Genomic DNA, 52,249 nt, shown 5'->3' on the forward strand with positions numbered 1-52,249 from the left:
CCGCCCCGCCCTCGAGGTCTTCGAGAAGCTGGGCGTTGGCGGCCGCGGGATCGGAATGGTCGATGCGGGCGATGATCCGCCACGGCACACCCGGCGCGCGGGCGAGGATCGGCGGCTCGCCGCGCGGGGCGGGCAGGGCGTCGAAGGCGAGGCCGTCCAGCGTCGTCGTCACCATGCGCGCGTCGTAGGGCGCACCTTTCAGCACCCCCTCGACCAGAGCGAGCCAATCCGCGCGGCTGGCCGGCGGGAAGGATGTGGCGGGGGCGTCCATCACGCGAACTCGAGGATCACGGCATCGACGGCGAGGCTGTCGCCGGGGCGGGCGAGCACCTTCTTCACCACGCCGTCGCGCTCGGCGCGCAGTACGTTCTCCATCTTCATCGCCTCGACCACCGCGAGCGGCTCGCCGGCCTTCACCTCCTGACCCTCGCCCACCGCCACAGAGACGACGAGGCCGGGCATGGGGCAGAGCAACTGCTTGCCGGAGGACGCGGTGACCTTTTCGGGCATCAGCGCGGCCAGTTCCGCCTCGCGTTCGGTGTAGACGATCGCCTCCACCGTGACGCCGGCATGGGAGAGCAGGAAGCCGTTGAGCTTCGGGCGCACCTGCACCGCGATCGCCTCATTGTCGAAGCGGCCCTGCCAGACCGGCTGGCCGGGCTTCCACGCGGTGTGGATTTCATGCGTACCCGCCGGGCGGCCGGCCTCGTCGAGACAGGTGACGATGAAGCCGCCGGCCGAGCGGTCGACCTCGCAGGGGAGGTTCCGTCCGCCGAGCGTCACCACGCGCCGGTGCTGGAAGGTGACGGTACGTCCCGGAAGTTGCCCGGAAATGCCGCGCTTGCGGGCATTGCCGATATTGTCGATCACCGCCGCCACCGCAGCGATCCGCCGTGCGAGGCCGGGGGTGAGCGGGGCGCCCTCGAAGCCGCCGCGATATTCCTCGGCGATGAAGCCGGTGGAGAGGCGGCCCGCCTTCCACCGCTCATGGCGCATCAGCGCGGCGAGGAAGGGGATGTTGTGCTGGATACCGTCGAGCGCGAAGGCGTCGAGCGCGTCCGCCTGCGCGGCGATGGCCTGTTCGCGGGTGGGGCCGTGGGTCACCAGCTTGGCGATCATCGGGTCGTAGAACAGGGAAATCTCCCCGCCCTCATAGACGCCGGTGTCGTTGCGTACCGTCACCCCGTCCGTGGTGCCCTCGGCGGGCGGACGGTAGCGGGTCAGGCGGCCGATGGAGGGCAGGAAATTGCGGTAGGGATCCTCGGCATAGATGCGGCTTTCCACCGCCCAGCCATCAAGGCGCACGTCCTCCTGACGGATCGCGAGCGTCTCGCCCGCCGCGACGCGGATCATCTGCTCCACGAGGTCGATGCCGGTGACCAGCTCGGTCACCGGATGCTCCACCTGCAGGCGGGTATTCATTTCGAGGAAATAGAAGGAGCGGTCCTGCCCGGCGACGAACTCCACCGTGCCGGCCGAATCGTAATTCACCGCCTTCGCCAGTGCGACCGCCTGCTCGCCCATCTTCTTCCGGGTGGCCGCGTCCAGCAGCGGCGAGGGCGCTTCCTCGATCACCTTCTGGTTGCGGCGCTGGATGGAGCATTCGCGCTCGCCGAGATAGACGACGTTGCCGTGCTTGTCGCCCAGCACCTGAATCTCGATGTGGCGCGGGTCGGTGATGAACTTCTCGACGAAGACGCGATCATCGCCGAAGGAGGACTTCGCCTCCGAGGTGGCGCGCTCGAAGCCGTCTTTCACCTCCTCGCGCGAATGGGCGATGCGCATGCCCTTGCCGCCGCCACCGGCGCTGGCCTTGATCATGACCGGATAGCCGATCTCGTCGGCGATGCGGGCGGCGTGCGTGGCATCCTCGATCACGCCGAGATAGCCGGGCACGGTGGAGACCTTCGCCGCGGCGGCGGCCTTCTTCGATTCGATCTTGTCGCCCATCGCCTCGATGGCGTGCGGGTTCGGCCCGATGAAGACGATGCCCGCCGCCTCCAGCGCCTGCGCGAAGGCGGCGCGCTCGGACAGGAAGCCGTAGCCGGGATGCACCGCCTGCGCCCCGGTCTGCCGGCAGGCCTCGATGATGCGCTCGATCACCAGATAGGACTGCGCGGCGGGGGAGGGGCCGATAGGTACCGCCTCGTCCGCCATCGCCACATGCAGCGCGTCGCGGTCGGCGTCGGAATAGACCGCGACGGTGCTGATGCCCATGCGCCGGGCGGTCTTGATGACCCGGCAGGCGATCTCGCCACGATTGGCGATGAGGATCTTGGAGAACATGGGTTCCCGGCCTTTACTGCACCTCTCCCCGGCGGGAGAGGCCGGCGCCTCAGGCGCCGGATGAGGGGTAGGGTGTCGGGGTTCGGGAAGAAGCGCAGGCTCCCTCACCCCACCCCTCTCCCTGTCAGGGAGAGGGAGCAGGTCGCGTCACAATGGCAGATTGTCGTGCTTCTTCGCGGGCGTCTCGACATGCTTGCTCCGCAGCATGGCGAGCGCGCGGGCGATGCGCTTGCGCGTGCTGCGCGGGGCGATGACCTCGTCGATATAGCCGCGCTCGGCGGCCACGAAGGGCGAGAGGAAGCGCTCCTCGTATTCGCGGGTGCGGGCGGCGATCTTTTCCGGGTCGTCGATATCGGCGCGGAAGATGATCTCGACCGCACCCTTGGCGCCCATCACCGCGATCTGCGCCGAGGGCCAGGCATAGTTGACGTCGCCGCCCACATGCTTGGAGGCCATCACGTCATAGGCGCCGCCGAAGGCCTTGCGGGTGATGACGGTGACGAGCGGCACGGTGGCCTCGCTATAGGCGAAGAGCAGCTTGGCGCCGTGCTTGATGAGCCCGCCATATTCCTGGCTCGTGCCGGGCAGGAAGCCGGGCACGTCGACGAAGGTCACGATCGGGATCTCGAAGGCATCGCAGAACCGCACGAAGCGGGCCGCCTTGCGCGAGGCGTCGGCGTCCAGCACGCCGGCCAGCACCATGGGCTGGTTCGCCACCACCCCGACCGTGCGCCCCTCGATCCGCCCGAAGCCGGTGACGATGTTGCGGGCGAAGCTCTCCTGAATCTCGAAGAAGTCGCCCTCGTCCACCACCTTCGCCACCAGTTCCTTGATGTCGTAGGGCTTGTTCGGATGGTCGGGGATCAGCGTGTCGAGCGAGGGGTCGAGCCGTTCGCCGGCATCGTGATGGGGCCATTCCGGCACGCCGGAGGCGTTGTTGGCCGGCAGGAAGTCGATCAGCCGGCGGATCTGCAGCAGGCATTCGACATCATTGTCGAAGGCGCCGTCGGCGACCGAGGACTTCGTGGTGTGCACCTTGGCCCCGCCCAGCTCCTCGGCGGTCACCGTCTCGTTAGTGACGGTCTTCACCACGTCCGGCCCGGTGACGAACATGTAGCTGGTGTCGCGCACCATGAAGATGAAATCGGTCATGGCCGGCGAATAGACGTCGCCGCCCGCGCAGGGGCCCATGATGACCGAGATCTGCGGGATCACGCCGGAGGCGACGACGTTGCGCTTGAACACTTCGCCATAGCCGCCGAGCGCCGCCACCCCTTCCTGGATGCGCGCGCCGCCGGCGTCGAACAGGCCGATGATCGGCGAGCGCGTCTTCAGCGCCATGTCCTGGATCTTGGTGATCTTGGCCGCATGGGTTTCCGACAGCGAACCCCCGAAGACGGTGAAGTCCTTGGCGAAGACGAAGACCTGCCGTCCGTTCACCGTGCCCCAGCCGGTGACGACGCCGTCGCCGGGGATCCGCGCCTTCTCCATGCCGAAATCGGTGCAGCGATGCTCGACGAAGCTGTCGAACTCCTCGAACGAGCCGTCGTCGAGCAGCAGTTCGATGCGCTCGCGGGCGGTGAGCTTGCCGCGCGTGTGCTGGGCCGCAATCCGCCTTTCCCCGCCGCCGAGCCGGGCTTCCGCCCGCCGCTGGTCGAGCTGTTCGACGATGTGCTTCATGTGACGCTCATCCCGGCTGCGCCCGCGCCCCTGCGCCGGCTTTCAAAGGTTCTAGGCGCTTGCCGCTCAAAACATAAGATGTGAAAATGCGGCAGGTGAAGTTGTGAAAATTTCACAACGTGACGGCTGGCGATCCCTTCGGGCCGGGCCTGAGCGTGTCACGAGCAGGGTTTCATGAGCAAGAAGGTGTTTGCTGGCCATGCCGTGCGCCATGTGCGCGAGCGGCTCGGCCTCACCCAGGTCGATTTCGCCCGGCGGCTGGCGCTTTCCACGAGCTACATCAACCAGATCGAGAGCAACCAGCGCCCGGTGACGGCGGCCGTGCTGCTCGCCATCAGCCGCACCTTCGACATCGACATCGCCCGCTTTTCGGCCGACGACCTCGACCGCATCGTCGCCGATCTGCGCGAGGCGCTGGCGGATCCGGTTTTTCGCGGGCTGGAGCCGAGCCTGCAGGACCTGAAGAACGCCACCACCCACGCCCCGGCCTTCGCCCACGCTTTCCTGCGCCTGCACGGGGCGATGCGGCGCATGGAGGAACGCCGCGCCGCCCTCGACGACGCGGTGGCGAGCGGGAAGGGCGAGGGTGCGCGCCACCTCGCGCCCTATGAGGAGGTGCGCGACCATTTCCACTACATCGACAATTATGTCGACGGGCTGGACCGTACCGCCGAGGAACTGAGCGCGCATCTCGATCTGTTTGCCCGCGAGGATGCCGGCGCGCTGATCGCGCGCCATCTGATGGACCGGCACGGCATCGGGGTCGAAGTCGCCGCGGTGGATGCGATCGAAGCGCCGCTGCTGCATTTCGACCGGCACCGGCGCGTGGCCACGCTGTCGCGCACGCTGGACCCGGCAAGCCGCGCCTTCCGCCTCGCCGCGCTGCTGGCGCGTTTCGAACAGGGCGAGCGCATCGACCAGCACATCTTCGAGGCCGGATTCCGCAGCGCCACCGCGCGTGAGGTCTGCCGGCTGTCGCTGCAGAACTATTATGCCGGCGCCCTGATCCTGCCCTATCGCCGTTTCGCCCGCTTGGCCCGCGAGCGGCGCCATGACCTCGACCGGCTCAGCATGATGACGGGGGCGAGCCTCGAGCAGGTCTGCCACCGGCTCTCGACGCTGCAGCGGCCGGGAGAGAAGGGCGTGCCGTTCTATTTCCTGAAGGTCGATCGCGCCGGCAACGTCATCAAGCGGCACAGCGCGACGCGCTTCCATTTCGCCCGCTATGGCGGTGCCTGTCCGGTGTGGAACGTGCACGAAGCCTTCGAGCAGCCGGCGCGCACGCTGGTCCAGCTCGGCGAGATGCCGGACGGCGTGCGCTATCTGTGCCTCGCCCGCGGTTCGGTGAAGCCTCCGGCGCGGCATGGCCTGCGCGAGCGACGCTTCGCGCTGGGCATAGGTTGCGAGCTCTCCCATGCGGGCGAGCTGGTCTATGCCGACGGCCTCGATCTGCGCGCGGCGGCGGTCGCTCCGCTCGGCGTCAATTGCCGCATCTGCCCGCGAGGGCAGTGCCCGGAGCGCGCCTTCCCCCCGCTCGACCGCGACATCGTGCTCGATCCCGACCGCCGCGACGTGGTGCCTTTCGCGGTGCGCGACTGACGCCCGCCGCGAAGGCCGGATCGGGATCGGCCTTCGCGGCGGGGCCCCGAGAGGTCGGCGCCGATGCGCGCCTGCGTCCCGTCATGCGACGGTCCGGGGTGTGCCTCGGTCCGCATGGGTGGACGGCAGAAGGAGACAGGACGATCAGATATCCAGCGTCGTGTCCCGCTCCCACTGGGTGAGATGGCGGGAATAGGCGTTCCATTCCTCGTGCTTCAGCTTGAGGAAGCCGTCGATCACCGGCGCGCCCAGCGCCGTGCGCAGCACGCTGGACTTTTCCAGCGCGCGCAGCGCGTCGAGCAGGTTCAGCGGCAGCTTCTTGGCGCCGCGCACCTTGTGGCCCTCGGTGTACATGTTGATGTCGAGCCGCTTGCCCGGATCACGCTGGTTCTGCATGCCGTCGAGGCCGGTGGCGAGCACCGCGGCGGGCATGAGATAGGGGTTCGCCGCGCCGTCGGCGAGGCGGAACTCGAACCGGCCGGGGTCGGGGATGCGGATCATGTGTGTGCGGTTGTTGCCGGTATAGGTCACGCTGCTCGGCGACCAGGTGGCGCCGGAAACCGTGCGTGGAGCGTTGATCCGCTTGTAGGAGTTCACCGTCGGGTTGGTGATGGCGCACAGCGCGTCGGCCGAGTGGATGAGCCCACCGATGAAATGGTAGCCGAGTTCGGAAACGCCGAGCTCGCCATCGGGATCGGAGAAGACGTTCTCCTCGCCGTTCCACATCGACACATGCATGTGGCAGCCCGAGCCGGTGAGGTCGATGAAGGGCTTGGGCATGAAGGTGGCGCGCAGGCCATGGGCCTCGGCGATGGTGCGCACCATGTATTTGAAGAAGACGTGACGGTCGGCGGTGACGAGGGCGTCGTCATAGTGCCAGTTCATCTCGAACTGGCCGTTGGCATCTTCGTGGTCGTTCTGGTAGCAGCCCCAGCCGAGCGTGTTCATCGCGTCCGAAATCTCGCGGATCACGTCGAAGCGGCGCATCAGGGCCGACTGGTCGTAGCAGGGCTTGATGGCGTTATCGGCGCCGTCCGAGATGCGGCTGCCGTCGGCGGATATGAGGAAGTACTCGCATTCCACGCCGGTCTTCATCTGGTAGCCGATGGAATCGGCGCCCATCATGGTGCGCTTCAGCACATTGCGCGGCGCCTGCGCCACCAGCTCGTCATTCATGACGAGGTCGGAGGCGAGCCAGCCGATCTCCGGCTTCCACGGCAGCTGGATCAGGCTGTCCGGGTCCGGCACCGCGAACAGGTCCGGGTCGGCCGGGCTCATGTCGAGCCAGGTTGCGAAGCCGGCGAAGCCTGCGCCGGTCTTCTGCATGGCGCCGATCGCCGGGGCGGGCACCAGCTTGGCCCTCAGCGAGCCGAACAGGTCCACATAGGAGACGAGGAAATACTTGATGCCGAGCTCTTTGGCGGCATGGGAGAGGTCGTTGGCCATCGCGATCGTGGTTCCGTGCTGTTCCCCGGCCCGTTCGGGCTCGTGTCGTCGTGCAAATAGCCTGCCGGCCGGCGTCCCGAGGGACGGCCGGCCGGTGAAAGCGTTCAGAAATTCCCGTTGACGCCGGGGATCCAGCTGGTCCCGGCAAGCGGCACATTCGCCATGGCCGCGGCCTCGATCGTCAGCGCGACGAGGTCATCCGGCTCCAGATTGTGCACGTGGCTCTTGCCGCAGGCGCGCGCGATGGTCTGACATTCCAGCGTCAGCACCGCGAGATAATTGGCGAGCCGGCGGCCGGCCGCGACCGGATCGAGCCGTGCCATCAGCGCCGGGTCCTGCGTGGTGATGCCGGCCGGGTCGCGGCCTTCGTGCCAGTCGTCATAGGCGCCGGGCTTCGTCCCGAGGGCCTCGTATTCGGCGGCGTAACGCGGGTCGTTGTCGCCGAGCGCGACGAGGGCGGCGGTGCCGATGGCAACCGCATCCGCGCCGAGCGCCAGCGCCTTCGCCACGTCGGCCCCGTTGCGGATGCCGCCGGAAACGATGAGCTGCACCTTGCGATGCATGCCGAGGTCCTGCAACGCCTTCACCGCCTGCCGCACCGCGGCGAGGGTCGGAATGCCGACATGCTCGATGAATACGTCCTGCGTCGCAGCCGTGCCGCCCTGCATGCCGTCCACCACCACGACATCGGCGCCGGACTTCACGGCGAGTGCGGTGTCGTAATAGGGGCGCGCGGCGCCGACCTTCACATAGATCGGCTTCTCCCAGTCGGTGATCTCGCGCAGTTCCCCGATCTTGATCTCGAGGTCGTCCGGCCCGGTCCAGTCCGGGTGGCGGCAGGCGGAGCGCTGGTCGATGCCGGGCGGCAGGGTGCGCATCTTCGCGACGCGGTCGGTGATCTTCTGGCCGAGCAGCATGCCGCCGCCGCCGGGCTTGGCGCCCTGGCCGACCACCACCTCGATGGCGTCGGCCTTGCGCAGGTCGTCCGGGTTCATGCCGTAGCGCGAGGGCAGGTACTGGTAGACGAGGGTCTTCGAGTGGCCGCGCTCCTCCTGCGTCATGCCGCCGTCGCCGGTGGTGGTGGAGGTGCCCATGGCCGAGGCGCCGCGTCCGAGGGCTTCCTTGGCGTTGGCCGAGAGCGAGCCGAAGCTCATGCCGGCGATGGTGACCGGGATCTTCAGCTCGATCGGCTTCTTCGCGAAGCGGGTGCCGAGCACCACCGAGGTGTCGCAGCGCTCGCGATAGCCTTCGAGCGGATAGCGCGACATCGAGGCGCCGAGGAACAGCAGATCGTCGAAATGGGGCACCTTGCGCTTCGCACCGGCGCCGCGGATGTCATAGATGCCGGTGGCTGCGGCGCGGCGGATCTCCGAGAGCGTATAGTCGTCGAAGGTCGCGGAGGTGCGGGGCAGGGTGCGCGGGGTGTTGGTGATGTCGTTCATCGCGCGCCTCAGTAGCTCGACACGTTGTCGACGTGGAAATGATAGAGGGTCCGGGCCGAGCCGTAGCGGCGGAATTCGCCGAGATCGACCTCGCCCGCCAGGCCGGCGGCTTCCAGCTTCGCGGCGAGGAGGGCGCGGTGCTCGTCTCGCATCTCCTTCTCGATGCAGTCGGCGCCGAGGCTCGCCACCGAGCCGCGCACGAAGAGCTTCGCCTCATAGAGGCTGTCGCCCAGTGCCTCGCCGGCATCGCCGAGCACCACGAGGCTGCCGGCCTGCGCCATGAAGGCACTCATATGGCCGACCGAGCCCTTCACGACGATGTCGATGCCCTTCATCGAGATGCCGCAGCGCGCCGAGGCGTTGCCGTCGATCACCAGCAATCCGCCATTGCCGGTGGCGCCCGCCGCCTGGCTGGCATCGCCCGTCACATGGACGGAGCCGCTCATCATGTTCTCGGCGACGCCGACGCCGGCATTTCCGTTCACCACGATGCGGGCCTGTTTGTTCATGCCGCCGCAGTAATAGCCGACATGGCCGTCGATCTCGATCGTCACCGGCGCGTCGACGCCTGCGGCGATGGCGTGCAGGCCGCGCGGGTTGAGCACCCGCCACAGCGTCTCGTTGGTGGCATTCAAGGCGTGGAGCGCGCCGTTCAGCTCGCGCAGGGTGGAGGTCGAGAGATCGACGATGCGGGCGTCGTCGGAACCGAGGCTCTTCATGGCAAGGTTTGTCCCGGCTGACATCAGGCGGCCCGCTCCCAGAAATAGACCTTCGCCGGTTCCGGCTCCCAGACGCGGGCCTTGCCGATCTCCGGCAGGTCGACGAGGGCGCGGTATTCCGAGCCGAAGGCGACATACTGGTCGGTCTCGGCCATCACCGCCGGCTTGCAGGCGATCGGGTCGCGCAGCACGCCGAAACCGCTCTCGGTACCGACGACGAAGGTGTAGAAGCCGTCAAGGTCTTCGAGCGAATGCTCCAGCGCGCTGCCGAGGCTGTCGCCGCCCTTCATGCGGTGGGTGAGATAGGCCGCGGCGACCTCGCTGTCGTTCTGGGTGGCGAGGCGCAGGCCCTCGCGCTCCAGCTCGCGGCGCACGCCGGCATGATTGGAGAGCGAGCCATTGTGCACGAGACACTGGTCGGGGCCGGTGGAGAAGGGGTGGGCGCCGTCCGTCGTCACCGCGCTTTCGGTCGCCATGCGGGTGTGGCCGATGGCGTGGGTGCCCGCCATCCCGGCGAGGTTGAAGCGCTTCGCCACATCCGCCGGCAGCCCGACCTCCTTGTAGAGCTCCATGCGGGAGCCCGAGGAGATGACCGCGACCTCGGGGGCGAGAGTGGCGATCCGGGCCCGCACCTCGATCTCGCGCCCGGCGGGAATTGTGAGCACGGCATGGGTGTCGCGCGGGGCGACGGGCAGGCCGAGTCTGCCGCCGAGCGCGGCGAAATCCGTGCCCGCCGGCCCGCGCAGGGTGAGCTTGACCGCGCCCGGCGCGCCCGCGCCATAGACCGCGAAGCCCGCCGAATCCGGCCCACGGTCGCACATCACGTCGAGCATGGTCGAAAGCAGGCCGCCGAGCTCGGGCTCAAGCTTCGGATCCTTGATGAAGAGGCCGACAATGCCGCACATGGCAGGGGCTCCAGAAGGGAAAATGGCGCCACTGCGCCTTGCCGACCTTTGTAGAAGCGACGAAGGGCTGCGTCAATCTACGGAATAAAATTTTCTTCTAGAGAAACATTTTGCGCGTATCGATGCTGTGCGCAGGTGCCGGCGCGTGTCGCGGGTATTGCTGAGAGCCGCGACGGTCGCCAGTGGACTCGCACAGCTCGTCCACCTCGCCGGCCACGGCAGAATGGGCTCGGACGGTCCCGTTGTTCGCCGTTCAGTCCGGCTGGCGCGGATACATGATGATGGAGAGATAGGTCATCGGCCGCACCACCAGGTCGGCCGGCCCGTGGGGGGCGGCGCTGTCGAACAGCAGCGAATCTCCTGGCCGCAGATGGTAGGTGCGCTCGCCGTGCCGGTACACCACCTCGCCGGTGAGCATGTAGATGAACTCCACCCCGGCATGCTGGAAGCCGGTATAGGGCACGGCCTCCTCGCTGAGCGTGATCAGATACGGCTCGACCGCGACCTCGCCGCCGAGCGCATGGCCGAGCAATTCGTATTGATGGCCGACCTTGGTGCCGCGCCGCTCGATATGCACGCCCTGTCCGGCGGGCACATAGGAGCAGTCGCGTTTCTCCTCGAAGCGGGAAAACAGCGAGGAGAGCGGCGCATTGAGCGCCCCGGCGATGGATTGCAGCGTGCCGAGCGAAGGGGAGATCAGTCCGTTCTCGATCTTGGACAACATGCCGACCGAGATGCCGGCGGCGCTGGCGAGGTCGGAAACGGTGAGCTCCAGCCGCCGGCGGATACTGCGTACCTGCAGGCCGAGAGCCTGTTCCAGCGTGCGCTGGCCGGAATCGGGCGCACCGGATCCGGTGTGCAAATCCTCGGTGCTATCGGCGGCGGCGCTCGGCTTCCGGCTCATCGTCCCTCCCTCTGGTCACGCTGGGGCGCGGTTCGCCGCGCCCGATTTTACCGGACACTCTAGAACATTTTCCGCCAAAGATGTCCGCAGCCGATCCGGCAACTGCCCGGCGCATTCACAATGGGAGGAAGCGGCGTTCATTTGGCCGTGTGACCGGTCACCGTTGCGCAGCGCGCGACGCGGTCGGGCTGTTACCACGTGCCTGCACAAGCCGTCGGCAGGACGGAGCGCGGGTGGCGGGGGCGGCTGTCGGCAATAAAATTGCGTGGCGCTAGCCATCTACGACCATGGAATTATGCGATCGTCACGCCGGGGGGTTCATCCGGTGCCCTCTTTGGGTATATGACGGGCCCAATCTCAGCCGGCCGGCAGCCTCGTGCGCCCGCCGCGCATACGTGCCGGTGTGGCCGCCTCGTGCCGGCACGCCGTTTCCGGAGCCTGTGAACATGTCCTTTGCCGCCGCCGCGGAGCCGACTTCGCCCGCCATCGCCAATCCTCGCTCCCGCGTCATCTTCGCGAGCCTGATCGGCACCACCATCGAGTTCTATGATTTCTACGTCTACGCCACCGCCGCCGTGCTGGTGTTCCCGCATCTGTTCTTCCCGGCCGGCGACGACACCGTAGCGCTGCTGGCCTCGCTCGCCGTGTTCGGCGCGGCGATGGTGGCGCGCCCGCTCGGGGCGATCGTGTTCGGCCATCTCGGCGACAAGCGCGGGCGCAAGGTCACGCTGGTCGGCGCGCTGCTCACCATGGGCATCGCGACCTTCCTGATCGGCGCGCTGCCGACCTATGCGATGGTCGGCTGGCTGGCACCGCTGCTGCTCGTGCTGCTGCGCATCGCACAGGGCTTCGCGCTCGGCGGGGAATGGAGCGGCGCGGCCCTCGTCGCCACCGAGAATGCGCCCGCCGGCAAGCGCGCGGTTTACGGCACCTTCCCGCAGCTCGGCGCGCCGCTCGGCTTCATTATCTCGAACGGCCTGTTCATCCTCATCGCCATCCTGCTGCCCTCGGACGATCCCTCGCGCCCCTCGCAGGCCTTCCTCGACTGGGGCTGGCGGATCCCGTTCCTGTTCTCTGCGGTGATGGTGATCGTCGGGCTGTGGGTGCGGCTGAACCTCGTGGAAAGCGCCGCCTTCGAGCGCACGGTGAAGACCGGGCAGGTGAAGCGCGTGCCGCTGGCCGAGGCCTTCCGCAACCATTGGAAGGCGATGGTGCTCGGCACCTTCTACATGCTCGCCACCTATGTGCTGTTCTACCTGATGACCACCTTCTCGCTGAGCTATGGCCGCGCTGCGCCGGGCGCTGCGGTGCCGGGGCTCGGCTACGACTACCGCACCTTCGTGCTGATGATGATCGGCGGCGTGGTGTTCTTCGGTATCTTCACCTTGCTGTCCGGCCCGTGGGCCGACCGCTGGGGCCGCCGCCGGACGCTGATCGTCATCACGCTCGGCATCATCGCCTTCGGCCTCGTCTGGGTGCCGATGCTGGCGGCCGGCCCGGTGGGCGTGATGGCGTGGCTCATCCTCGGCTTCAGCCTGATGGGCATGACCTTCGGGCCGATGGGCGCGCTGCTGCCGGAGCTGTTTCCGGCCAATGTGCGCTACACCGGCTCGGGCATCGCCTACAACATGTCGTCGATCCTCGGAGCCGCGGTCGCGCCCTTCATCGCGGTGGCGCTGTGGCGCTACGGCAATGGCAGCCCGTTCTGGGTCGGCGTCTACCTGTCCTCCATGGCGACGCTGACGCTGATCGCGCTGCTGCTCGGCCGCGAGACCAGGGACGTGAACATCGAGCACTGAGTGCCGCATCCGCAATGAAGACAGGCCCGCGACGGGAAAGCGTCGCGGGCCTGTCTGTTTCCAGCGACCATGGACCGTTATGCCGCCCGCAGGGAAAGCGGAGAGACGGGATGACGACAGCAGGCGATGCCTGCCGACTTCAGCCTTCCGCCTGCCGCGTCGCCGCGGTCAGCGTGTTCTGCAGCAGGCAGGCGATCGTCATCGGCCCCACGCCGCCCGGTACCGGGGTGATGGCGCCGGCGATGCCCTGCGCCTCGGCGAAGGCGACGTCGCCGACGAGCCGGCTTTTTCCGTCCGCGCCGCTCACGCGGTTGATGCCGACGTCGATCACGCTCGCACCCGGCTTGATCCAGTCGCCGCGGATCATTTCCGGCCGGCCCACCGCCGCGATCAGGATATCGGCCTGCCGGCATTCGGCAGGCAGATCCTTCGTGCGGGAATGGGCGATGGTCACCGTGCAATCCTCGCGCAGCAGGAGCTGGGCGATGGGCTTGCCGACGATATTGGAGCGCCCCACCACCACCGCCTTCAGCCCGGCGAGCGAGCCGAGCCGGTCCTTCAGCAGCATCACGCAGCCGAGCGGGGTGCAGGGCACCAGCGCGTCGAGCCCGACCGCGAGGCGGCCGGCATTCACCACGTGGAAGCCGTCGACATCCTTGGTCGGGTCGATGGCGGCCAGCACCTTCTGGGTGTCGATATGGGCGGGGAGCGGAAGCTGTACGAGGATGCCGTTCACCGCCGGGTCGGCATTGAGATCGGCGAGCAGCGCGAGAACCTCATCCTCACGGGCGCTTTCGGGCAGCAGGTGCTCGAAAGAGGCCATGCCGACCTCCACCGTCTGCTTCGCCTTGTTGCGCACATAGACCGAGCTGGCCGGATCGCTGCCCACCAGCACCACCGCAAGGCCGGGCGGCGTGCCGTGCGCAGCGGTGTAGGCCGCGACCTCGCCCTTGAGCCGTGCGCGCAGACCTTCGGCGAAGGCCTTGCCGTCGATGATCGCGGTCTCGACCATGATGCGGATCTCCCGGTTCAGTCGCGGAACACGACGGTCTTGTGGCCGTTCGCCAGCACCCGGTCGTCGAGGTGCCAGGCGAGGGCGCGGGCGAGCACGCGGCGCTCGATGTCGCGGCCCTTGCGCACCAGATCTTCGGCGGAATCGATGTGGCTGATGCGCTCCACGTCCTGCTCGATGATCGGCCCCTCGTCGAGGTCGGAGGTGACGTAGTGCGCCGTGGCGCCGATCAGCTTCACCCCGCGCGCATGGGCCTGATGATAGGGCTTCGCGCCCTTGAAGCCGGGCAGGAAGGAGTGGTGGATATTGATGCAGCGCCCGGAAAGCTTGGCCGACAGCCCGTCGGACAGCACCTGCATGTAGCGCGCGAGCACGGCGAGTTCGGAGCCGGTGGTGCGGAACAGCTCCCAGACCTGCGCCTCCTGCTCCATCTTGGTCGCCTTGGTGATCGGCAGGTAATGGAACGGGATGTCCGCGAAATCGAGATGGGCATAGGTCTCGCGCGGATAATTGGCGACGATCGCGGTGATCTCCATCGCGATCTCGCCGATGCGCCAGCGATAGAGCAGGTCGGCGAGGCAATGGTCGAATTTCGAGACCAGCAGCATGACCCGCTTCTTCTGCGCCCGCGGGCGGATCTGCCAGCCCAGTGCGAAGCGGGTGGCGATGGCGCCGAAGCCTTCCTTCAGGCTCTCTAGCGCTGCCTCGCCGTCGAACACCACCCGCATGAAGAAGCGGCCGCTTTCGGTGTCGTCGAATTGTTGGGCCTCGAGGATGTTGCAGCCCTGTTGGAACAGGTAGGTCGCGACCCCGGCGACGATGCCCGGCTGGTCGGGGCAGGAGAGGGTGAGGACATAGGCCTCGCGGACGGCGGCAGGCGGAACGGCTTCGCTCATGGGCTTTTTAAATCCATCGCAGGGCGCGGCGGCACCTCGCGCACCGGCTTCATCGCCGGCGCTCGACGGCAAGGGGACATGCCGCGTGTGTAAAGGAAAACAGGGTGCGGAGGAAAGCGCGGCAGCCGCGACATGAAGGTCGGTCATGCGCCGGGGCGGCGCATGACCGCAGGCGCATCAGCCGCGCCCGGTACCTCGTCCTGCTTCGAGGCGAAAACCATATTCCAGAGCGCTGGCAGCCAGAGTGCGGGAGAAGGAGGCGGCAAGGCTGGTGCCGACCAGCAGACGCACCCGATCCGCATCCAGCTTCCAGAGCATGAGACCCATATGCGCGGTGCTGGTCACCGCGACGCTGCCGGCCGGGAAGACCGTGGGGTCGAGGTCTATCGCCACCAGCTTGGCCAGCAGCTCGGGCACGCACGGGCCCGAGAGGTCGAAGGCGACATAGGCGTCGTCCTGCGCGGTGACGGTGGCAGTGGAACCCAGCGTCGCGGCGAGGTCGCCGGCAAGATCGGTCGCCTCTTCCGAGCAGGCCAGCCAGCGGCCGGGGCCGGTCCCGAAACATACGAACCCCTTGCCCTGATGTCCCTTGCCCTGCGCGGCGAAGGGGCCGTCCGGCAGAGAGACGGCATGTTCGCGCGCCGCGGCAAGGGCGAGGGCGGCCTCCTGGCCACGCCGCACCGTGAGGGTCGCAAACGCCAGGTTCTCGCGCCACAGCGCGGTGACGCCGGGCGCGCCCGGCGTGCCGTGAAGGCCGGGAGCGACGGGGCGGGTCCAGACGAAGGGCTTATCGGTGACGTTCATGATGTTCGCCGCAGTCTCAGCCACGCAGCCGCTCTCCCTTGGGATCGAGGAAACAGGGGGCGCAGATCTCGACCTCGACATCCCCGCCGCGCACCGGATCATGGGCGCGCACCTTTTCGCCAATGCGCTCCTGCCCGCGGCGGATGAGGCCGAGGCCGATCCAATGGCCGAGGTTGGGCGAATAGGCCACCGAGGTCATGTAGCCTTGATCGTGGGCGGCATCCGCCGGCCCGCCCACCGGCACGAAATGGGCGCCGGCGCGCAGCCGCTCCGCCGGGTTCACCGGCCTGAAGCCGGCGAGCGAGGGACGTTCCGGGTCGGTGAGGCCGGGGCGGGCGGCCATGATCCGGCCCACATAGTCCTTCTTGGTCGAGGCCATGCGACCGAGGCCGAGATCGCCCGCCGTGGTCTGGCCCGACAGCTCGTTGCCGGAGACATGGCCCTTTTCGATGCGCATGACGCCGAGCGCCTCGACGCCATAGGGCGTGATGTCGAACGGTGCGCCCGCCGCCATCAGCGCCCGTGCAAGGTCCTCGCCCCGGCGCGCCGGCACCGCGATCTCGTAGCCGAGCTCGCCGGAGAAGGAGACGCGGAAGATGCGCGCCTTCACCCCGCCCAGGACGCGCGCCTCGGCAACGCCCATGAACGGGAGAGCCGAGTCCGACACATCGGTGCCGGGATCGACCACGCCGACCAGCACTTCCCGGGCGCGGGGCCCGGCAATGGCGATCTGCGCCCACTGCTCGGAAATCGAGGCGAGCTGCACGTCGAGCTCGGGCCACAGCACCTGCAGGCAGAATTCCAGATGCTGGAAGACCTTGGCCGCATTCGCGGTGGTGGTGGTCATGACGTAATGCTGTTCGCCGAGCCGGGCGGTGGTGCCGTCGTCCATCACCATTCCATCCTCGCGCAGCATCACGCCATAGCGCGCCTTGCTGATGGCGAGCGTCGAGAAGGTGTTGATGTAGACCCGGTCGAGGAAGACCCCGGCATCCGGTCCCTGCAGGTCAATCTTGCCGAAGGTGGAAACGTCGATCATGCCGACCCCGGAGCGCACGGCCTTCACCTCGCGATTGACGCTCTCCAGCCAGTCGCTCTCACCGGCGCGGGGAAAATACTGAGCGCGCAGCCATGCCCCGGTTTCGATGAAGACGGCGCCCTGCTCGTCCGCCCAGCCATGGGTCGGGGTGAGGCGCACCGGGCGGAACTCGGTGCCGCGGTGATGCCCTGCCAGCGCGCCGATGGCGACCGGGGTGAAGGGCGGGCGGAAGATGGTGGTGCCGGTCGCCTCGATGCCCGCGCCGGTGAGTTCCGCCATGATGGCAAGGCCGGTGACGTTGGAGGTCTTACCCTGATCGGTCGCCATGCCGAGCGTGGTGTAGCGTTTCAGGAGCTCGACCGAACGGAAGCCTTCCTTGTGGGCGATGGCGACATCCTTCGCCGTCACGTCGTTCTGCGGATCGACGAAGGCCGGCCCGCGGCTGCCCGCGACATGCCAGAAGGCGGCGAGGGCGACGCTTTCGTCCTCCGCGCGCGGCGCGTCGAGGGCGGGCGCGGCAAACCCGGTGTCGCGGGCAGCCGCCGCACCGGCCTCAAAGCCTTCACGGAAGGCGCCGGCGAGGGAGAAGGTGCCCCCCGCCGCGCCGGCGACGCTGAGCCCGGGGGGCAACGCGCCGGGCACGAAGGCGGCGATGTCCTCCCGCCACACCGGTCGCCCGCCATGGTGGCAGGTGAGATGGACGTTGGGCGACCAGCCGCCGGACACCGCAAGGCCGTCTACCGCAATGCGGTCGGTGCGGCTGCCGGAGGCGATGTCGATGCGGGCGAGAGTCTTGCCGGCGGTGCCGGCCACTACCCCGCCGGCGATTACCCGGATGCCGAGCGCTTTGGCCCTCTCCAGCAATGCGGGCGCGATCGTGGGGCGCACATCGGCGATGGCCGCCACTTCGATGCCCGCCGCACGGGCGGCGAAAGCCGAGCGCCACGCACCGTCATTGTTCGCGAACACCGCCAGCCGCTTCGCCGCCGCCACGCCGTAGCGGTTGGCATAGGTCTCGACCGCGCCGGCCGCCATCACGCCCGGCCGGTCATTGCCGCCGAACACGATAGGCCGCTCGATGGCGCCGGCCGCCAGCACCGCACGCCGCGCCACGATGCGCCACAGCCGCTGGCGCGGCTGAAAGGGCAGAGGCTCGCGCAGATGGTCCGACACCCGTTCCAGAGCGCCATAGGTGCCGCCGTCATAGACGCCGAACACCGAGGTGCGGGTCATGATGCGCACATTGGGCAGGGCGCCGAGTTCGGCGATGGTCGCTGCGGCGAAGGCGTGTCCGGGCGCGCCGTCGATCTCGTGCGTCTCGGCGTTCAGCCGTCCGCCGGGCAGGGCGTCCTCATCGGCGAGGATGACCCGCGCCCCCGCAAGCGCCGCGGTCTTCGCCGCCATGAGCCCGGCCGGGCCGGCGCCGATCACCAGCACGTCGCAGAAGGCGTTGGCCTTCTCGTAATGGTCCGGGTCGTCGCCCTCCGCAGCCCGGCCGAGGCCTGCGGCGCGGCGGATGAAGGGCTCATAGAGCTTTTCCCAGAAGCTCGAGGGCCACATGAAGGTTTTGTAGTAGAAGCCGGCGCCGAGGAACGGGGCGACGAGGCGGTTGACCGACAGAATGTCGAGATCGAGCGAGGGCCAGCGGTTCTGGCTGGTCGCTTCCAGTCCCTCATAGAGCTCGGTGACGGTGGCCCGGCTGTTCGGCTCGCGCCGTGCGCCGGAACGCAACTCGACCAGCGCGTTCGGCTCTTCCGGCCCGGCGGAGACGATGCCGCGCGGACGGTGATATTTGAACGAGCGGCCGACCAGCTTCACGTCATTGGCCAGCAGCGCCGAGGCCAGCGTGTCGCCGGCAAAGCCGGTGTAGCGGCGGCCGTCGAATGTGAAGGCGAGCGGTCGGCTGCGGTCGATCAGCCCGCCCGTGGCGAGGCGGCTCATCGCGCGACCTCCGCCTTGGGCCGGGCAAAGACGGCGCCCGAGATGAGATGTGTGCGGGTGTCGCGCAAAACCTTCAGCCACTGCCGGCAGCCGGAGGCGTGGAACCACAATTCCTCCAGCGGCCCGGCCGGGTTGTCGCGCAGATAGACGTAATCGAAGAATGCGTCCTCCGCGCCCGGCGCCGCAGGGTCGGGACGGGTGGGGGCCGCATCGCCGAGATAGCTGAACTCGCTCGAGTCGCGCGGGCCGCAATAGGGGCATGGAATGCGCATCAGTGCAGGTTCGGCTGGGCGCCGACTCCCTTTTCGTCGATGAGATGTCCAGTGCGGAAGCGGTCGAGCCGCATGGCGCTCGCGGTTTCGTGCGGCGCGTCCTTTGCCAGAAGATGGGCGAAGCACCAGCCCGAGGCCGGAGTCGCCTTGAAGCCGCCATAGCACCAGCCGGCATTGAGATAGAGCCCCGGTCGCGGCGTGCGGTCGATGATCGGCGAACCGTCCATCGACATGTCCATGATGCCGCCCCAGTGGCGCAGCAGCCGCACCCGCCCGATGCGCGGCATCAACGCCATGCCGCCCTCGGCGACATCCTCGATGACCGGGAGATTGCCGCGCTGGGCGTAGGAATTGTAGCCGTCGATGTCGCCGCCGAAGACGAGGCCGCCCTTGTCGGACTGGCTGATGTAGAAATGCCCGGCGCCGAAGGTGACGACGCCGTCGATCAGCGGCTTCAGTCCTTCCGAGACGAAGGCCTGCAGCACATGGCTCTCGATCGGCAGCCGCAGCCCGGCCTTTGCCGCGACCCGCGAGGAACTGCCGGCGACCGCGAGCCCCACCTTGCCGGCACGGATCGGTCCGCGCGTGGTCTCAACGCCGGTGATTGTGCTGCCCTCGGAGAGGAAGCCGGTGACTTCGCAGTTCTGGATGATGTCGACGCCGAGCCGGTCCGCCGCGCGGGCATAGCCCCACACCACCGCATCGTGCCGCGCCGTGCCACCGCGCCGCTGCAGCAGGCCGCCGCGGATGGGGAAGCGTGCATTGGCGAAGTCGAGGAAGGGATACATCGCGCGGACGCCCTCGGCGTCGAGCAGCTCGGAATCGACCCCGTTCAGCCGCATCGCATTGCCACGCCGGGCATAGGCATCGCGCTGGGCGTCGGAGTGATAGAGGTTCAGCACGCCGCGCTGGCTGACCATGGCGTTGTAGTTCAGCTCGCGCTCCAGCCCTTCCCACAGCTTCATCGACCATTCGTAGAACGGCTCGTTGCCGGGCAGCAGGTAGTTGGAGCGAACGATGGTGGTGTTCCGCCCGGCATTGCCGGAGCCGATAACGCCCTTCTCGATCACGGCGACATTGCGGATGCCGTGAACCTTGGCGAGGTAATAGGCCGTCGCCAGCCCATGGCCCCCGCCGCCGACGATGACGACGTCATAGGCCGGCTTCGGCGCCGCATCGCGCCACGCCGGCTTCCAGCCGCGCTGCCCGGAGAGGCCGTTGAGAAGAACGCTGAGAAAGGAATAGCGCATGCGGCGCGGTCCGGTTGATATGTCGAATTGACTATAGAATGGGAGAAGGATGGTGGTAATATAAGTTTTGTTTATAGTCTGGATGCCAATGGCTACCGTCATTCCGGGCGGCTGGCGGGCGATCCGGGATCACGCCGCAGGGCTGGTCCTCGTCACGCGGAGGCCGGTCCTGGCTCGGTGTTTCGCTTCGGCCGGGATGACGGTCTCCCACACCCCACCCGCTGCAGGAGCCCTATGTCCCCGCCAGACAGCCTGCCCTTCGACCTGCGTGCGCTCGAACTCTTTCTCGCCGTGTGCGATGCCGGCAGCATGGCGGAGGCGGCGCGCAGGCTCGGGCTGACCCAGCCCGCCATGTCGCAGGCGGTCGCGGAGATCGAGCGGCGCACCGGCGTCGCGCTGTTCGATCGCGCCACCCGTCCGCTGGCCCTCACCGCCGCCGGCGCCCTGCTGCGGCAGCGGGCCGGGGCATTGCTGGCCGAAGCCCGGCAGATCGGCCCTATGCTCCGCGACACCGAGCATGGGCGGCTGCCATTGGTCCGCGCCGGGCTGGTCGATTCCCTCTCGCGCACGCTGATGGCTCCGCTCGCCGGACGGCTGCGGCGGGCGGCGGACGAGGTGTCGCTCCTCTCCGGCCTCACATCCTCCCATGTCAGCGCGCTGCTCACGCGCCAGCTCGACCTGCTGGTCGGGGCGGGCGATCTCGACGAGATCGAGGGGCTGGAACGCTGGCCGCTGCTCGGTGAACCCTATGTGCTGCTCCTGCCGGCGGACTGGCCGGTGCCCGCGTCCCCTACGGATCTCGCCGCGCTAGCGAAGCGGGGCCCGCTGGTGCGCTACAGCGCGCGCTCGCATACCGGGCTCGAGATCGAGCGCCATCTTCGCCGCCTCAGGCTGGAGATTCCCCGGCGCATCGAGTTCGACACACCTTTCGGCGTGACGGCGGCGGTCGTCGGCGGAGAAGGCTTCGCCATCACCACGCCGCTCTGCCTGTATGAGGCCGGCTTCCCGCTTCAGGGTTTCGCCTGCCACGCTTTGCCGGGCCCGCGTCTGTCGCGCCGGCTCACCCTGATCGCCCGTCGCCACGAACTCGGCCGCCTGCCCAGCGACCTCGCGGTCTTCTGCCGGGCACGGCTGGCCGCTCAACAGAACGCCATCCGCACGCTGGCCGGCATGGCAGGAGAGGGGTTTGTGGTGGAGGAGTGAGATTCACCCCGCCCGGCGCAGCGCCAGCACTGCGTTGAGACCGCCGAAGGCGAAGGCGTTTGAGATGGCGGTTTCGATGTCGGCAGGGCGGGATGCGTTCGGCACGCAGTCGATGTCGCACTCCGGATCCGGCTCATTGAAGCCCATGGTGGGCGGCAGGAAGCCGTGGCGCAGGGCGAATACGGTCGAGACCAGGTCCAGGGCGCCCGCCGCGCTCATGCAATGGGCGTAGAGCGACTTGGTGGACGACACCGGCAGCGCGGCCAGCCGGTTGCCGAACACGATGCGCAGTGCCGCCGTCTCGGTGCGGTCGTTCAGGACCGTGGCGGTGCCATGGGCGTTGACGTAGTCGATCTCTTCAGGTGCATGGCCGCCGTCCTTCAGCGCGAGCGACACGGCGCGGGCGGCGCTGGTGGCGTCGGGGGCCGTCATGTCCTGCGCGTCGGCGCTCATGCCGAAGCCCGTCATCTCGGCGAGAATCGTGGCGCCACGCGCTTTGGCGCGGTCCCAGTCCTCCAGCACCACGGCCGCGGCGCCTTCGCCCAGCACGAGCCCGTTGCGGTCCTTCGAGAAGGGACGGCAGCCATCGGGCGAGAGCACGCGCAGCGCTTCCCAGCTCCGCATCATGCCGGGGGTGAGGGGCGTTTCCGAGCCGCCGGCTACTGCGACATCCAGCATGCCGGCGCGCACCATGTGAAAGGCGGTGCCGACCGAATGGGCGGCGGAAGCACAGGCCGAGGCGATGGAGAAGGCCGGCCCGCGAAGGCCGAGATCGATGCTGACATGGCTCACCGCCGCGCTCGGCATCGCCTTGGGTACGGTGAAGGGATGCGGACGGCTCTTCGCCTCATAGATGCGCTGATAGCCGGCATCGACCGCCTGGTAGCCGACCGTCGCAGCGAAGATCGCCCCTGCGCGCTCGGGCTCGACACCCTCGAAGGGCGCGCCTGCCGCCTGCACCGCCTCGCGCGCCACCAGCACGGCGAATTGCGCGGTGCGGTCCATCAGCCCGATCTGGCGGTCGTCGAAATGCGCCTTGGGGTCGAAACCGTGCACCTCGCCGGAGATGCGGACCTTGAGGCCCTCGGTGTCGACGTTCCGGGTGGGGCCGATGCCGACACGGCCGGCCCTCAAGGCGTCGAGATGCTCGGCGGCCGTATGTCCCAGCGCGGAAAGGGCGCCGATGCCGGTGATGGCGACGCGATTCGCCATCAGGCGGTCTTCTCCGCGGTGCCGCCCGATTTGGCCGCGAGCAGCGCGGCGACATGATCCACCAGCGCGCCGACCGTCACATCATTGCCGTTGAGCGGGCCGTCATTCGGGATCTCGATGTCGAACCGGCTTTCCAGCTTGAAGATGGTTTCGATCAGGTCGAGCGAAGAGATGCCGAGGTCGGCCACCGGGGTCTGCGGCGTCAGCAGGCCGCGCTCGACTCCCACCTCGGCGGCAATGAAGTCGATGATCTCGGAAATGCGGGGGTCGTCTGTCTGCATGCGGATGCTCTGCTTGGCCGATCGGTTGGCCGGGGATGGGCGGATCGGTCCTTACAATCCCACCCGTTTGACGTTCGTATCACAAGAGCGCCATGTGGGCGCAATTACCTGTGCGCGGCACAGGGTTGCGCGCGATCATGCCGGCTTCATGACCTCCGCGAGGAAGCGATACGAGTCCTTCGGGGTGCGCACCAGCGTGGTGAAATCGACATGGACGACGCCGAAGCGCCGGCGGAAGCCCTCGGCCCATTCGAAATTGTCGAGCAGCGACCACACGAGATAGCCGCGCAGCGCGCAGCCCTGGTCGATCGCCTGCCGGCAGGCGAAGAGATGGTCGCGAAGATAGGCGACGCGCTGTGGATCGGAGACGCGACCCTCGGTCACCGGCGGGTCGTCATAGCAGGCCCCGTTCTCGGTGACGAAGACCGAAGGGTTGCCGTAGGAATCGCGTAGTCGGGCAAGCACCCGCACGAGGCCAGAAGGATCGACCGGCCAGCCGAGCGCGGTCACCGGCATGCCGGGCGGGAGGGCGCCCCACGTGGCATCGGCCAGCACGCTGCCTGGCGCGTTCACCAGATAGCCGGGGCCGTAATAGTTCACGCCCAGGAAATCGACCGGCACCTTGATGCGCTCGAGGTCGTCGCCCTGAGTAACCGTTTCGAAGTCGGCGGCGTATACCTCGGGGTAATAGCCCTTGAACAGCGGATCGAGATTGATGGTGTTCCACGCCGCATCCACCCGGCGGGCAGCGGCGGCGTCTTCCGGCTTGTCGGTGGCGGGGGCGACCGGCTGCAGTGAGAACACGGTGCCGAGCTGAAGATCGTTCCGGCGGGCGCGCAAGGCGGCGATGGCGGTACCCTGCGCGAGATTCTGGTGGTGCTGCGCCTTCACATAGCTCGGCCAGCCGGTGAGACCGGGCGCGTGGTTGCCGAAGGCGTGGCCGAAGATGGCGTGGACCGAGGGCTCGTTCAGCATGGCCCAGCGCTTCACCCGGTCGCCGAGCCGGCCGACCGTCACCTCGGCGTAATCGGCGAACCAGCCGGCGATGTCGCGGTTGTGCCAGCCGCCGCGCTGCTGCAGAGCCTGCGGCAGGTCCCAGTGGTAGAGGCAGGCGAACGGCTCTATGCCCTTTTCGAGCAGCCGGTCGACCAAGCGGTCGTAGAAGTCGAGCCCCGCCGTGTTCACCGCCCCGGTACCTTGCGGGAGGATGCGCGGCCACGCGGTGGAAAAGCGGTAGGCGCGGAAATTGCCCTGCGCCAGCAGGTCGATGTCGTCCCGGTAGCGGTTGTAATGGTCGCAGGCGACATCGCCATTGGTGCCGTCGGCGATCTTGCCCGGCTGGCGGCAGAACACGTCCCAGATGCTGTCCGTGCGCCCATCCGCCTTCACCGCCCCCTCGATCTGATAGCAGGAGGTGGACGCACCCCACAGGAAGTCCGGCGGCAGCTTCGGCAAGGCCGGCGGCACCGCGTCCGGCACCGCGCCGGTCGGAACCCCGGGTGCGACGGGCGCCTCGCTCGGAGAGGTCTGCGCCCGTCCGCCATGCCCCATGAAGGGCAGGCCGGCCGCGGCGGCAAGGAAGGTGCGTCGACGCATCATGGTTCAGGCCTTCTTCATACCGGGAGGGGCGAGCGAGGCCTCGCCAGTGCCGCTTCTCAGGTGAAGACGACGTGGAGCAGGATCAGCAGGCCGAGGCTCGCCAGCCCCTGGATCACCGTGCCGAGGCTGAAGCGCGCCAGCGTGCCGGCAGGCCCCGCACCCATGGCGGAACCGACCAGCCAGAAAAGCCCATCGGTGATCAGCGGCGCCGTCATGGAGCCGGCACCGACGGCGAGTGCGGCAAGCGCGCGGCCGCTCGCGCCGTCCAGCCCGACCGGGACCAGCAGCGGCGCCATCATGCCTGCGGCGGTGATCGCGGCGACCAACGACGAGCCCTGCAGCGTTTTCATGACCGCCGCGAGCGCGAAAGGCAGCGCCAGCATCAGTGCCTGCGCGGGCACCCAGGCGGTGAGCCGCTCGGCATTCATTTCCGGCAGGCCGGTATCCTGGATCAGCTTCTGGAGCCCTCCGGCCATGCCGATGAGCAGGATCAGCGTCGCGACTCGCGAAATGCCGCGCCCGGCCCAGCCGTCCTCCGAAAGCCCGTCACGCTGCCAGGGACGCGCGAGCAAAGCCATCAGCCCGACACCGACCACCAGCAGCATCAGCGGGCGGCCGAGACCGAGGATGAATTCGCGGTTCGGGCCGCCGCCGAAGGGCTCGCTGGCGATGTCGCCGAGCGACTGGATGGCCAGCAGTGTGACGACCACCGCGCTGACCAGAAGCAGCACCTGCGCGGCCCGCTTCGGCCGATGCAGCAGGCCGGGATCAGCGACCTCTTCAGGCGCCTCCGGCGGAGCGGCGACGCGTGGCACGGCGAGCCGCGCAAAACCCGTTCCGATGGCGATGCCGAGAAGGGCGAGAGGAATGCCGAAGCCGAGTGCCGCCCACCAGCTCGCGCCGAGAATGGTGACCGCGGCGATCATCACCGGCGCCGGCAACAGCGCGCCATGCGCGGCGGAGAGCGAGAGGCCGAGGATGAGCGCCGGGCGGGGCGAATCGCCCCTCAGCGCGCGGCGCAGCGGGCCGAGCAGCGCATAGGCCGCCGCCGGGCTAGACGCGATGCCGCCGAGAAGGCCGAGCGCGGGCATGAGGAGCGCCACGGCGCGCCGGCTGAGCAGCGCGGTCTTGGCGTTGAGCCAGCTCGTCGCCCCGGCGCCATCGGCGATCTCGCCGATCAGTGCCCCGGCCAGCACCACGAGGCCGAGCGACTGGATGGACTGCGAGAAGCCGATGCCGAAGGACTTGCCGATCTGGCTGGTGGCCATGCCTGCGGCAAGGCCGAAGCCCACCGCGCCGAGGACGACCGCGATCAGCGGATGCAGGCGCCCGCGCCAGCAGGCGACAGCGACGAACAGGATGGCGATCAGCAGGAAAGCGGCTTGGTACAGCGATGTCACGCGGGCAGCCCGACTGAGCGAGGGGAGATCGATGAGAAGGCTCGTCCTTGCTCGCTTAACCCGCCCGTGCCCCGGTGTCACGCCTACATGTCACGCCTGCAGCGCGGCGGCGTCAGCAAAGCGTGAACACCGATTGCGAGCGGCGGGGGCGGCGGATAGGTTCGCCACCATGCCGCGTTTCCGTTTACCCCTCTGCCTTTCGGCCGTCCTTCTGTTCGCTTCGCTCACCGGCGTCGCCGCGCAGACCATGCCCGACGCCCCGCCTGCCGCTGCGCCGCAGGCCGCGCCCGTTTCTGGTTTCGTGCGGGCGGACGGCACACGCTTCGTCAATCCGGACGGGTCGACCTTTCATGTGAAGGGCATGAGCTTCGGCAACTGGCTGCTGCCGGAAGGCTACATGTTCAAATTCGACGTGCAGCGCTCGCCGCGCGAGATCGAGAACGTCATCTCCTATCTGGCAGGACCTGAGGAGGCCGCGCGGTTCTGGAAGGAGTTTCGGGATGTCTACATCACCGAGGACGACGTCGCCTTCCTGGCGAAGGTCGGCTTCACCACGGTGCGCATCCCCCTGCACTGGAAGTTCTTCATGGACCCTGCCGACCCGGAAAAGGTGAACCCGGACGGCGAGGGCTGGATGCTGCTCGACCGGGTGATCGGTTGGGCCCGCACGCACGGCATAAAGGCGATCCTCGATATCCATGCCGCGCCGGGCGGCCAGACCGGGGTGAACCATGATGACGGTGTCGGCTACCCGCTGACCTTCTACGTGCCGAAATATCAGCGTGCGACCATCAACATGTGGACCGCGATCGCCAGCCGCTACGCGAACGAAACCGCGGTTCTCGGCTATGACCTGCTCAACGAGCCGATCTCGCCCTATCACGATCAGGACTACCTCAATCCTCGCCTTGAACCGCTCTATGAACGGATCACGCGGGCGATCCGGGCCGTGGATCCCAACCACCCGGTCATTCTCGCCGCGGCGCAGTGGAGCACCAATTTCGGCGTGTTCGGCCCGCCTTTCGACAGCAACGTCGCCTACACCTACCACAAGTTCTGGGCGAGCCCCGAGCGACGGGAGGTGCAGGACTATGTGAACTTCTCCAATCGCTGGCAGGTGCCGCTTTTCCTCGGCGAGACGGGCGAGCTCACCAATGAATGGAACGCCAGATACCGGGCGCTGAACGAGACGTTCGGCATCGGCTGGAGCTTCTGGACCTACAAGAACCTCGATTCCGCCTCCACCGTGGTCTCGATCCGCAAGCCGGAGGGCTGGGATGCGATCTCGGCCTTCGGCAGCGCGCCCACGAGCGCGTGGCCTTCCATGCAGAAGCCGCCGCAGGCGGAGGTCGTCGCCACCCTGAACGCCTATCTCGCCAATGCCCGCTTTTCCGCAGCCGAGGTGAACCGCGACTATGTCGCTTCGCTCGGCCTCACGGCCCCCTGAGCCTGTTCCTCCCGCCATGACCGTTCTTGCGCCATGACCAATCACCTGTTCGATCTCATCCGCGCCCGCATCGCCGACCCCGCCCGGCCTTTCATCGAGACGGCCGAGGGAGAGGTGTTGACCTATGCCGACATGCTGGCTCGATCGGCCCGCTATGCCGGGGCCTTCGCGGCTCTGGGCGTGACGCCGGGTGACCGGGTGGCGCTTCAGGTGGAAAAGAGCGTTGAGGCGGTGTTCGCCTATCTCGGCGCGGTACGGGCGGGGGCAGTGTTCCTCCCGCTGAATACCGCCTACACGCCGGCCGAGATCGGCTATTTCCTCGGCGACGCCGAGCCGAAGATCTTTGTCTGCGACCCGGCGCAGCATGCCGCGCTGGCCCCGATCGCGCGCGGGGCGGGCGTCGCGCAGGTGCTGACGCTGGACGGCGCTGGGCAGGGTACGCTGCGCGTGGCGGCCGACGGGGCGGCGCCTCAGTTCACCGATGCCGAACGCGGAGCCGACGACCTCGCCGCATTGCTCTACACCTCCGGCACCACGGGCCGTTCGAAGGGGGCGATGCTCACCCACGGCAACCTTGCCTCCAATGCCGCGACGCTGGTGGAGCATTGGCGCTTTTCGGCCGACGACGTGCTGATTCACGCGCTGCCGATCTTCCACACGCACGGCCTGTTCGTCGCCATCAATGTGACGCTGCTGGCCGGCGCTTCGATGATCTTCCTGCCGAAATTCGACGCCCGGCAGGTGCTCGCGCTCATGGGCCGTGCCAGCGTGCTGATGGGGGTGCCGACCTTCTACACCCGCCTCCTGTCGCTGCCGGGCCTCACCCGCGAGGCGAGCGCGGGGATGCGGCTCTTCATTTCCGGCTCGGCGCCGCTGCTGGCCGAGACCCACCGCGCATGGCAGGACGCCACCGGCCACGCGATCCTCGAACGCTACGGCATGACCGAAACCAACATGATCACCTCGAACCCCCATGACGGGACGCGGGTGCCGGGCACGGTCGGCATGCCGCTGCCGGGCGTGAGCGTGAAGGTGACCGACCCCGACACCGGGCGCGAGCTGATCGCCGGCGCCATCGGCATGATCGAGGTGAAGGGGCCGAACGTGTTCTCGGGCTACTGGCGCATGCCGGAAAAGACCGCCGCCGAATTGCGCGAGGGCTGGTTCGTCACCGGCGATCTCGGTCAGATCGACCTCGACGGCCGGGTGCAGATCGTCGGACGAGGCAAGGATCTCGTCATCACCGGCGGCTTCAACGTCTATCCCAAGGAGATCGAGACCGAGATCGATGCCATCGACGGCGTGGTGGAGAGCGCGGTGATCGGCGTACCCCATGCCGATTTCGGCGAGGGCGTGACTGCGGTCGTGGTGATGAGCGATGGCGCGACGCTAACCGAGGCGGATGTGCAGGCGGCGTTGGCGCCGAAGCTCGCAAAGTTCAAGCTGCCCAAGCGCGTGCTGTTCGTCGAAGAACTGCCGCGCAACGCCATGGGCAAGGTGCAGAAGAATCTTCTGCGCGATCGGTTCGGGGATATTTACAAAGCGTAGGTGAAAGCCAGGTTGCTCGAAATCCGGCTAACCCTTCACCCGCCCGAGCACGTCGATCAACTCCGCCACCTTGCGGCGCTGCTCGTCGGCGTCGCCGGAGCGGATGGCGTGTTCAACGCAGTGGGCGACGTGGTCGCGCAGCACCTCTTCCTCGACACGCTTCAGCGCCGCCCGCACCGCCGCCACTTGGGTGACGATGTCGATGCAATAGCGGTTGTCCTCGATCATCTTCGATAGCCCGCGCACCTGACCTTCGATCCGGTTCAGGCGCTTCAGGCAGGAGGTGCGGGTGTCGTTCTGCATGCTGGACATATACCCCTACCAGGTATATATCGCAAGCCGCACATACCCCGCGAGGGTATAGGAGCCAGCCATGACGCACGAGCATCACCACGGAACCGGATCGGCAGAGGAAAAGTCTGCCTGCTGCGGAGGCCATGGCGGAAAGCCGGTCGCGCAACCGGATGCGGAGTGCTGCTCCGGGCAGGCCCACACTGCCACCTCCCACACTGCCGCCTCCCACGATCATTCGGCGCATGACCACGCCTCCCGCCCTCATGCACCCGGCGCCTGCTCGCATACGCACATGGTGAAGGACCCTGTCTGCGGCATGGATGTGGACCCGCACACCGCGACCGAGCGCGCGGAACACGGCGGACAGACCTATTATTTCTGCTGCGCGGGCTGCCGTACCAAGTTCCAGGCCAATCCGGCAAAATATCTCGAGGGACGCCGGGACGCCGCTACCGTGCCGGAAGGCACCGAATACACCTGTCCGATGCACCCCGAGGTGCGCCAGATCGGACCCGGCACATGCCCCATCTGCGGCATGGCGCTGGAGCCGATGCAGGTGAGCCTCGATGCAGGACCGAATCCCGAACTCGCCGACATGACGAGGCGTTTCTGGATTGGCCTCGTTCTCACGGCGCCGATTTTCCTGCTGGAAATGGGCGGGCATCTGTTCCCCGCTTTGCACCACCTCGTGCCGCCTGAGGTGTCGGCCTGGATCCAGCTGGTGCTGGCGACGCCCGTGGTGCTGTGGGTCGGCCTGCCGTTCTTCCAGCGCGGCTGGCAGTCGGTGGTGACGCGCAACTTCAACATGTTCACGCTGATCGCGCTCGGCACCGGCGTCGCTTATCTCTACAGCCTCGTCGCGGTGCTGGCGCCCGGCCTGTTTCCCGAGACCTTCCAGGGTGAGGGGGGAACGGTCGGCGTCTATTTCGAGGCGGCGGCGGTCATCACCGTGCTGGTCGCGCTCGGCCAGGTGCTGGAATTGCGCGCCCGCGAACAGACCTCCGGTGCCATCCGCGCCTTGCTCGACCTTGCGCCGAAGACCGCCCGACGGCTGAAGGACGATGGGGGCGAGGACGAGGTTCCGCTCGACGAGGTCGTGGTCGGCGACCGCCTGCGTGTCCGTCCCGGCGAAAAGGTGCCGGTGGACGGCCTGGTGGAGGAGGGGCGCTCCGCTCTCGACGAAAGCCTCATCACCGGTGAATCCATGCCGGTCACGCGCAGCGCTGGCGAGAAGGTGATCGGCGGGTCCATCAATGGCTCCGGGGCACTCACCATCCGCGCCGAGCAGGTGGGGCGCGACACCATGCTCGCCCGCATCGTGCAGATGGTGGCGGATGCCCAGCGCTCCCGCGCACCGATCCAGCGTCTTGCCGATCGGGTGGCCGGCTGGTTCGTACCGGCGGTGGTGGCGGCCGCTGTCGTCGCCTTCGCCTGCTGGATGGTGTTCGGACCCGAGCCGCGTTTCGCCCACGCCCTCATCTCGGCGGTTGCGGTGCTCATCATCGCCTGCCCTTGCGCGCTGGGTCTCGCCACGCCGATGTCGATCATGGTCGGTGTCGGACGCGGTGCGCAGGCCGGCGTCCTGATCCGCGACGCCGAGGCGCTGGAGCGGATGTCCGCGGTCGACACGCTGGTGGTGGACAAGACCGGCACGCTCACCGCCGGAAAGCCCGCGCTCACCGCGCTGGAAACGGTGGAAGGCTTCACCGAGGACGAGGCGCTGGGCTTCGCCGCGGGGGTGGAAGCGCCATCCGAGCACCCGCTCGCCCACGCCATCCTGGAGGCGGCGAAGGCGCGCGGCCTCGACATTCCCAAGGTCCGCGGCTTCGACAGCCCGGTCGGCAAAGGGGCTTACGGCCTCGTCGCCGGCAAACGGGTGATGATTGGCAGCGCCGCCTTCCTCAAGGAACTCGGCATCGATGTCGCCCCGCTCGCCACCCGGGCGGACGAACTGCGGCGCGACGGCGCCAGCGCGATCTTTCTCGGCGTGAACGGCCAACCTGCGGCCGTGCTCGCCATCGCCGATCCCATCAAGGACAGCACCGCGCCGGCGCTTGCCGCGCTTCGCGAGGAGGGGGTACGCGTCATCATGCTGACCGGCGACAATCGCACCACCGCGGAGGCGGTGGCGCGCAGGCTCGGCATCTCCGAGGTCGAGGCCGATGTTGCCCCGGCCGACAAGGGTGAGGTGGTCGAAAGGCTCCGTCGCGAAGACCGTGTCGTCGCCATGGCCGGAGACGGGGTGAACGACGCGCCCGCCCTTGCCGGCGCCGATGTCGGCATCGCCATGGGCACCGGCACCGATGTCGCGATGGAGAGCGCGGGCGTGACGCTGCTGAAGGGCGATCTCGCTGGCATCGTGAAGGCCCGCAGGCTGTCGCAGGCGGTGATGGCCAATATCCGCCAGAACCTCGGCTTCGCATTCCTCTACAACGTGGCGGGCGTACCGATCGCGGCGGGCGCGCTCTATCCGCTCTTCGGCTTAACTTTCTCGCCGATGGTCGCAGCGCTCGCCATGGCGCTGTCGTCCGTCAGCGTCATCGCCAACGCGCTGCGGCTGCGGGCGGTGGAACTGTAGGCCGATCAGCCGGCGCGGCGCAGACCGGCTTCCAGCAGGGCGGCCGCCGGCTCATAGCGTTCCACGAGTCGGCGGCCGCCATCGGCAAGAAGGGCAACGCGTTGCGGGTCGCGGTTGTCGGCATTGTCGGCGAGCTTGACCCGCAGCACGGAACGGTCGGCGGTCGCGGCGAGGTCTTCGAGCCAGCGGAGATACTCCACGCCCTCCGGCCGGGTGACCGCCTCGATGATCCGCACTGCTTCGGACGAGATGCCGGCGGCGATCAGCGAGCGGCGCGTAGCCGCGGTGTCCTCAAGCGCGTCGTGCAGCCACGCGGCATCGATCTCGTCATGGGTGGCATCCGGCCAGCGTGCCAGCAGATGGCGGACCACCCGCTCCAGATGACGGAAATAGGGCTGGCCTGCCTTGTCGGTCTGGCCGGCATGCAATGCCTCGGCGAGCCGGCAGGTGAGGGAGCGTGGAGCGGTTTCATCCATAAGGCGCGGCTCCTCGAGATGCGCCGCCCGCCCCAGGCCCGGCGGGATCTACCGCCGGGCTGTATCATGGACGCGCGAACCTCACGCCGCCTTGGCGAAGGCGTGCACATTGGCGCCGGCAGGGGTTTCGACGGGCAGGGACTGTGCCACCTTCTCGGCGATCATCTCCGCGGTGACGCAGGACAGCGTCCAGCCGAGATGGCCGTGGCCGGTGTTGTAGAACACGCCCGGCAGCTTGCCTGGCTCGACCTTCGGCATCATCGAGGGCAGCATCGGGCGCAGGCCTGCCCACGGCACCGAGCGCGAGGTATTGATGCCGGGGAACAGCTTCTGCGTCCAGTCGACCAGTGGTCGGATGCGGTCGGCGCGGATATCGCGGTTCTCGCCATTGAATTCCGCCGTGCCGGCGACGCGGAAGCGGTCGGCACCGAGGCGGCTGGTCACGATCTTGGTCTTGTCGTCGAGCAGGCTGACCCACGGGGCGGCGTTGCGACTTTCTTCGTCATCCAGCATCACGGTGATGGAATAGCCTTTCACCGGATAGACATTGACGCGGTCGCCCAGCCTGGCCGCGATGGCGCGGCTGCCGACGCCGGCACAGACCACCACGCCGTCGAAGCTCTCGCGGACATCGAGAGACATGCCCGCCTCGCCCTCGCCCGGCAGCGTCCAGCCGATCTCGACCCCGGTGCCGGTGTGGCGCACGGTCTCGACATTCGCCTCGGTAATGAAGCGCACGCCTTGGCGACGCGCGGCATCGGCGAGGCCGCGGGTGAAGCGGTGGATGTCGCCGGTGAAGTCGGATTCGGTGAAGAAGCCGCCATAATAGCTGCCGTGCAGGGTCGGCTCGATGGCGCGCATCTCGTCCGGCGTCACGGCGCGGCGGGAGAGGCCGCCGGCGGCGTAGAGCTTGGAGACCTCGGCGGCGCCGTCATAGCTCGCCTTGTCGCGGTAGATATGGAGAATGCCGCGCTTCTCCATGTTGAAGTCGATGCCTTCGCGCGCCGCGATCTCCCACATGAATTTGCGGGACAGGATGGCGAGGCGTGCGGTCTCGATGGTATTGGCGCGGTAGTTCGGGATGTTGCCGAGGAATTCGGCCATCCAGGAATATTTGTGCCAGGAGGGCTTGGGGTTCATCAGCAGGGGGGCGTCCTGCGTGAACATCCACTTGATGCCCTTGATGACCGTCGCCCAGGAATTCCACACCTCGGCATTGGAGGCGGACAACTGGCCGCCATTGGCGAAGGAGGTCTCCATCGCCGCATAGCGCTGGCGATCGATGACGGTAACGTCATAACCCTTGCGGGCGAGGGCATAGGCGGTGGTGATGCCGGTGATGCCGGCTCCGAGAACAGCGATATGGCGCATGGGGCTCTCCCGCGCGTTATGAGGACCACGAGGAACCGTGCGCCCGTCCGGGCCCGGTTCCGGCTGTCCCCAATCTGTCGCGGTACCTGAGAGCTCGCCCCGGGAGGGTTGGAGATGCCGGCGTACCGGACCTCTCCCCTGTCTCGGGCTTCCCCTTCGGTGGGCACCCGGCGCGCGATCGGCGCCTGCGCCTCTCTCCAGATCGTCCTGACCCTGCGGTCCTCGGTGCCTGAGAGTTTCCTGGGGGGTTGCTCCGTCGGCGCCGACACTGCCCCTGGGAGGACGGTCGGTCTCTCCCGCAGGATCATTATCAGACATCTATTGCATCGCACACGCACATGCCGAATTCAAGGGCAGTGCATGTGCGACCAAGGAAGGGGGCGTGCGTGAGCCATGCTGTCCGCGCAGCTCAGAGCGAGGTGACGGCATCCAGCCCGAGATCGAGGATCGGCGCGGAATGGGTGATCCAGCCGACCGAGATGAGGTCCACCCCGCTCGCCGCCACCGGACCTATGGTCTCGGCATTGATGCGTCCGGACGCCTCGGTGAGCGCCCGCCCGTCCACCAGCGCGACGGCCCGGCGCAGGGTCTCGGGGTCCATGTTGTCGAGCAGAACCGCATCCACCCCTTCGGCCATGGCGAGGTCGAGCTGCTCCAGCGTGTCGACCTCCACCTCGATCTTCACCATGTGGCCGGCATGGCCCTTGGCGCGGCGGATGGCGGTCGCAACATCGCCGGCAATGGCGATGTGGTTGTCCTTGATGAGGATGGCGTCATCGAGCCCGAAGCGATGATTGGCCCCGCCGCCGGCCCGCACCGCGTGCTTTTCCAGCGCTCGCAGGCCGGGCGTCGTCTTGCGCGTGCACACCACGTCGGCATGGCCGTGCTGCTTGGCGATGGAAACCAGCGAGGCGGTGGCGCTGGCGATGCCGGACAGCCGGCAGGCGAGATTCAGCGCCACGCGCTCGGCGGTGAGTATGGAGCGGCCGCGCCCTTCCACCCGCATGACTACGTCGCCGGGGCGCAGCGGAGAGCCGTCGCAGCGTTCCACCAGTACCTCCAGCGTCGGATCGAACAGCTCGAAGGCCAGCGCCGCGACATCGGTGCCGGCGGCGACGCCGTGCTGGCGGCTTCCGATCACCGCGGTGAACAGAGCGCCGGCTGGCACAACCGAATCGGTCGTCACGTCGCCGGCCCGGCCGAGATCCTCAAGGAAGGCAGCACGCAGGATCGGCTCGACGAGGAGTCGCGGCAGGGGAGAGAGGGGGGCGGAAGCGGTCATGACAGCTCGCGGCAAACGGAGGAAGGAGGGGATAGGCCGGTCAGGCCACCTGCGGCTCGGGGCGGGCGGGCAGCGTCTCGGCAAGCGTGATACGCGCATGCAGGCCGCTCGCAGCGGTCTGCGGCGCGTCCGCACGAAAATGGCCGCCGCGGCTCTCCTCGCGGGCGAGCGCACCCCGGGCCACCATAAGGGCGACGGTGGCCGCCGGCTCGGTGCCGTCGTGTGCCTGTCGGGCGAGGGTGTCGATCGCCTCGCGAAGTCGCACCGCGTCGCGAACCACGCCGACCTTGTCGTCCATCAGCGGGCGAATGAGGTCGAGTCGTGACGGCCGCGGCGCGGGGGTGGCGGGGGCGAGGCCGGCAACCGGACGCATCGCTTCGCCGGCGATCGCAAGGGCGGCTCGGCTGCCGAACACCAGAGCCTCCAACAATGAATTGCTGGCGAGCCGGTTTGCGCCGTGCAGTCCAGTGGATGCGACCTCGCCGACCGCATAGAGGCCGGGCAGACTGGTGCGGGCATCGAGGTCCACCTCCACCCCGCCCATATGATAATGCGCTGCCGGCCGCACCGGGATCGGAGCCGCGACCGGGTCGACACCATGGGTCCGGCACAGCGCGACCACGCTCGGGAAGCGCCGCTCGAGATCAGGCAGACGGGCGTCGAGCACCACCCGGTGTCCGGCGGCGATCTGGGCGAAGATGCCACGCGCCACCACGTCCCGCGGGGCGAGTTCGGCGCCCGGCGTACCGAGCATGAAGCGCTCGCCGGCATCGTTCAGCAGCACGGCGCCTTCGCCGCGCAAAGCCTCGGTGGCAAGCGCCATGGGCGGCGGCTCGGCCGGGCCGCCGTCGCGCTCTACGGCGATGGCGGTCGGGTGGAACTGCACGAACTCCATGTCCCGCAGGACAGCCCCGGCCTGCGCCGCACAGGCAAGGCCGAGGCCGGTCGCGGCGAGCGGGTTGGTGGTGGAGGCGTAGAGCCCGCCGAGTCCGCCCGTCGCCAGCACCACCGCGCGGCCATGCAGCACGATCCGCTCGCCAGCACGCTCGACGCTGACGCCGGCGATGCGGCCATGGCCGTCGCGCATCAGGCCGGTGAGGCGGGTGTGGTCGCGGATCTCGATGTTCGAGGAGGTCAGCGCCGCGCGGATGAGGGTCTTCAGCACCTCGCGTCCCGTGGCGTCGCCGCCGGCATGGGCTATGCGCCGGCGAGAATGGGCTGCCTCCAGCCCGAGCGCGATCCGCCCGGCGGCATCGCGGTCGAACGGCGCACCCAGTGTTTCGAGCCATCCGATCGCTTCTCCTGCGCCACCGGCGACGAGGTGGGCGACGACGGGTTCGGAGAGCCCAGCGCCAGCCTTCAGCGTGTCGATGGCGTGGAGGTTCGGGTGGTCATCCGGGTCCAGCGCGGCCGCGATGCCACCCTGCGCCCAGGCGGTCGCGGCTTCGGTGCCGAGCGTGCCGGCGCTGATGAGCGTCACCTTGAGCGGGGCGTGCGGCGCGGCGAGGCGCAGTGCGGTGGCGAGGCCGGCAATGCCGGCCCCGACGACGATGATGCGATCCGATCCGTCCATCTGTTCAGATCCTCGGGAGGCCCGCTCATGGCGGGTCGCGGCCGCTGGCGTCGGCGTGGACCGCAGCTGCAGGTCATGCGGGCCGGTTGCGGCCGCGCACGTTCCATGGGCGCTTCGCGGCGGACATCCGGCCCGCCGTGAGGTGCCTCGCTCAGCGAATGGCCAGCATCCGCTCCACCGAGGCACGGGCGCGATCGGCGATGGCGGGGTCGATCTCGACCTGCTGGGTCATCGTCTCCAGCGAGCGGCGGATCGCCGACAGGGTGATGCGGCGCATATGCGGGCAGAGATTGCAGGGCCGCACGAATTCGATGTCCGGGTACTGCACCGACACATTGTCGGCCATCGAGCATTCGGTGATCAGCACCACCCGACCCGGCTTCTCGTCCCGCACATAGTCCGACATGCCGGCGGTGGAGCCCGCATAATCGGCTTCGGCGACGACCTCGGGCGGGCATTCCGGATGGGCCAGCACGACGACGCCGGGATGGGCCTCGCGCAGGTCGCGGATGTCCTGCGGGGTGAAGCGTTCATGCACCTCGCAATGGCCCTTCCAGGCGATCAGCTCGATCTCGGGCACCTCCTTCTGCACGTTCCGAGCGAGATATTCGTCCGGCAGCATCAGGATGCGATCGACGCCCCGCTCCTTCGCGACGGCGCGCACCACCTTCACGGCATTGCCGGAGGTGCAGCAATAATCGCTCTCGGCCTTCACCTCGGCGGAGGTGTTGACATAGGTCACCACCGGCACGCCGGGATAAAGCTGCTTCAGCAGCCGGATGTCCGCGGCGGTGATCGATTCGGCCAGAGAGCAGCCTGCCGTCGCGTCCGGGATCAGCACAGTCTTGGAAGGATTCAGCAGCTTCGCCGTCTCGGCCATGAAGTGCACGCCGGCCATGACGATGATGTCGGCATCGACATTCACCGCCTCGCGGGCGAGCGCCAGGCTGTCGCCGACAATGTCGGCCACCGTGTTGAAGATCTCGGGCGCCTGATAGTTGTGGCCGAGGATGACGGCATTGTGCGTCCTCTTCAGCCGCTCGATCGCCTCGACCTCGCGGGCGATCAGCGGCCACTCGGCGGGCGTGACGTGGCGTGCGACCCGCTCATAAAGATGGGGAAGCGGAAGGTTGCCATCCGCACGGGCCGCGGCGGGAACGTGATCGGCGCGCGGATCCTCGCGCAGGGCAGCGGTGATATCCAGCATCGGGCTTCCTCCCTTATGCTCAGTATGAGCATAAATGGGGTACGAAGAAACCGGGTCAAGGCCCGGCGATGGGGGTTATGCTAGGACTGAGTATAAGTTCTGTCAACGGAGTGTCACGGGGCTGCGACAGAATGGACATATGGCGAGGAAAATCACATTATATCAATGGCTTGCGAAATGCCCTAGCGCCGTCCGCCCGCGCCCGGCAGGCGTACGCCGGGGGCCGGGCGCTCGAGCAGCACCTCGCGGCGGAAGCGCACCAGCCGTGCCGGACGCCCGCCGGTCTCGCTGGTGGCTTCGCCCGTTTCCTCCACAAGACGCTGCTGCTCGATCAGCCGGCGGAAATTCTGCTTGTGCAGGTTCACGCCCGACAATGCCTCCACCGTGCGCTGCAGCTGGCCGAGGGTGAAGGTCGGCGGCATCAGCTCGAATACGACGGGGCGGTATTTGATCTTGGCGCGCAGCCGGGCGATGGCGAGCGCGAGCATGCGGCGATGGTCGCCCGCCATCTCGACGCCGGGCAAAAGCGCGCGGCCCGGCGCCAGCTCCACCCCGCGCTCGCGCAGTCCTTCCGGCACCAGTCCGGCCTCGTAGAGCAGTTCATAGCGTTCCAGCACCCGCTCTTCATCGCGGCTCTGGCCGAAGCCGAAGGCGAGTGAGAGCCGCTCCGCCCGCATCGAGCCGACCCCGGCATTTGGCGCCGTCGCCGCCCAGGCGCGCAGTCCCGGCTCGATGGCGTCGAGCACCGCCGGGCGGCCTTCGCGCCAGTCTTCCCACGGGAAATAGCGGTACCAGCTCTCCCATGCCGCATCGGCGTCGCCCGCCGGCCTGGCCTCGCGTACCAAAGCGAGATAGGCGACGGACAGCGCACGGGCGGCATGCTCTCCGTCGGTCTCGCGGCGGTCGCGATCGCCGAAGGTGTAGAGCTGCTCGACATGACCGAGCACCTGGTGGGTCTGCCGCTCCACCCAATTCCGCAGGCCCTGCTCCAGCGTGCGGTGGTCGCGCTCCAGCGGTCCGGAGGGCAGTTGTTCATGCCCGCCATGGCGCACCGCCAGCACCTTCGGATCGTCACCGGTCACCGCCACGATGACGGCGCTGAGGCCGATCGAGAGCGCGGTGTCGGTGGCGCTCGCCGGATGTGCGGCGGGGAAGGGAAGGGCCATGGGGCGTGGCGATCCGAAAGGGGGTCGGCGGGGGCGAGGCGGCGGGCGGGATGGGGCGGCGTTGGTTCGCGATCAATCTAGCACGGCTGCGGCGGCGATTGCGTCCTGCCGGTCGTGATGGCATGCCAGTGGAACGCCTGAGACGTCAGCCAAGGGAAGGAGACAGCCGATGCAACATGTGGTTCTGCCGGGAGGCGAGACGGTGCCGCAGCTCGGCATCGGCACCTGGATGATGGGGGAGCGTGCCGCCGCCCGTGCTGCCGAAACCGAATCGGTCCGCCTCGGCGTGGAACTCGGCATGCGGCTCGTCGACACTGCGGAGATGTATGGCGAGGGTGCCTGCGAGAGCTTCCTCGGCGCGACGCTGGCCGGGCTGCGCGAGAAGGTGTTCCTCGTCTCCAAGGTCTATCCGCACAACGCCAGCCGGGCCGGCGTGGTGGCGGCCTGTGAACGCAGCCTGAAGCGCCTGAACACCGACCGGCTCGACCTCTATCTTCTGCACTGGCGCGGCGGCGTGCCGCTGGAAGAAACGATCATCGGTTTCGAGCATCTGAAGAGCCAGGGGAATATCCGCCATTGGGGTGTCTCCAATTTCGACACCGACGACATGGAGGAGCTGTGGGAGACGCCGGGCGGCGATGCCTGCGCGGTCAACCAGGTGCTCTACAACCTGAGCCGCCGCGGCCCGGAATGGGACCTCATCCCCTGGTTGCAGGAACATGAGGTGCCGTTGATGGCCTACAGCCCGATCGAACAGGGCCGGCTGCCTCAGGGCGGCGCGCTGGCCAGGGTCGCGGCCAAGCACGGCGTCAAGCCGTATCAGGTCGCGCTCGCCTGGGTGATGCGCGAGATCGGCACCATCGCCATCCCCAAGGCCTCGCGGCCCGAACATATGCGGGAGAATGTCGGGGCGGTCAAAGTGCAACTGGAAGCTGCCGATTGCGCGGCCCTCGACGCCGAATTCCGCCCGCCGAGCCGCAAGCGCGGGCTGGAGATGCTCTGAGGGCTGGGCACTTGAAGCCTCATGCCTTTTGGAAGCCGTCCAGCCGGGGATCGTAGCCCGGAGCTTCTTTGCCGGCTGCTTTCCCGCCGGTCGGCTTCCTTCGCCCGGTCGCTGTCTCCGGGAGGTTCGCTCTCCCCGGGGTGACCGAAGTGCGGGTCAGTTCGATTCCCGGCACGTACGGACGGTGGCGGCGCTGTGCGGTCCTTCCGCCAGAACGGCGCTTTCGGCAGATGTTGCCGGCGCCGTTCTCCGGCTGTCGCCGCCCATGAGATACCAGGCGACGGCTGCGACCACGAGCGTTCCGCCGGCGAGCACCGAGGGGCCGACCGTCTCGCCGAAAGCCAGCCAGACCCAGAACGGGCCGAGGACGATGTCGAGCAGAAGCAGGAAGCCGGCCTCGCCGGACCCGATGTCGCGGCTCCCGACCAGCGTGAGCACATTGGCGAGGCCGGTCGTCAGCACACCAAGCAGAGCGCAGACCATCAAGGCATGTGTTCCCGGCAGGATGCCGGCCTGCGGGCCGTGTGGCACCAGCGGCAGTGCCGCCAGCGCCCCGCCCAGCGCCGAGATGATGCTCACCAGCGTCATGTCGAGCCCGGGGCGCTTCTTCACCAGCACCAGATAGCCGGCATAGCTTCCCGTCATCAGGATGGAAACCGCGATGCCGGCGAGATCGCGTCCCGACACCGCGGCGCCGGCCATCACCGCGATGCCTGCGACGGCCACCAGCGCGGCCAGCAGGAAGCGCCCACTCACCTGTTCCCGAAGGGCGAAGAAAGCGATGCCGGCGGTCAGGAAGGGCAGGGCGGCATAGATCGTCATCACGGTCGCCACCGTGGTGAGGTGCAGCGCCACGATATAAGTGATGTTTCCGACAACCCCGAGCCCGATCGCCACCAGTCCCGGCACGGTCAGGGTCATGCGCAGCGCGGCCATGCGGTTGCGCGAGGTGGCGAGCCAGAACGGCACCAGCGCCGCCGCGGCGAAAAGCGAGCGCCACAGCACGATCGTCCAGGTGTCGGCATCCGCCAGCCGGACGAAATAGCCGACCGTGCTCCACAGCACCGTGGATACAAGGACCAGCGTGAGACCGATGGTTCGCACGCGCCCTGCGGAGCGTCCGGTGGCGTTGCCGACAGGCATGGAAATTCTCCTGGAAACGGAGTATATGCAGTTCATAGTCCAGAGTAGACCGGTCGTCTAGTATCGACTTCCACGAAAATGGCGTGATCGTCGCCGGCGGAAGCTGTGCCGGACGGGCAGAACGGGAGCGTGTCCGACTCGGGACGTGCTCGGCCACAACGGAGCCCTGTCGATGAAAGAAGACAACCCGACGAAAGAGGACAACCCGACGCGCGGGCGCATCGTCGAGGCGGGCTGGAAGGCGCTGCTGGAGCACGGCTATGCCGGCACCGGCCTCGGCCCCCTGCTGGCTTCCATCGACGTGCCGAAGGGCTCCTTCTACCACTTCTTCCCCAGCAAGGAGGCCTTCGCCGCCGAGGTGCTCACAGCTTATGCCGAGCATTACCGGGCCAACCGGCAGGTGCTGTTCGCCGATGCCGCGCTTGGCCCGCTCGCGCGCCTCGATCGCTACCTCGTCCATCTTGAGGAGGAGGCGCTGTCGCGCTCCGAGGTCGCGGGTTGCCTCTACGGCGTCATGGCGCTGGCCGCCCCCTCCCTCGGCGCACCCGTGAAGGAGCGACTCGCCGACGTCTTCGCCCGCTGGGAAGCCGATTTCGCAGGCCTCATCGCGGAGGCGCAGCAGGCGGGAGAGGTCGATCCCGCATTGGATGTGGGCTTTGTCTCGGCCTGCGTGGTCGATCTTTACGAGGGCACCATCATCCGCGCCCGCGCCGGGGACGGCGTTGCCGCTTTTGCCCGTTTCCGCACCTGTGTGCACGCTTTGCTCGGAGCTCCTCTTCCGGTAACGAAGTAGGTGTGCCTCAATGGTGTTCTGCCGCAGAAAAGCTGCCAATCCGCTGGACGGACGGGTATGAGCGCTTAAAAAGGGCCGTTTCCCGCCTCTTGTTCTCGCAGCCTGCGGATAAGCCCTCGTGTCCATCCCCGCCGATCCCTCGCTCATCCGCCTCGATGGCGTCACCCTCAGCCGGGGAGGGCGGGTGGTGCTGGATGGAATCTCGCTCGACCTCACCGAGCGGCGGATTGGTCTCATCGGCGACAATGGTTCCGGCAAGAGCTCGCTCATCCGCCTGCTGAACGGCCTGCTCAGCCCCGATGCCGGTCGCGTCGAGGTGCACGGGATCGACGCGGCGAAGGAGCCGGGCGCGCTGCCGCGCAAGGTCGGCTTCATCTTCCAGAACCCCGACCACCAGATCATCTTCCCGACCGTGATCGAGGAGATCGCCTTCAGCCTGGAACAGGCCGGCCGCACCCGGCGCGAGGCGGCGGCGGAGGCGAGCGGCGCGCTTGCCCGCCATGGTCGCGCCCATTGGGCGGACCGGCCGGTCCATGCGCTGTCGGAAGGCGAGAAGCAGCTTCTGTGCATCATCGCCGTGCTGGTGATGGAGCCCGCCGTCCTGGTGCTGGACGAACCCTTCTCCAGCCTCGACCTGCCGACCCGGCTCGGCCTGGAACGGCTGATCGCCCGCCTGCCGCAGCAGGTCGTGCTGATTGCCCATGAGCTCGACGCCTTCTCGGCCTATGATCGCGTGGTCTGGCTGAAAGCCGGGCGCATAGCGATGGATGGCGCGCCGGAGGCGGTGATCGCCGCCTATCGCCGCCACGGCGCCGAACGGCTCGCCGCTGCCGAAGGTGCCGACCCCTTGGAGGGAGCGGCGTGATCTCGCTCTATCTCGCGCAGCGCACATGGGCTCATCGCCTGCCGGCGTGGCTGAAACTCGGCGCGCTGGCGATCCTCAGCCTCCTCGTGACGCCGCTCGACAGCCTGCCCGTCATGATGGCGCTGCTGCTGGCAGCGCTCGTGCTGTACGCCGCACTGGGGCGCGAGGCGGTTAGGCAGATCGCCCTGCTGCGACCGCTGCTGCCGTTGCTCGTCATTCTGTTCGCGTTCCACCTGTGGAGCGGCGACGCACGGCTCGGGGCGGTTTCGGTGCTGCGCATCCTCGGCATCGTGATGATCGCCAATGCGGTGACGATGACGACCCGCATGGACGAGATGATGGACGCGATCGAGCCGCTGCTGCGCCCGCTGGCGCTGTTCGGCGTCGCCCCCCGCGCGGTCGCGCTGATGGTGGCCATGATGATCCGCTTCGTGCCGCTCATCTTCGCGCTATGGGAGGCGCTGAACGAAGCGTATCGCGCCCGTACCGGCAGGCGTGGCGGCTGGCGTCTTCTGGCGCCCTTCTGTATCCAGACACTCCGACTGTCCAACCATGTCGCCGAGGCGCTGGCCGCCCGTGGCGGCGCACCGCGAGCGAACCGCCGATGAACGCCATCACCCGCGAACGCAGCCTCGTCCAGATCGCGCTCTATGCCGCCATCATCGCGGCGATGGGGCTGATGCCGAAATTCGAATTGCCCTTCGGCGTGCCGATCACCTCGCAGAGCATGGGCATCATGCTGGCCGGGGTGATGCTCGGCGCCTGGCGCGGGGCGGCTGCGGTGGCGCTGTTCCTGCTCGCGGTGGCGCTTGGCGCGCCCCTGCTGGCCGGCGGGCGCGGCGGGATCGGGGTGTTCTTCGGCCCTTCGGCCGGCTTCCTCCTGTGCTATCCGCTTTCGGCCTTCGTCGCCGGCCTGCTGATGCAAGGCCTTCGAAGCAGGGCTGTGCTGCCGTCGGCTTTCTTGGCCGCGGTGGTGGGCGGGATTCTGGTGCTGTATCCGTTCGGCATTGCCGGTCTCTCGCTGCTGGGCGGGCTGTCGCTCGCGGATGCGGCCAAGGCCTGCCTCATCTTCATTCCCGGCGACACCGTGAAGGCGGTGCTGGTGGCGCTGATCGCGCAGACCGTGGCGCGCGGCCTGCCCGAGGCGCTGCTTTCGCGCGCCTGACCGCCGGTGAGCGCGCCCGGCGAGACCATCGGCGTCGACATCCCTGCGCTGGCACGGAGCGCACCGGCGCGCATCGCGCTCACCTGCGAGGAGGAGCGGCTCACCCGTGCGGCGCTCGCGGCGGGTATCGGGGCTCGCGCGACCGGCCTTGCCGCGTTCACCGCGCGGGGCGCCTCCGTCGCGCTGGACCTGCCGAACGGAGTGGAGCTGGCGATGGCATTTCTCGCCTGCGCCATCTCCGGGCGAGAGGCCCTCGTCTATGATCCCGGCTGGCCATCCTCCTACCGTGCCGCCCTCGATGCGGCGCTCGCCCCGGCATGGACGCTCTCCGGCGGCGATCACTGGCCTGACATCCCGCAGTGGCCGGCCCCGCCGCAAGGCGATCCGCCCTTTTATGTCGGCTTTACCTCGGGCTCGACCGGTGTGCCCAAGGGCTATCGGCGTGCCCACCGATCCTGGATCGAGAGCTTCGCGGTGAGCGAAGGGGAGTTCGGCATCGGTCCCGACGACGTGGTGATGGCCCCTGGCGGCCTTGCCGCCTCGCTGCATCTCTACGGCGTGGTCCATGCCCTCCATATCGGCGCCGAAGCGGTGATGATGCGCCGCTTCCATCCGCGCCGGGCGCTGGATCTCGTCGAGGCGCGTTTCGTCACCGTGCTCTATGCGACGCCGACCCAGTTGCAGATGCTGGCGGAAGCCGGGGAAGGCCGGGCCTTTGCGAGCGTTCGGCTGATCCTCACCAGCGGGGCAAAGGGGCAACCGGGCTATCGCGACGCTGTCGAGCGGCTGTTTCCGGCCGCACGGCTCGGCGAGTTCTACGGTGCCTCCGAGCTCTCCTTCGTCACCATCGCCCACCCGGATGAGGCGGTGCCGGCCGGCTCGGTCGGCCGGGCTGCGCGCGGGGTGACGTTGGCGATCCGCGACGAGGCCGGCCGTGCCCTTCCACCGGGCAGTGTCGGTCGGGTGTGGGTGAAGAGCGGCATGTTGTTCAGCGGCTATGCGACCGGCGGCGAAGTCATTGCCCGCGACGGCGCCTTCGTCTCGGTCGGCGATCATGGCGCGCTGGATGCCGCCGGTTTCCTCACCCTGCATGGACGGGAAAAGCGGATGCTCGTCACCGGCGGGCTCAACGTCTATCCCGAGGAGGTCGAGGCGGTGCTGATCCGCGCACCGGGCGTTGCCGAGGCGGTGGTGTTCGGCGTCGAGGACGAATTGCGCGGCACCACGCTGATCGCAGTGTTGAGGATGGACGGCCTGCCGGAAGAGCCTGCCTTGCGTGCTCATTGCCGTGCGCTGCTGCCGACCGCGAAGGTGCCGCGCCGCTTTCTCGGGCTGCCGGATTTTCCGCGCACCAGCGGCGGTAAGGTCGATCTGGTCGCGCTGCGCCGACAGGTCGAGGCCCGGACCGGCTGGGTGCTGCGATGACGCGCGCCGTTATCGTTGCCGCCCGCCGCACCGCGGTCGCGCCGCGGCGGGGGGGCTTTGCCGGCATCGAGACGCACGATCTTGCCGCGCCGGTGCTGCGGGCCTGCCTTGCCGATGCAGGGCTCGATCCCGTGCAGGTCGACGAGGTCATCCTCGGCAATGCGCTGGCGGGCGGCGGCAATGTCGCGCGGCTCGCCGGACTGGCGGCGGGCCTGCCGGATGCCGTGCCGGCGCTGACCGTCGACCGGCAATGCTGTTCCGGGCTCGACGCCATCATGCTCGCCGTCGCGCTGATCGAGGCGGGAATGGCGCAGGCCATCCTTGCGGGTGGAGTGGAAAGCTGGAGCCGCGCGCCGCTGCGGGCTGTCCGTCCGCGAGGCGCGGAGGAGGCGCCGGTCTTCTATGAGCGTCCGCCCTTCGCTCCCGATCCTGCCCGCGACCCGGATCCGCTGGAGGCGATGGCCGCACTGGCGGTGCGTGCGGACATCACGCGGATCGCTCAGGCCGGGATCGCCGCCGCCAGCCACGCAAGGGCGCTTGCCGCGCGGCAAAGGCTGGTGCGGGAGATCGTGCCGCTCGCGGGGCTCGATCACGACGCCTTCACCCGTGCGCTCACCCCGCGCCTCAGCCTGCGGGCGCCCATCGTGGCGGGGGAGGGAGCCCACGCCATCGATGCCACGGGCGTCGCCGTCGAGGCGGATGCGGCGGCGGCGGTTCTGGTGCTGGCCGAGGACCTTGCCGACCGCCTTGGGCTGAACGGCTGCACGGTTGTGGCCGCCGTCAGTACCGGAAGCGCGCCGGAGCGCCCTTTCGAGGCGCTGGAGCGCGCGGCGCTGGAGGCGCTCGGCGGTGATGCATCGGGCTGCGCGGTTCTTGAGATCATGGAATCGACCGCCGTGCAGTTCGCGAACAGCCTCGCGGCGTTGGGGGTCGAACCGGAACGGGTCAACCGGGGCGGCGGCGCGCTCTCGCGCGGCCATCCGATCGGAGCGTCCGGCGCCATCCTTGCGGTGCGGCTGTTCCATGAGCTTCTGGAACCGGACCTTGCGACCGGGTCCTTCACCATTCACACGACCCCGGACGGATACGCCTCGCCGCCTCATCCCAGCCTCGGCCTTGCCGCCATCGCGGCGGCCGGGGGCCTCGGCAGTGCCCTGCTGATCGAGCCGCGCCGCTGACGCATTTGCGACACCGCCCCGCCATGGTGCAGGATGCCGGGAATCGCACCCGCCAAGGGGCACCCGGTATCGACGCGTAGACGTGACAGGCCTTCCATGAACGCCATCTCCTCCCGGCAGCAGGACATCCTCATGCTGGCGCGGGCCCAGGGACGGGTCAGCGTGGATGATCTGGCCTCCCGCTTCGACGTTTCCCCCCAGACCATCCGCAAGGATCTCAACGATCTGTGCGTGCGCCGGCTGATGTCGCGGGTGCATGGCGGGGCGGTGGTCGCCTCGGGGGTTGAGAATGTCGCCTATGAGGCGCGCCGGGTGATGGCGCAGGGGGCGAAGCGCGCCATCGGCGACGCCGCCGCCCGCGTGGTGCCCAACCGCGCCTCGCTCTTCATCAATATCGGCACCACCACCGAGGAGGTGGCGCGCGCCCTGCACGACCATGAAGACCTGCTGGTCATCACCAACAACCTCAATGTCGCCACCGAGCTCTACCGCCACCCCAAGATCGAGCTGATCATGGCCGGCGGCCCGGTGCGCCATGCCGACGGCGCGGTGATCGGCTCGGTGGCGGTGGATTTCGTGCGCCAGTTCCGGGTCGACTATGCGGTGATCGGCGCCTCGGCGATCGAGGAGGACGGCACGCTGCTGGACTTCGACTACCGCGAGGTGCAGGTCGCCCGCGCCATCATCGACAATGCCCGGCAGGTGATCCTCGTCGCCGACCGTTCCAAGCTGGAGCGTTCCGCACCGGTGCGCATCGGCCATATCAGTGAGATCGACACCTTCATCACCGACGCCGTGCCGTCGCCCGCTTTGCGCGCGGCGTGCGTGCAGCATTCGGTCGAGCTGATCGAAGTCGGCGGCAGCGACGACGAAGGGTTCTGAACGGCGTTCGTCCGCCCGCAGGCACCGTCGTGGCGCAGTTGTCGCTTGTCTCTGGGTGCAGGGTCTCCCGCCGCCCATGCCGTTCCACCCTCGCGCCATCGCCATACGACCTTCGCAGAAGGGCGGGTGCAACCGCAATCTCGCCGCTGGTCTTCCAGCTCCTGCTGCTCTACCAATCCTTCCAAGATCTGTTGCGTAGATATCCGCGAAAATACCGTGGCGGGATATTACGTAGCGTAATCGGTCAAGATGAAAATGACCAGTCGGGAGAGCGGCATGAACGCGACGCGGCTCGAAACCTTCAAGACCGTGCTGCGGGTGACCAGCGGCAACTTCCTGGAGATGTTCGACTTCTTCCTGTTCGGCATCTACGCGACCCACATCGCCCACACCTTCTTCCCCAGCGAAAACGAATTCGCCTCGCTGATGGCGACCTTCCTCAGCTTCGCCGCGGGTTTCGTGATGCGCCCGATCGGCGCGCTGGTGCTGGGGCCCTATGTCGACCGGGTGGGGCGACGCAAGGGCCTCATCGTCACCCTCACCATCATGGCGATGGGCACCATCCTGATCGCCTTCGTGCCGGGCTATGCGACGATCGGCATCGCCGCGCCGCTGCTGGTGCTGGCCGGGCGGCTGCTGCAGGGCTTTTCCGCCGGCGTCGAGCTCGGCGGCGTGTCGGTCTATCTCGCGGAGATGGCGACGCCCGGCAACAAGGGCTTCTATGTGAGCTGGCAGTCCGGCAGCCAGCAGGTCGCCATCGTGTTCGCCGCCCTGCTCGGCTTCATCCTCAACAAGACGCTGGCGCCCCCCGACATCGCCGGCTGGGGCTGGCGCATTCCGTTCCTGATCGGCTGCCTGATCGTGCCGTTCCTGTTCTTCATCCGCCGCTCGCTGGAGGAGACCAAGGCGTTTAAGGCGCGCACGCACAGGCCGACCACGGCGGAGATCTTCCGCACGCTGGCGGCGAGCTGGCCGGTTGTGCTGGGCGGCGTCGGCATGGTGGTGATGACCACCGTGTCGTTCTACCTCATCACCGTCTACACGCCCTCCTTCGGCAAGCTGGTGCTGAAGCTGTCCGAGGCGGATGCGCTGCTCGTCACCATCGCGGTGGCGGTGTCGAACTTCATCTGGCTGCCGATCTCGGGCGCGCTGTCGGACCGCATCGGGCGCAAGCCGATCCTCGTCACCTTCACCATGCTCGCCATCGTCACCGCCTATCCAGCGCTGCGCTGGCTGGTGTCGGACATCACCTTCGAACGGATGCTGGTGGTGGAGCTGTGGCTGTCCTTCATCTATGCCAGCTATAACGGCGCGATGGTGGTGGCGCTCACCGAGGTGGTGCCGGAGAGCGTGCGCACCGCCGGCTTCTCCCTCGCCTACAGCCTCGCCACGACGCTCGGCGGTTCCTCGCTCGCCATCTCCACCTGGCTGATCGCGACGACCGGCGACAAGGCGGCGCCCGGCTACTGGATGGGCTTCGCCGGCTTCGTCGGCCTGGTCTCGACCCTCGCCCTCTATGCCGGAGGCCGCCGGACGGTAGCGAGCGCCGCCTGAGACCGGGCGGCCTTGGCCGGGCCCATGCGCTTTGGGCGCAGCTCGCAGGCCGCGGGAAGCGTTCCGTCCCGTCCCGGCCCGCGCTAGCATCCATGCGCCGTCCTTTCCACCCGGGCGGCGCAGCCGGGCCTGGCCATGATCGTCCGCGAACGTCCCAATCTCCTGAAGCTGTTCTTCATCATGCGCGGCTCGGTGGTGCAGCGCATCTGGCCGCAATGCCTGTTCGTGGTCGTGCTTTCCACCGCGATCGTCTGGGCCCATGCGGAGCGGCCCGGACTGGTGCCGACATTGGACGGGCTGCCCTTCACCCTCATCGGCATCGCGCTTTCGGTGTTCCTCGGCTTCCGCAACAGCGCCTGCTACGATCGCTGGTGGGAAGCCCGCAAGCAGTGGGGCGCCATCCTCGCCGATGCCCGCGACCTTGCCCGCCAGACGCTGCCGCTGGAGCTCTCCGGCCCGGACGGCGCGAGCGCCCGGCGTATCCTGCTGCTGATCGTCGTCGACTTCGTCGCGGTTCTTGCCAGCCAGCTCCGAGGGAAGCTCGTTCCCGGTGGCGCGACCTCTGCGCTGTCCTCGGGCGTATCCCGCTTTCCGGCCGAGGCCGAGCTGCGCCGCGCGGGGCTGGAACTCGCCCGGCTTAACAAGGCCGGCTCGGTTTCCGACATCCACTTCCAGATTCTCGACGCCACCTTCTCCCGGCTCAATGCCGCCGCCGCCTCCTGCGAGCGCATAAGGGCGACGCCGGTGCCCTTCGGCTACACGCTCCTGCTGCATCGCACGGCCTATCTGTTCTGCCTGCTGCTGCCCTTCGGCTTCGCCGATGTGCTCGGCTGGGCGACGCCCTTCTTCGCCGGGCTGGTCGCCTATACCTTCTTCGGCCTCGACGCGATGTGCGACGAGATGGAGGAGCCCTTCGGCACCCGTGCCAACGCGGTGCCGATCGACGCCATGAGCCGCATCGTCGCCATCAATCTGATGGAAGCGCTCGGCGAGACCGAGCTGCCGCCCATGCCCAAGCCGGTCGACATGATCCTGCTGTGAGCGGGAAAGAGGTGGCCGCGCCCCGCCGGCTCCTGCCATAAAGGGCGTCGATCCCGTCGCTTCCCGGAGCCTCACATGACCCGCCAGACCCTGCCCGACGCCACGATGCTCGCCCGGATGATCGACCAGGGCCGGGGTGTGGTGCCGGCCGATCTCGTCGTCAAGGGCGTGGCGCTGCTCGACGTCATCACCGGCGTCAGCACCGAGACCGACATCGCCATCTGCGGCGACCGGATCGTCGGTACCTATGGCAGCTATGCCGGCGTCGTCGAGATCGACGGGCGCGGGCTCCATGCGGTGCCGGGCTTCATCGACACCCATCTTCATGTCGAATCCTCGCTGGTCACCCCGCTGGAATTCGACCGCTGCGTGCTGCCGCACGGCGTCACCACAGCGATCTGCGACCCGCATGAGATCGCCAATGTGCTGGGCGCCGAAGGCATCGCCTATTTCCAGCGCTGCGCCGATGCGACCATCATGGACCTGCGGGTCCAGCTCTCCTCCTGCGTGCCGGCCACCGCCTTCGAGACCGCCGGCGCCGCGCTGGACGCGGAGGATCTGGTGGCGCTTTCCGGCCATCCCTCCGGCATCGGGCTCGCCGAATTCATGAACTATCCGGGCGTGATCCATAAGGAGCCCGGCGCCCTCGCCAAGCTCGCGGCCTTCGCCGGCGGGCACATCGACGGCCATGCCCCGCTGTTGTCCGGGCTCGACCTCAACGGCTACATCGCCGCCGGCATCCGCACCGAGCACGAGGCGACCAGCCTGCCGGAAGCGCGCGAGAAGCTGGCGAAGGGCATGACCATCCTCATCCGCGAGGGCTCGGTCTCCAAGGATCTCCATGCCCTGATCCCGCTGATCGACGCGCAGACCTCCGCCTTCCTCGCCTTCTGCACCGACGACCGCAACCCGCTCGACATCGCGGAAGAGGGCCATCTCGACTTCATGATCCGCACCGCGCTTCGCCATGGCGCGCCGCTGCACCATGTCTACCGGGTGGCGAGCTGGTCGGCGGCGAACGCCTTCGGGCTGAAGGACCGCGGCCTCATCGCGCCGGGCCTGCGGGCGGACATCGTGCTGCTGGAGGATCTGGCGGAATGCCGGGTGGCCTCCGTCATTTCCGCGGGTCGCCCGGTGAACGAGGCGCTGTTCGCCACCCGCACGCCGGTCGCCCCGGTGGGGCTCGATTCGGTGAAGGCGCGTGCGGTGGAGGCGGCCGATTTCCGGGTGCTCAGCAACGAGACGATGACCCCGGTGATCGGCGTGGTGCCGGGTCGCATCATCACACCGCGGGTGATGATGCCGCTGGCGGTCGAGGGCGGCGAGAAGCTGATCGACCTCGACCAGGACGCGATCAAGGTGGCGGTGGTGGCCCGGCACGGGCGCAACGACAATATCGGCCGCGCCTTCGTCCATGGCTTCGGGCTGAAGCGCGGTGCCATCGCGTCCTCGGTCGGCCATGACAGCCACAACATCACCGTGGTCGGGGCCGACGACGCCGACATGGCATGCGCGGTCAACCGGCTGATCGCGCTGAAGGGCGGCTTCGTGGTGGTGGAAGGCGGGGAGGTGAAGGCCGAACTCGCGCTGCCGGTCGCCGGGCTGATGTCGACGCTGCCCTATGAGAAGGTGCACGACGCCCTGCTGCCGCTGCGCGCCGCGGCGAAGGCGCTGGGCTGCACGCTGCCCGAGCCCTTCCTGCAGGTCGCCTTCCTGCCGCTGCCGGTCATCCCGCATCTGAAGCTCACCGATATGGGCCTGTTCGACGTGGACCGGTTCGAGCTGATCGGCACCTGAGGGGAGGGTGCTATGCGGGGCATGGAGCGGGCGGCGGAGGCTCGTCGCCCCGGCCATGCGGTTTCGGCCCATCGCCTCTCCCTGCGTTCCGCCACCTCTTCCGTCATCCTCCCGCGGCGACGCCGTCGATATCCTCCCTCCGTGCCCGCCCGGCCCATCGGGCCTGTCCTGCCTCGTCCCGCGTGACCGGCCGGCCCATCGTCTTCGGCTCCAGTCCCTCCCGCCGTCCTGCCCGTCGCCCTCCGGTCCCACGTCATCCCGACCGGAGCGCAGCGCAGAACCGGGATCGTCTGAGCCTCCGGGTGGGCGGGGGACGCCGCAGCCCGCGCCCGGCGAAGGAGCTTGGTCCGGCCATCCCCGATCCCGGTTTCCTTGTTGCACCTGCGGCCGGGATGACGACCCAGAGAGAAGGCTGGTGAGGGTGGGAGGTGGCTTACGCCTGCGTTCATCGCGTCCGGTCGGAACTGCCGGTCCTGTCCTGCCCGCCTGCCCGTTGCCCGTCCGGTCGCTCCGGCCGGTTGACAATCTGTGGAAAGCGGATCGGCCGCGCGATCCTGCGCCGCCGGCTTCGCCGCCGGGGCCCTGCACCGTCCCGGCTTCTTCGGGAGCGTGACCGCGCGATCCGCCCCCCTTTCACGCCCCCAACACCTTCATCCCCGTGCCGTTTCCGGCCGGGGTTGCGGATCGGAGGTCCAGCCGCCTTCGGGAGGGAAGGCATGCGGGGCACCGGGCCGGATCGCTCCGGCGGCCGCCTGCAGCGCGTGGGTAGGGA

At 68.3% G+C, this 52,249-nt stretch carries 43 protein-coding genes and 1 riboswitch (1 of these 44 cut by a window edge); of the genes, 17 read left to right on the top strand and 26 right to left on the bottom strand.

Annotated features, from left to right (window positions below; genetic code table 11):
- The 3 genes from MWN34_RS17325 to MWN34_RS17335 form a co-directional block, all read right to left on the bottom strand.
- A protein-coding gene (locus tag MWN34_RS17325; RefSeq protein ID WP_247030559.1) for a methylmalonyl-CoA mutase family protein crosses the window boundary here: on the bottom strand, positions 1–271 show its beginning. The gene continues 1,637 nt to the left of window position 1, outside the view; the window shows 271 of its 1,908 coding nt (coding positions 1–271); the start codon lies at positions 269–271; its stop codon lies beyond the left edge, outside the window.
- Positions 271–2,286 (bottom strand): acetyl-CoA carboxylase biotin carboxylase subunit, encoded by a 2,016-nt coding sequence (locus tag MWN34_RS17330; RefSeq protein WP_247030560.1) that lies wholly within the window; start codon positions 2,284–2,286, stop codon positions 271–273. Before MWN34_RS17330 ends, MWN34_RS17325 begins: the two co-directional genes overlap by 1 nt.
- Before the next feature lie 147 nt (positions 2,287–2,433).
- Complete coding sequence (locus tag MWN34_RS17335; RefSeq protein ID WP_247030561.1) at positions 2,434–3,966, bottom strand: acyl-CoA carboxylase subunit beta; 1,533 nt, start codon at positions 3,964–3,966, stop codon at positions 2,434–2,436.
- Positions 3,967–4,140: 174 nt separating this feature from the next.
- Here MWN34_RS17335 and MWN34_RS17340 point away from each other — a divergent pair, with 174 nt between their 5' ends.
- Entirely contained in the window at positions 4,141–5,565 is a 1,425-nt protein-coding gene (locus tag MWN34_RS17340; RefSeq protein WP_247030562.1) for a helix-turn-helix domain-containing protein, read from the top strand.
- A gap of 144 nt (positions 5,566–5,709) precedes the next feature.
- On the opposite strand, the gene glnT is transcribed toward MWN34_RS17340, so the two are convergent.
- From glnT to MWN34_RS17365, 5 genes are all read right to left on the bottom strand, one after another.
- On the bottom strand, positions 5,710–7,011 hold the full coding sequence (gene glnT, locus MWN34_RS17345) for a type III glutamate--ammonia ligase (RefSeq protein ID WP_247030563.1): 1,302 nt from the start codon (positions 7,009–7,011) through the stop codon (positions 5,710–5,712).
- Between the two features lie 104 nt (positions 7,012–7,115).
- The gene (locus tag MWN34_RS17350) at positions 7,116–8,453 is read right to left on the bottom strand and encodes an FMN-binding glutamate synthase family protein (protein WP_247030564.1); all 1,338 of its coding nucleotides are present in this window, start codon (positions 8,451–8,453) and stop codon (positions 7,116–7,118) included.
- Positions 8,454–8,461: 8 nt separating this feature from the next.
- Complete coding sequence (locus MWN34_RS17355; protein ID WP_247030565.1) at positions 8,462–9,172, bottom strand: GltB/FmdC/FwdC-like GXGXG domain-containing protein; 711 nt, start codon at positions 9,170–9,172, stop codon at positions 8,462–8,464.
- A gap of 23 nt (positions 9,173–9,195) precedes the next feature.
- A complete protein-coding gene (locus MWN34_RS17360) occupies positions 9,196–10,077 on the bottom strand; it encodes a class II glutamine amidotransferase (RefSeq protein ID WP_247030566.1) in 882 nt (293 codons plus the stop codon).
- A gap of 253 nt (positions 10,078–10,330) precedes the next feature.
- Complete coding sequence (locus MWN34_RS17365; RefSeq protein WP_247030567.1) at positions 10,331–10,981, bottom strand: helix-turn-helix domain-containing protein; 651 nt, start codon at positions 10,979–10,981, stop codon at positions 10,331–10,333.
- A gap of 446 nt (positions 10,982–11,427) precedes the next feature.
- On the opposite strand from MWN34_RS17365, the gene MWN34_RS17370 reads away from it, so the two are divergent.
- Positions 11,428–12,780 carry an MFS transporter gene (locus MWN34_RS17370; protein WP_247030568.1) on the top strand — a complete coding sequence of 451 codons (1,353 nt, stop codon included), beginning with the start codon at positions 11,428–11,430 and terminating at the stop codon, positions 12,778–12,780.
- 139 nt (positions 12,781–12,919) lie between these two features.
- Here MWN34_RS17370 and folD read toward each other — a convergent pair whose 3' ends face one another.
- The 6 genes from folD to MWN34_RS17400 form a co-directional block, all read right to left on the bottom strand.
- Positions 12,920–13,792 carry a bifunctional methylenetetrahydrofolate dehydrogenase/methenyltetrahydrofolate cyclohydrolase FolD gene (folD, locus tag MWN34_RS17375; RefSeq protein ID WP_247030569.1) on the bottom strand — a complete coding sequence of 291 codons (873 nt, stop codon included), beginning with the start codon at positions 13,790–13,792 and terminating at the stop codon, positions 12,920–12,922.
- Positions 13,793–13,809: 17 nt separating this feature from the next.
- The gene (gene purU, locus MWN34_RS17380) at positions 13,810–14,688 is read right to left on the bottom strand and encodes a formyltetrahydrofolate deformylase (RefSeq protein ID WP_247030570.1); all 879 of its coding nucleotides are present in this window, start codon (positions 14,686–14,688) and stop codon (positions 13,810–13,812) included.
- A gap of 177 nt (positions 14,689–14,865) precedes the next feature.
- The gene (locus MWN34_RS17385) at positions 14,866–15,516 is read right to left on the bottom strand and encodes a sarcosine oxidase subunit gamma (protein WP_247030571.1); all 651 of its coding nucleotides are present in this window, start codon (positions 15,514–15,516) and stop codon (positions 14,866–14,868) included.
- Positions 15,509–18,472, bottom strand: coding sequence for a sarcosine oxidase subunit alpha family protein (locus MWN34_RS17390; protein ID WP_247030572.1), 2,964 nt, complete (start codon positions 18,470–18,472; stop codon positions 15,509–15,511). The genes MWN34_RS17385 and MWN34_RS17390 overlap by 8 nt, the downstream gene beginning before the upstream one ends.
- Positions 18,469–18,744, bottom strand: a complete 276-nt coding sequence (locus MWN34_RS17395; protein WP_247030573.1) for a sarcosine oxidase subunit delta — start codon at positions 18,742–18,744, stop codon at positions 18,469–18,471. The genes MWN34_RS17390 and MWN34_RS17395 overlap by 4 nt, the downstream gene beginning before the upstream one ends.
- Positions 18,744–19,994: a sarcosine oxidase subunit beta family protein gene (locus MWN34_RS17400; RefSeq protein WP_247030574.1), complete on the bottom strand. Its 1,251-nt coding sequence runs from the start codon at positions 19,992–19,994 to the stop codon at positions 18,744–18,746. Before MWN34_RS17400 ends, MWN34_RS17395 begins: the two co-directional genes overlap by 1 nt.
- 234 nt (positions 19,995–20,228) lie before the next feature.
- Between MWN34_RS17400 and MWN34_RS17405 the strand changes: the two genes are divergently transcribed.
- Positions 20,229–21,197, top strand: a complete 969-nt coding sequence (locus tag MWN34_RS17405; protein WP_247030575.1) for a LysR family transcriptional regulator — start codon at positions 20,229–20,231, stop codon at positions 21,195–21,197.
- A 3-nt stretch (positions 21,198–21,200) separates the two neighbouring features.
- Here MWN34_RS17405 and MWN34_RS17410 read toward each other — a convergent pair whose 3' ends face one another.
- The 4 genes from MWN34_RS17410 to MWN34_RS17425 form a co-directional block, all read right to left on the bottom strand.
- On the bottom strand, positions 21,201–22,409 hold the full coding sequence (locus tag MWN34_RS17410) for a beta-ketoacyl-[acyl-carrier-protein] synthase family protein (RefSeq protein ID WP_247030576.1): 1,209 nt from the start codon (positions 22,407–22,409) through the stop codon (positions 21,201–21,203).
- Positions 22,409–22,690: an acyl carrier protein gene (locus MWN34_RS17415; protein WP_247030577.1), complete on the bottom strand. Its 282-nt coding sequence runs from the start codon at positions 22,688–22,690 to the stop codon at positions 22,409–22,411. Before MWN34_RS17415 ends, MWN34_RS17410 begins: the two co-directional genes overlap by 1 nt.
- 135 nt (positions 22,691–22,825) lie before the next feature.
- Complete coding sequence (locus tag MWN34_RS17420; protein ID WP_247030578.1) at positions 22,826–24,289, bottom strand: GH1 family beta-glucosidase; 1,464 nt, start codon at positions 24,287–24,289, stop codon at positions 22,826–22,828.
- 56 nt (positions 24,290–24,345) lie between these two features.
- The gene (locus MWN34_RS17425) at positions 24,346–25,689 is read right to left on the bottom strand and encodes a GntP family permease (RefSeq protein WP_247030579.1); all 1,344 of its coding nucleotides are present in this window, start codon (positions 25,687–25,689) and stop codon (positions 24,346–24,348) included.
- Positions 25,690–25,858: 169 nt separating this feature from the next.
- Here MWN34_RS17425 and MWN34_RS17430 point away from each other — a divergent pair, with 169 nt between their 5' ends.
- Positions 25,859–27,136 (top strand): glycoside hydrolase family 5 protein, encoded by a 1,278-nt coding sequence (locus MWN34_RS17430; protein WP_247030580.1) that lies wholly within the window; start codon positions 25,859–25,861, stop codon positions 27,134–27,136.
- A 33-nt stretch (positions 27,137–27,169) separates the two neighbouring features.
- The gene (locus tag MWN34_RS17435) at positions 27,170–28,684 is read left to right on the top strand and encodes a malonate--CoA ligase (protein ID WP_247030581.1); all 1,515 of its coding nucleotides are present in this window, start codon (positions 27,170–27,172) and stop codon (positions 28,682–28,684) included.
- Between the two features lie 27 nt (positions 28,685–28,711).
- Here MWN34_RS17435 and MWN34_RS17440 read toward each other — a convergent pair whose 3' ends face one another.
- Positions 28,712–28,987, bottom strand: a complete 276-nt coding sequence (locus MWN34_RS17440; protein WP_247030606.1) for a metal-sensitive transcriptional regulator — start codon at positions 28,985–28,987, stop codon at positions 28,712–28,714.
- A 283-nt stretch (positions 28,988–29,270) separates the two neighbouring features.
- Between MWN34_RS17440 and MWN34_RS17445 the strand changes: the two genes are divergently transcribed.
- On the top strand, positions 29,271–31,556 hold the full coding sequence (locus MWN34_RS17445; RefSeq protein WP_247030582.1) for a heavy metal translocating P-type ATPase: 2,286 nt from the start codon (positions 29,271–29,273) through the stop codon (positions 31,554–31,556).
- A 5-nt stretch (positions 31,557–31,561) separates the two neighbouring features.
- Here MWN34_RS17445 and MWN34_RS17450 read toward each other — a convergent pair whose 3' ends face one another.
- From MWN34_RS17450 to MWN34_RS17475, 6 genes are all read right to left on the bottom strand, one after another.
- Positions 31,562–32,032: an HD domain-containing protein gene (locus MWN34_RS17450; protein WP_247030583.1), complete on the bottom strand. Its 471-nt coding sequence runs from the start codon at positions 32,030–32,032 to the stop codon at positions 31,562–31,564.
- An 81-nt stretch (positions 32,033–32,113) separates the two neighbouring features.
- On the bottom strand, positions 32,114–33,403 hold the full coding sequence (locus tag MWN34_RS17455; RefSeq protein ID WP_247030584.1) for a D-amino acid dehydrogenase: 1,290 nt from the start codon (positions 33,401–33,403) through the stop codon (positions 32,114–32,116).
- 206 nt (positions 33,404–33,609) lie between these two features.
- Positions 33,610–33,712, bottom strand: a riboswitch (glycine riboswitch).
- A gap of 100 nt (positions 33,713–33,812) precedes the next feature.
- Positions 33,813–34,685 carry a carboxylating nicotinate-nucleotide diphosphorylase gene (gene nadC, locus MWN34_RS17460; RefSeq protein WP_247030585.1) on the bottom strand — a complete coding sequence of 291 codons (873 nt, stop codon included), beginning with the start codon at positions 34,683–34,685 and terminating at the stop codon, positions 33,813–33,815.
- A 40-nt stretch (positions 34,686–34,725) separates the two neighbouring features.
- Positions 34,726–36,258 (bottom strand): L-aspartate oxidase, encoded by a 1,533-nt coding sequence (locus MWN34_RS17465; RefSeq protein ID WP_247030586.1) that lies wholly within the window; start codon positions 36,256–36,258, stop codon positions 34,726–34,728.
- A gap of 151 nt (positions 36,259–36,409) precedes the next feature.
- Positions 36,410–37,465, bottom strand: coding sequence for a quinolinate synthase NadA (nadA, locus tag MWN34_RS17470; RefSeq protein ID WP_247030587.1), 1,056 nt, complete (start codon positions 37,463–37,465; stop codon positions 36,410–36,412).
- A gap of 182 nt (positions 37,466–37,647) precedes the next feature.
- A complete protein-coding gene (locus tag MWN34_RS17475; RefSeq protein WP_247030588.1) occupies positions 37,648–38,631 on the bottom strand; it encodes an NUDIX hydrolase in 984 nt (327 codons plus the stop codon).
- 169 nt (positions 38,632–38,800) lie between these two features.
- Here MWN34_RS17475 and MWN34_RS17480 point away from each other — a divergent pair, with 169 nt between their 5' ends.
- The gene (locus tag MWN34_RS17480; protein ID WP_247030589.1) at positions 38,801–39,634 is read left to right on the top strand and encodes an aldo/keto reductase; all 834 of its coding nucleotides are present in this window, start codon (positions 38,801–38,803) and stop codon (positions 39,632–39,634) included.
- A 156-nt stretch (positions 39,635–39,790) separates the two neighbouring features.
- Here MWN34_RS17480 and MWN34_RS17485 read toward each other — a convergent pair whose 3' ends face one another.
- Positions 39,791–40,777, bottom strand: a complete 987-nt coding sequence (locus tag MWN34_RS17485; RefSeq protein WP_247030590.1) for a DMT family transporter — start codon at positions 40,775–40,777, stop codon at positions 39,791–39,793.
- A gap of 172 nt (positions 40,778–40,949) precedes the next feature.
- Between MWN34_RS17485 and MWN34_RS17490 the strand changes: the two genes are divergently transcribed.
- The 10 genes from MWN34_RS17490 to ade all read left to right on the top strand — a co-directional run bounded on the left by MWN34_RS17490 (position 40,950) and on the right by ade (position 51,477).
- Entirely contained in the window at positions 40,950–41,570 is a 621-nt protein-coding gene (locus tag MWN34_RS17490; RefSeq protein ID WP_247030591.1) for a TetR/AcrR family transcriptional regulator, read from the top strand.
- Positions 41,571–41,688: 118 nt separating this feature from the next.
- On the top strand, positions 41,689–42,435 hold the full coding sequence (locus MWN34_RS17495; RefSeq protein WP_247030592.1) for an energy-coupling factor ABC transporter ATP-binding protein: 747 nt from the start codon (positions 41,689–41,691) through the stop codon (positions 42,433–42,435).
- On the top strand, positions 42,432–43,043 hold the full coding sequence (locus MWN34_RS17500; RefSeq protein ID WP_247030593.1) for an energy-coupling factor transporter transmembrane component T family protein: 612 nt from the start codon (positions 42,432–42,434) through the stop codon (positions 43,041–43,043). The genes MWN34_RS17495 and MWN34_RS17500 overlap by 4 nt, the downstream gene beginning before the upstream one ends.
- Positions 43,040–43,600 (top strand): biotin transporter BioY, encoded by a 561-nt coding sequence (locus MWN34_RS17505; protein WP_247030594.1) that lies wholly within the window; start codon positions 43,040–43,042, stop codon positions 43,598–43,600. The genes MWN34_RS17500 and MWN34_RS17505 overlap by 4 nt, the downstream gene beginning before the upstream one ends.
- A gap of 6 nt (positions 43,601–43,606) precedes the next feature.
- Entirely contained in the window at positions 43,607–45,025 is a 1,419-nt protein-coding gene (locus tag MWN34_RS17510; RefSeq protein ID WP_247030595.1) for an AMP-binding protein, read from the top strand.
- A complete protein-coding gene (locus MWN34_RS17515; RefSeq protein ID WP_247030596.1) occupies positions 45,022–46,203 on the top strand; it encodes a thiolase family protein in 1,182 nt (393 codons plus the stop codon). Before MWN34_RS17510 ends, MWN34_RS17515 begins: the two co-directional genes overlap by 4 nt.
- A gap of 96 nt (positions 46,204–46,299) precedes the next feature.
- The gene (locus MWN34_RS17520; protein ID WP_247030597.1) at positions 46,300–47,085 is read left to right on the top strand and encodes a DeoR/GlpR family DNA-binding transcription regulator; all 786 of its coding nucleotides are present in this window, start codon (positions 46,300–46,302) and stop codon (positions 47,083–47,085) included.
- Between the two features lie 276 nt (positions 47,086–47,361).
- Positions 47,362–48,639, top strand: a complete 1,278-nt coding sequence (gene tcuC / locus MWN34_RS17525) for an MFS transporter (RefSeq protein ID WP_247030598.1) — start codon at positions 47,362–47,364, stop codon at positions 48,637–48,639.
- 135 nt (positions 48,640–48,774) lie between these two features.
- Complete coding sequence (locus tag MWN34_RS17530; RefSeq protein ID WP_247030599.1) at positions 48,775–49,680, top strand: bestrophin family protein; 906 nt, start codon at positions 48,775–48,777, stop codon at positions 49,678–49,680.
- 75 nt (positions 49,681–49,755) lie between these two features.
- Positions 49,756–51,477 (top strand): adenine deaminase, encoded by a 1,722-nt coding sequence (gene ade, locus MWN34_RS17535; protein ID WP_247030600.1) that lies wholly within the window; start codon positions 49,756–49,758, stop codon positions 51,475–51,477.
- Positions 51,478–52,249: the final 772 nt, after the last annotated feature.

The organism is Ancylobacter crimeensis (assembly GCF_023016805.1).
In the GTDB taxonomy this organism is placed as follows: domain Bacteria; phylum Pseudomonadota; class Alphaproteobacteria; order Rhizobiales; family Xanthobacteraceae; genus Ancylobacter; species Ancylobacter crimeensis.

What these genes read in the sequence shown, in the direction of transcription:
- MWN34_RS17330 (WP_247030560.1), bottom strand. Translation starts at nt 2,286, where the DNA reads ATGTTCTCCAAGATCCTCATCGCCAATCGTGGCGAGATCGCCTGCCGG.
- MWN34_RS17335 (WP_247030561.1), bottom strand. Translation starts at nt 3,966, where the DNA reads ATGAAGCACATCGTCGAACAGCTCGACCAGCGGCGGGCGGAAGCCCGG.
- MWN34_RS17340 (WP_247030562.1), top strand. Translation starts at nt 4,141, where the DNA reads ATGAGCAAGAAGGTGTTTGCTGGCCATGCCGTGCGCCATGTGCGCGAG.
- glnT (WP_247030563.1), bottom strand. Translation starts at nt 7,011, where the DNA reads ATGGCCAACGACCTCTCCCATGCCGCCAAAGAGCTCGGCATCAAGTAT.
- MWN34_RS17350 (WP_247030564.1), bottom strand. Translation starts at nt 8,453, where the DNA reads ATGAACGACATCACCAACACCCCGCGCACCCTGCCCCGCACCTCCGCG.
- MWN34_RS17355 (WP_247030565.1), bottom strand. Translation starts at nt 9,172, where the DNA reads ATGAAGAGCCTCGGTTCCGACGACGCCCGCATCGTCGATCTCTCGACC.
- MWN34_RS17360 (WP_247030566.1), bottom strand. Translation starts at nt 10,077, where the DNA reads ATGTGCGGCATTGTCGGCCTCTTCATCAAGGATCCGAAGCTTGAGCCC.
- MWN34_RS17365 (WP_247030567.1), bottom strand. Translation starts at nt 10,981, where the DNA reads ATGAGCCGGAAGCCGAGCGCCGCCGCCGATAGCACCGAGGATTTGCAC.
- MWN34_RS17370 (WP_247030568.1), top strand. Translation starts at nt 11,428, where the DNA reads ATGTCCTTTGCCGCCGCCGCGGAGCCGACTTCGCCCGCCATCGCCAAT.
- folD (WP_247030569.1), bottom strand. Translation starts at nt 13,792, where the DNA reads ATGGTCGAGACCGCGATCATCGACGGCAAGGCCTTCGCCGAAGGTCTG.
- purU (WP_247030570.1), bottom strand. Translation starts at nt 14,688, where the DNA reads ATGAGCGAAGCCGTTCCGCCTGCCGCCGTCCGCGAGGCCTATGTCCTC.
- MWN34_RS17390 (WP_247030572.1), bottom strand. Translation starts at nt 18,472, where the DNA reads ATGAGCCGCCTCGCCACGGGCGGGCTGATCGACCGCAGCCGACCGCTC.
- MWN34_RS17395 (WP_247030573.1), bottom strand. Translation starts at nt 18,744, where the DNA reads ATGCGCATTCCATGCCCCTATTGCGGCCCGCGCGACTCGAGCGAGTTC.
- MWN34_RS17400 (WP_247030574.1), bottom strand. Translation starts at nt 19,994, where the DNA reads ATGCGCTATTCCTTTCTCAGCGTTCTTCTCAACGGCCTCTCCGGGCAG.
- MWN34_RS17405 (WP_247030575.1), top strand. Translation starts at nt 20,229, where the DNA reads ATGTCCCCGCCAGACAGCCTGCCCTTCGACCTGCGTGCGCTCGAACTC.
- MWN34_RS17410 (WP_247030576.1), bottom strand. Translation starts at nt 22,409, where the DNA reads ATGGCGAATCGCGTCGCCATCACCGGCATCGGCGCCCTTTCCGCGCTG.
- MWN34_RS17415 (WP_247030577.1), bottom strand. Translation starts at nt 22,690, where the DNA reads ATGCAGACAGACGACCCCCGCATTTCCGAGATCATCGACTTCATTGCC.
- MWN34_RS17420 (WP_247030578.1), bottom strand. Translation starts at nt 24,289, where the DNA reads ATGATGCGTCGACGCACCTTCCTTGCCGCCGCGGCCGGCCTGCCCTTC.
- MWN34_RS17430 (WP_247030580.1), top strand. Translation starts at nt 25,859, where the DNA reads ATGCCGCGTTTCCGTTTACCCCTCTGCCTTTCGGCCGTCCTTCTGTTC.
- MWN34_RS17435 (WP_247030581.1), top strand. Translation starts at nt 27,170, where the DNA reads ATGACCAATCACCTGTTCGATCTCATCCGCGCCCGCATCGCCGACCCC.
- MWN34_RS17440 (WP_247030606.1), bottom strand. Translation starts at nt 28,987, where the DNA reads ATGCAGAACGACACCCGCACCTCCTGCCTGAAGCGCCTGAACCGGATC.
- MWN34_RS17445 (WP_247030582.1), top strand. Translation starts at nt 29,271, where the DNA reads ATGGTGAAGGACCCTGTCTGCGGCATGGATGTGGACCCGCACACCGCG.
- MWN34_RS17450 (WP_247030583.1), bottom strand. Translation starts at nt 32,032, where the DNA reads ATGGATGAAACCGCTCCACGCTCCCTCACCTGCCGGCTCGCCGAGGCA.
- MWN34_RS17455 (WP_247030584.1), bottom strand. Translation starts at nt 33,403, where the DNA reads ATGCGCCATATCGCTGTTCTCGGAGCCGGCATCACCGGCATCACCACC.
- nadC (WP_247030585.1), bottom strand. Translation starts at nt 34,685, where the DNA reads ATGACCGCTTCCGCCCCCCTCTCTCCCCTGCCGCGACTCCTCGTCGAG.
- MWN34_RS17465 (WP_247030586.1), bottom strand. Translation starts at nt 36,258, where the DNA reads ATGGACGGATCGGATCGCATCATCGTCGTCGGGGCCGGCATTGCCGGC.
- nadA (WP_247030587.1), bottom strand. Translation starts at nt 37,465, where the DNA reads ATGCTGGATATCACCGCTGCCCTGCGCGAGGATCCGCGCGCCGATCAC.
- MWN34_RS17475 (WP_247030588.1), bottom strand. Translation starts at nt 38,631, where the DNA reads ATGGCCCTTCCCTTCCCCGCCGCACATCCGGCGAGCGCCACCGACACC.
- MWN34_RS17480 (WP_247030589.1), top strand. Translation starts at nt 38,801, where the DNA reads ATGCAACATGTGGTTCTGCCGGGAGGCGAGACGGTGCCGCAGCTCGGC.
- MWN34_RS17485 (WP_247030590.1), bottom strand. Translation starts at nt 40,777, where the DNA reads ATGCCTGTCGGCAACGCCACCGGACGCTCCGCAGGGCGCGTGCGAACC.
- MWN34_RS17490 (WP_247030591.1), top strand. Translation starts at nt 40,950, where the DNA reads ATGAAAGAAGACAACCCGACGAAAGAGGACAACCCGACGCGCGGGCGC.
- MWN34_RS17505 (WP_247030594.1), top strand. Translation starts at nt 43,040, where the DNA reads ATGAACGCCATCACCCGCGAACGCAGCCTCGTCCAGATCGCGCTCTAT.
- MWN34_RS17515 (WP_247030596.1), top strand. Translation starts at nt 45,022, where the DNA reads ATGACGCGCGCCGTTATCGTTGCCGCCCGCCGCACCGCGGTCGCGCCG.
- MWN34_RS17520 (WP_247030597.1), top strand. Translation starts at nt 46,300, where the DNA reads ATGAACGCCATCTCCTCCCGGCAGCAGGACATCCTCATGCTGGCGCGG.
- tcuC (WP_247030598.1), top strand. Translation starts at nt 47,362, where the DNA reads ATGAACGCGACGCGGCTCGAAACCTTCAAGACCGTGCTGCGGGTGACC.
- MWN34_RS17530 (WP_247030599.1), top strand. Translation starts at nt 48,775, where the DNA reads ATGATCGTCCGCGAACGTCCCAATCTCCTGAAGCTGTTCTTCATCATG.
- ade (WP_247030600.1), top strand. Translation starts at nt 49,756, where the DNA reads ATGACCCGCCAGACCCTGCCCGACGCCACGATGCTCGCCCGGATGATC.